This is a genomic window from Serratia sp. CY84636, assembly GCF_052166245.1.
Classification (GTDB): Bacteria; Pseudomonadota; Gammaproteobacteria; order Enterobacterales; family Enterobacteriaceae; genus Serratia; species Serratia nevei.
In genome coordinates this window covers 1-57,671 of sequence record NZ_JBJNOX010000002.1, presented here as the reverse complement: position 1 = coordinate 57,671, position 57,671 = coordinate 1, and the positions used below count along the sequence as shown (strand labels likewise).

The following is a 57,671-nucleotide window of genomic DNA, read 5'->3' as shown; positions in this document are numbered from 1 at the left end:
GCAGCCAGCCGTCGGAGCCACGGTATACCTCCACTTCCATCTCCAGGTAGTTGCGGTAGTCCAGCAACTCCTCGCCGATGGTCTGTGGCGTGCGCTGCCCCATGTCGATCTGCGGATTCAGGCGCTGATACAGCTTGGCCAACGCTTCGGAGAAGGTCAGACGGTTGCTGTTGAACAGATCCTGATGCTGTTCCTGCTGCTCGGAGAGCACATCCAGCAGGGTGGCATGCGCTTCGCGCACATTGACGTTCAGGCGCACGCTCTTCACCTGGCCGAAGGAAACGGCCTGCAGACCCTGGTTCAGCATGCGAATGCGGTTCTGTTCGCGCTGAATGGTTTTGCGAATGATGTTGGCCACGCTTTTCGAACTGATCGCCAGCTTCTGCTCGCGCGTGGTCAGCTCTTCGGTCAGACGGCCCAGCTCAATTTCCATCTGTTCGATGGCCTCGACCGGATCGTCGGTGCGGATGATGTCCTGACGGATGCGCTCGCGCAGGTGCTGGTACACCGCGATATAGAACTGAATCTTACGCTCCGGCCGCTTCGGATCTTCCGACAGGCGCAGCACATCGCGCAGGTGTTCGTTGTCCGCCACGGCCAGACGCAGCGCACCGAGCGCCTTATCCGACATCGAGCGCAGCTCGTCGCCATCCATATACGCCAGCTCGCGGCGGTGCAGGCGGCGTTCCACGCCGTTGTCTTTCACCAGGCGCATCACCGCGCACCAGCCCGCCTTGGCGGTCACCACCTGCTCACGCAGCTGATGATAATCGCGTTCCAGCTTGCGCAGTTTCTTCTGCAGGCCGTCCATTTCGGCTTCGCAGAAGGTCAGCTGCTTCTCCAGCTGGTTGCGGCGAGCGCGGTTGTTGCTCAGCGCCGCATGCAGTTCGTCGCGACGCGCACGGGCGCGCGCTTCGGCATTGGCGTCGGCCTGCACGCCGATGTCCACCAGCTCTTGGCTCAGCTCTTTCAGCATGTCGCGCTTGGCGTCGTACGAGCTTTTCAGCGAGGCCAGCACCTGGCTGTACTGGGTGAACTGGGTTTGATACTGACGCAGTTGCTCACGGGCGCGGGCGCGTTCGGCTTCCGCCTGCTCCAGACGCTGGCGCAGCTTATCGTTCAGATCGTTGTTGGCATTCTGCATGCCGGCAGAATCGGTGTAGCTGAAGTGCGCACGACGCTGCACCACTTCAGTGAGCGCGAACGCCTGCTGTTTAGCCTGACGCTGCACGCTTTGCGCCTGCGCGTAATCCTGCTGCAGCTGTTCATGCTGCTGCGGATCGCTCTGCAGCACCGACAGCAGCGGTTCCAGCTTGGTCAGCGACATGCCGTGCTGTTGGATATGACGCGCGGCGTCCTGCGCTTCTTCCAGCTCTTCGCGGATCTCGTCGACGCGGTCCTGCAGCGTTTCATCGTTCAGCAACGACACCAGCGGCATCAGGCGGTTGAGTGCGGAAATGCCCTCTTTGGCCTGTTCGTACTGCTGACGCTGCTGCTGGTTCTGCGCTTCGTGATTGTTCAGCGCACGTTCGATCTCGCCACGACGGGCGTTCAGGCCGCGGATCTCCGCTTCCGGGTCGGCGTCGAACGCCACCGCCAGATGGGTACCAATAAAGCGGCTGAAAGCCTGGTGCGAGCGCTGGGTTTTCTGCACGTCGAACGACAGCGTGGCGTAGCGCTCCGCCAGCGTTTCACGCTCGGCATGCAGCACTTCCAGACGATTTTCGCGCGCCGCGCGGCCGAACAACGGCACTTCCGGGTAACGGGAATAACGCCACTGGCGATCGGCGATCTTCACCACCACCGCTTTGTCCTGCTCTTCGACGGCGAACACGCTGTCATCGAACGACTGCGGATCCCCTTCGATCAGGTAGAGATCTTCCGGGCAATCTTCCAGCCCTTCCAGCATCTCGCGCACCAGCGACAGATCCGGCACCACGATGGCGTGGCGCGAAGGGCCATACAGCGCCGAGAAGTAAGGCGCATCGTCGATGGTGACGTCATCGTAAATTTCCGACAGCAGCACGCCGCCGAAACGTTCGGCCAGCGTGACCAGGCGTTGATCTTCCGCGCCGCCCGGCTGGCTGAGACGCTCGATCTGCGCTTCCACTTCACGCTTGCGGGCCGCCACTTCGTCGCGCTCGACGGTGGTTTCACGCTCGCGCTCCAGCAGCTGCTGCATGTATTCGGTCACCTGCTGGCTGTTTTCCAGCGGCTCTCCGCTCTGATCGCTGAGCTGGCCCAGGGCGTCCTGCGCCGCCAGCCACACCGGCGCGCGCGCCGTCAGCTCACGGATGCGCTGCTGGATTTGCTCCAGTTCCTGGCGCATCTCCATGCGGCGTTCGCCGGCTTCGCTGACGTTCTGCGACAGCGATTCCAGGCGCTCTTCCAGCTCCTGTTGCAGCATATCGAGATCGTCCGGCTGGTACTCTTGGCCATGGCGTTTGCAAAACTCTTGCAGCAGGCGCTCGGCATCCTGCTGCGAGCGCAGGCGCTGTTCCAGCTCGCTCAGGCGCAGACGCAGCGGCTGAACGCGCTCGGCGAGGTGTTGCTGCGAAGGCCAGTCGCGCAGCAATTCGCGCGCGCACTGCCAGGCTTCGCTGCGGCTGACCTGGCCGGCGATTTTACCCACCAGCTGATAGGCTTGCTCGAACTGGCCGTGTGCGGCGTCGGCCACGCTCAGCTTCTGTTCCAGCATCAGCAACGCTTCGGTCGCTTCCTGCTCGCGGGCCTGGAAGGTGTCCAGCCACTGTTCGGCGTTGTCGGCGGTCAGATCCGGCAATTGGCACAGCGCGCGCGCGCGCTCCAACGCCTGTAGCGCCTGCTGGTACTGAATGGCGCGGGTCTGTTGCACGTCGAGCGCCTGCTGGTAGTCGGCCAGCTGGCTCTTCAGCTCATCCACTTCCAGCTCGGCCGCTTCGGCCCGCGCTTCGTTTTCGGCCTGCTGCTCACTCGCCTCGGCCACCACTTCGTTCTGCTCTTCCAGACGGTAGGTCAGCTCTTCCAGATCGGCTTCATAGCGTTCGATCTTCTCCTGCTGACGCATCGCCGTCTGCACCAGATTCAGGTGGTCGCTGGCGGCCTGGTAATCGGTTTCCAGATCGGATTCGGCACCGCTCTGCTCGCCCAGCTCACGCGCCATTTCCACATGACGATACTGTTCGGCGGCCAGTTGCTTGCGGCTGCCCAACAGATCGCTGCGCAGCGCCAACGCGCCGTCCAGATGGATGCGGCGTTCGTTGGCGTGGCGCATATAGTCCGCCGCCACATAGGAGGTGGCCTCGGAGATCAAATGCTTGAACAGGTCGCGATCCGACTGGGTGACGCGGATCGCTTCCAGCGTCATGCGGTTTTCGCGCAGCGCCGCTTCCATGTCCTGGAACGCCTTGCGCACGCCGCTGTTTTCCGGCAGCAGGTAATCGCGCAGCGAGCGGGTGATGGCGCTGGAGATACCGCCGTACAGCGACGCTTCAATCAGACGGTAGAACTTGCTGCGATCGGCGGACGAACGCAGACGTTTCGGGATCACGCCCAGATCGAACATCAGCGAGTGGTAATCGGTGATGGAGTTGAACTGCTTGAACTGCACCCCCTCCATCTCTTCCACGCGATCCTTCAGCTCCTGCAGTGACAGCACGCGCGCCTGGCGATCACCTACGGTCTGGGTCAGCAGTTCGGTCGGCTGTACCGCGGTCGGCAGGCCCTGGATGGTGAAAGGTTTGATGTCGACCTTACGATCGCGCCCTGCCACCTGCTGCAGGCGCACACCGACCACCACGCGCTGGTGGCGCGAGTTGACGACGTCGAGGGTGGAGTAACACACGCCGGCGCGCAGCTTGCCGTGCAAGCCTTTGTCGCGCGAACCGCTGGTGGCGCCCGCTTCGGTGGTGTTACGGAAGTGCAGCAGCGTCAGGTCGGGGATCAGTGCGGTGACGAAGGCCGCCATGGTGGTGGACTTCCCCGCCCCATTACCGCCGGACAGCGTGGTCACCAGCTCATCCAGATCAAAGGTACGGGCGAAGAAACCGTTCCAGTTAACCAGCGTCAGCGAGCGAAATTTACCGCGTTCAATCATTCCTGTTCATCCTCTGCACCGTCAGGAGCGTTATCAACCTGCTGATCCTCAGCGTCATTCTCATCGTTCAGCGACAGGCTGGTTTCAACCGGCATCGCCTCGCCGTCGCGAATCATACGCAGCTGCGCTTCACGCGGATCGTCGCCGCTGCGCACGTCGGCACCAAAGCGGAACACCGCCTCGGTAATGCGGAACTTGCTGCTGTCATTGCCCATGAAGTAGACCATGCCGAGGCGGCGCAGGCGGTTCAGCGAGGTGCGCACCTTTTCGTGCAGCTTCTGCCGATCGAGATCCGAACCGGTGGAACGCTGGTTGACGAACTTCAGCAGCTTGTTCTCATCGGCCAGGCTCAGCAGCTCGTCGTACAGCTCTTGATGGCTGAAAATGCCCTCATGCGCCAGGCGCTCGGGGCTGAGATACAGGTAGCACAAGATTTTACCGACCATCATATCCAGCTCGGACAGCACCGAACGTGGGATCAGCGTGGTGGAGCGCGGGCGCAAATAGAAGAAACCTTCCGGCGCCCGAATCAGCTCGACGCTGTAACGGGTGTAAAATTCTTCCAGCTCATCCTGGAAATCCATTAAAAAGGCGTGGTTGTCCAGCTCATCGATACCGATGTGACGACCCGCACGCAGTTGGCTGTCCAGCGCCGGGAACAGCGAGTTGGACAGTGCCTTGGCCAGCTTGACTGGCATTACTTGTTCAATATTTGTCGATGACATGGGCCTGGACCTTGGCTCCGTAATCATTGATTGCCTGCCATTCCGCCGGCAACCCTGAGAAATCTGCTTCAGCCACACCGAGGCGCACTGCCTGGTCGACCACTAAGCGTGCCACGTCGAAATGACGCGCACGCGGATATTGCGCCAGATAATCGCGCATCACCGCTGCAAGGTTGAGCGGCATCTGCTGTTCCTGATACACCTTCAGCGCCTCTTCGATCATTGCCGCCAGCTGTTCGCGAATTTCGCTGAACTCTTCGAACTCCAGATCCGGCGGCAGTTCCCCGGTCACTTCCTCGCTGCGTAGCGCCAATTCTTCGTCGCGCATGTCCAGCAGACGATCGGCATTGGCATGGGTCAGCGCCCACGGGTGGTCGAAATAGGTTTGCACCGACTGGCGCAGGCGTTGGGCGAACACGCGGTTTTTATCCATATCGATAGCGGTACGGATAAATTTATGTACGTGGCGATCGTAGCCGATCCACAGGTCGATCGCCTGCTGGCCCCAGCTGATGATGCGATCCAGCTTGCTTTGCAGATCGAACACCAGCTTGTCGACGAAGCCCAGCTCCACGTTGCCGAGGGTCGCGTCCTGGATGCGCAGCAGGTTGGCCTGCAGCTTATCGCCCGCCGCATCCAGCGTATCCTGCAGCTCGCGCAGGGTGCCCGAGGTTTCCGACAGCAGCATCTCACAGCTGGAGATCGCCGCCCGCCAGTCTTTGCTCAGCAGCGCCGCGATGTCGTTTTTCACGCTCTGCTGCTGCTCGTCCATCACGCGTTGGGTCATGTCGATGCTGTCGAAGATTTCCGCCACCGAATATTTCAACGGCGCGAACACGTTGCGGTGCCAATGGAAATCGTCGCCGCCCTCGTCGGCGGCGTCGGCGGCGCGCTTGAGTTCCTGCGCCACGATCGACAGCTGCATCGACAGACGCAGCGTGGAGAATTCGCGTTGGCGAATATAGTAATCGGTAATGCCGATACCCAGCGGCGTGAGGCGGTAGATCGCGTTGCCGTCCGCCAGTTCGCTGGTAAAGCGGTTCAACAGGCGCTGGCGCACCATGTCGTTGATCGCATTGTTGGCGCGCATCGCCACCGTTTCATGCGTCTGTTCAAAACCCTTGCTGACATGGCGAAATGCATCAACCAGCTCACCTTCGCTCATCTCGCCGTCCAGCCGTTCGCCATTCAGGGTGGCGATGGCGAGCAGAAATGCGAGACGCTCCGTAGGGAGCGAAATAGAGAAATCATTTTTCCGTGCCCAGGCGACCAGTTCGGGTACTGTCTGGGAAAATTCACTCATAGTTCGTCCTTCAGGTTTGGTTTATGCGCCATGACGTGAATATAGCGCCCCAAACTCACGTACGGCTCCTGCCGGCAATAGTGCTGTTCAAGCGCCAGTAACTCTTCAAATTTTTGTGTTTGCAGCTGTCTGCTCTGCAGATAGTCGTGGAACACCCGCACGCCGGTTTTACCGCCGATGCGCATGCCCAGCTGTTCCAGCCAACCGTAGACCAATAGCGGATCGTGCGGATATTGCGGCGACAGCGAACGCTTGCGGCGCCGCCTGACCTCGGGATCCACCAGTTGGAAATTACCCAACACCACGTTGCGCATCAAGAGGCCGTTGGCGTTGAAGAACATCAGCGACAGCGCGCCGCCCGGCGTCAGGCAGTCATACAACGCCTGCAGCGCCGCTTCGGGCTCGGCGATCCATTCAAGCACTGCATGAAACAATATCAGATCAACCGGCTGTTCCAAATGTTGAGCGATATCCTGCGCAGAACTTTGTACGAATTGCATGTTCTGGCTCACACCTTTCTGCTCAGCCAGCTGCGCGGCGCGCTGGATCATCTCACCAGAAAGATCGCACAACAACACCTGATGTCCTAATTCTGCCAGCTGGCAGGCCATATGGCCTTCACCGCCCCCGGCGTCGAGGATGCGCAGCGGCCGCTGCGGCAACTGCGCCAGCAACCCGGTCAGATCCTGCCAAACCACCGCCTGGCGGATTTTTCCTTTCGTGGTGCCGTAAATATTACGCGCAAATTTTTCAGCAATATCGTCAAAATTGCGATCCTGCATGGACAACGGCTCCGCTGATCTCATTCTTGTCGGCGGCAAAGCGCACGCCCATTCAAACCTGCTATTTTGGCACAGACTGGCTTAGAATGTATCTTCTTGCGGCCTGTTTATGCCTGGATGCCGCTTTTTCACCCAAAAGGATCTGATTTTCGATGCTGTTCAACCTGAAAAAGTTCTTTGGCGCCATGCTGATGCCGCTGCCGCTGTTGATGCTGCTGATGGGGCTGGCGCTGCTGCTGTTGTGGTTCACCCGCTGGCAAAAAAGCGGTAAGACGATTTTTACGCTGAGCTGGCTGTTTTTACTGCTTTTCAGCCTGCAGCCGGTGGCCGACCGGCTGCTGCGGCCGATTGAAGCCCAATACCAGACTTATCGCGGCAACGATCCGGTCAGTTACATCGTGGTGTTGGGCGGGGGCTATACCTACAATCCCGATTGGGCGCCCAGCTCGAATTTGCTCGGCAACAGCCTGCCGCGCGTGACGGAAGGCGTGCGGCTTTACCTTGCGCATCCCGGCGCCAGAATGGTGTTTACCGGCGCATCCGCCGGCAGCATGCAAAGCAACGCCGCCACGGCGGCGCTGGTGGCCGAAAGCCTGGGCGTGCCGCGCAGCGATATGGTGATCCTGAGGGAACCGCGCGATACCGAGGAAGAAGCCGCTCAGGTCGCCAAGTTGGTCGGCGAGCAACCGTTCATTCTGGTGACCTCCGCCAACCATCTGCCGCGCGCCATGCGCTTCTTCGAGGCGAAAGGCCTGCACCCGATCCCGGCGCCGGCCAACCAGTTGGCGATCGACTCGCCGCTGAATATCTGGGATCGCGCCACACCGTCCTCGATGTTCCTCGGCCATACCGAACGTGCCTGGTATGAAACGCTGGGCAGCCTGTGGCAGTGGCTGAAAGGCGCGGATCGCGCCGGCGCCGAGTAAGGCCCGTTCAACCGGCCAGCCAGGGCAGCAGCTGTTGCGACGCATAGTCGAACGGCCGCCGCTCCAGCTTGCCGGTATGAACCAAGCGCCCTACCGCTTCCCACACCACATACAGCCAGCGCCGTGCCAGGAAAGCGTCGGCGACCGGCGCGCGCTGCAGATAGCGGAACAGCAGTTGGCTGGGCATACCCGCCTCGCACAGGCGAAAAAGATCGTATTCGCGCGGCGCCCACAGCACCACGCCGGGATTGAGCATCGCCAACAGCTGATCGCTTTTGGGATCCTTCAGCATGCTGCGCAGCGACAGGTTACCGTGCACCAGAACACAGGGATCGTCGAAGCCGACGAAGAAATGGGTCAGCGCTTCGCGCGTGCGGTACAGCAAACGCCGATCCGCCATGGTCAGCTGCGGGGTGGTGAGATTGACTACCGTCGCCCACAGCACTTCGACCCGCTGTTGATACCAGCAAAACCAGTCGTTCTCCTGCGTGCTGTCAACGCTGCCGACGCTGCCGTGGCTGTCGATGCGATGCCAGGCCAATATCCCGTCAACGATCTGTTCCATCAGCATGTTCCAGCGATCCGGCGAGCGCGTCGGCGCTTCAGCCGACACGCCGCGCAGGCGCTCGATCAGCAGGATTTCCTTATACGGCGTCTGTTGAGTACATACAACGCCGTACACCGTGGGCAGCCGAATATCCCCGTCGCGCGCCAGCATCGACAGCTTGTAAGCCTCCTGCTGGGCGATGCCTTGACAGATAAAGCTTTTCGCCATCAGCGGGATCGCGTTGCCCTGCCGATCGTACAGCGAATACATATGCGCATAAGGCTGCTCGCTCACCCGCTCCAGCCGGCTGATGGACTCACCCAGCACAATGCTCAGTTCGGCGCGTAACTGCTCCATAAGGCATTCACCTCAGGCTAATAAGGGGGGATGTAACATCATCGAACGGTGAGCGGAAAAATTCTTCAACGCAGATCAACAAAACGGGGAACAATCATGGGAGGTGTTGCATCGTCGGCGCGTTGCGCGGCGCGCCGACGAACTCAGGCTCAGGGTTGGATGCTGTCGCGCACGCGCTGGAGATCTTCCGGCGTATCGACCCCCACGCTCGGGATCGCTTTCGCGACCGCCACGTGGATTTTTTCACCGTACCACAGCACGCGCAGCTGTTCCAACAGCTCGATCTGTTCCAGCTGGCTCGGCGCCCAGCTGACGTAGCGACGCACGAAGCCGGCGCGGTACGCGTAGATGCCGATATGACGCAGCAGGCTGTCGCCGATGCTCTCTTTCGACGCGGCGAAACGCTCACGGTCCCACGGAATGGTGGCGCGTGAAAAATAGAGCGCGTAGCCCTGCGCGTCCATCACGACCTTCACCGCATTGGGGTTGAAAGCCTCTTCGGCGCTCTCGATCGGCACTGCCAACGTCGCCATGCCGGCCTGGCTGCCCGCCAGATTCTCTGCGACCTGACGCACGATCACCGGTGGGATCAGAGGTTCGTCGCCCTGCACGTTAACGATGATCTGGTCGTCGGCAAAGCCGTAGTGCGCGATCACTTCCGCCAGCCGCTCGGTGCCGGAATGGTGATCCGGGCTGGTCATGCACACTTCGCCACCGGCGGCTTCCACCGCTTTGGCGACTTCAGGGTGATCGGTCGCCACGATGACGCGGCTGGCGCCGGACTCGCGGGCGCGCTCCATGACGTGTACCACCATCGGCTTGCCGTGAATATCGGCCAGCGGTTTACCCGGCAAACGGGTCGAGGCGTAGCGGGCGGGAATAATAGCGATAAAACTCATGCGTGTTTCTCATCCAGCGACAGCGCACGCGCTTCATTTTCCAACAGCACCGGAATGCCGTCGCGCAGCGGGTAAGCCAACCCGTCCACTTTGCACACCAGTTCCTGGTTTTCTTTATTGAAATAGAGTTTGCCGTTGCATACCGGGCAGGCAACGATTTCGAGTAAACGGTGGTCCATGCATCCTCCGTAAGGGGATAGGTCATCTGGGAAAGGCTGTGAGGATAGCATAACGCCCGGCCTCAGGTTAATCACCGGTGGCGCCAACCCACCGATATTTCCTCATCGCGCGGGGGCAACCGCTTGAACTGGGGCGCATCCCGGCGTAGAATTTTGTGATACAAATCACAAAAAGGCCGTAATACGTGATCAAACGTCTGCATAAAATCATCGCTCTGTTCGCTAACTTCAGCCACTGAGCCCCTTTGTAACGAGCGGCGCTGAACTTCGTTTTACCCACCGACGGCGTCGTTCGTTATTCCACTTCCCAGCCGGCCCCCCATTCAGCGGCCAACGCCGCCGGAATGTCGCCCAGCGCGACGCGTTGTGCACCGTGCCATTTGGCCGTACGCGCGATGGCCTGCCGGATATCCTGCGCCCGCTGTTTGCCGAATCGCACCTGCGGCTCCGCATGGAAGCTGATGATCTCGAATACCCCCTGCCGACGGTGCGCCTTGGCGTCAATGCGCCCCACCAGCTCACCGCGGTGCAGCACCGGCAGGGTGAAGTACCCATAGCGGCGTTTTTCTTTCGGCGTATAACACTCCAGCCGATAGTCAAAGTTGAACAGCTCCAGCGCCCGCCGCCGATCCCAAACCACCGGATCAAAGGGGGACAGCAGGCTGGTGACCGTCGATTTGAGTTTGCCCTGTTCCGCCAGCGGCAGCAGTTCCGCCAGAGATTCATGCACATAGAACGGCCCTTCCAGCCCCTCTACCTGCACTGGCGTAATCTCCCCCTGCTCCTGCAGCTCTGCCAGCAAGGCTTTTGGTGCCACGCGTTTCAGCCGATAGTAATCTGCCAACCATTCGGCACGGAAGATGCCCAGATAGCGGCAGGTGCGCTGCAGCATTTGCCGGCGCGCCCGCTCCGCAGGCAGCGTATGACGCGCATCGTCCCAGCCCGGCAGCAACCTTTCGGTCAGATCGTAAACCCGGTGGAAGTTGCGACGTTCGGCCACCATCAGCTTGCCGGCGGTAAACAGAATCTCCAGATGACGTTTCTCCGGTTTCCAGTCCCACCATCCGCTGTTGCCCTTTTTCTCGGCGCTGAAATCGGCGGAGCGCACCGGGCCCTGTTGTTCGATGTGCCGCAGCAGGCTGTCCATCGCCGCCTGGTGTTGCTGCACCCAGTCGGCGGAATATTTCCAGCCCATATCATGAGGCGCCAACATGCGGTGCCGCAGCAGACCAAAATCCTCAATCGGCAGGAAACAGGCTTCATGCGCCCAATACTCGAACAGCTTGCGACCGGCAAGCGCCTGCTCCAGCCATTCCGACGGATAGGCCCCCAAGCGGCTGAACAGCACCAGATACGGGCTGCGGGCGACGACGCTAATGGTATCGATTTGTAACAGCCCCATGCGCTGGATCGCACTCACGACGTCATCGGGCTTGGCCTGGCGTTTAAGCGGAGAAAGCAGCCCCTGGGCGGCAAGGTGCAGCGCGCGAGCGGCGGTAAGGGAAATTATCGGGGTGGTCATCCTGATATCCGTGGCAAGTAGGCAGTGGCCTGATAATAGTGGATATCGAGGGATTTATCTTCGCCAGTGCTTGCGGGTGGCGACACCGGCACTGGCGAGGAAGGAGGGTGCGATCAGAACGCGATAACGTCTGCCGCGGACAGCCCATGCGAGCTGCGATAGATCGAGAACTCAACGTTCTGACCTTCGTTCAACGACTTATTTTTGGTGTTGGCGATAGCGTTGCGATTGACATAGATTTCGTCGCTGCCATCTACCGGTGAAATAAAACCATAGCCTTCGGCCTGATTAAACCATTTCACGCGGCCCATTTTTAATACAGTATTTTTAAACATAACTTATATCCTTTTACTTGAGCATCCTTGACAACGTCATTTTTTATATTGTCTGGACGCTACCAGCCCATCCTAAAGTTTTTCGTAACAAACCTCTCGTGAGCAAAAAAATAAAAAACCCGCACTAAGGCGGGCTTGTTGAACTTAATATCTTCCGCATGACTCGGCGCTAAAGCCTCACCATGGTTGTATTAAGATCTCTTATACGCGTTCCCTGTATTCTTACAGAGCAACTACGTTGGCGGCAGCCGGCCCGCGCGGGCTGTCCTGGATGGTGTACTCGACGCGCTGGCCTTCAGCCAGGGTCTTGAAACCGTCGGTCATGATTGCGGAGAAGTGTACGAATACATCTTTGCCGCCGTCGTGCTGCTCAATGAAACCAAAACCTTTGCTTTCGTTGAACCACTTAACCTGACCAGTCTTCTTAGACATTACATTTACCTTTAAATATATTTACAAAACCTGCCATAAGAGGCAATTGGGGCCATTTCAGAAACATTACTTATGGGAGGTACTTAGAAGGTTCGTCTTTGAAGCGGAATCGGATGATAACGTTTTTGGAGGAACTGCTTAACTCTAAACTCGAACATAAATAGGTCTGGATTACAGGCCGACTTGCATTTACTCATAAATCTGGTGAATGCACAAGAGGTTTATTGCATTAAATTCACTATTACGGCGAAATTATTTTTATCTCTCTGAATATGCATACATTAATTTACCGTTCACTGCGGCCAATCCTCTGACGGTCCTCCTCACTCAGGGTACCGTTTGTCCGTCTGTGCGCTGCAAATGAGAGCTAACGCATAAAACTCTAATATGCTTGGCGCCTCTATAACAAATCCCAAATCAGATGGCTAAACTTGAGGGGAAAACAAGGCAGACGGCTTTTTCGCCAGCACTTTTGCCGCTAAAAACACGATTTTTCAGATTATGCTGAATCAAGGAGCTATGCGCATGACCGCCCAGCAGTTCGTTTCACCTAATGAAATCCGCGCCAGATTCTCCCACGCGATGTCGGACATGTACCAAAAGGAGGTACCGCTGTACGGCGATCTGCTGGAGTTGGTGGCGGAAACCAATCGACAGGTTCTGCGCGAAGACGCCGCTCTGGCTCATCAGTTGCAAATCACCGGCGAGATAGAGCGCCTCGCCATGGAGCGCCACGGCGCGATCCGGGTCGGCACCGCGGATGAACTGGCCACCCTGCGCCGCCTGTTCCGGGTGATGGGCATGGCGCCGGTCGGTTACTATGACCTGTCGGTAGCGGGCGTTCCGGTGCACTCCACCGCTTTTCGCGCCGTACATGAAGACGCGCTGCAGATCAGTCCTTTCCGCGTGTTCACCTCCCTCCTGCGCCTGGAACTGATAGAAGATCCCGCGCTGCGTGAGCTGGCCGAGCGCTTGCTGGCGCGCCGCCGCATCTTTACCGATCGCGCGTTGGAACTGATCGCGCAGCAAGAAGCGCAAGGCGGATTGAATGCAGCGCAGGCGCAGGAATTTGTCGAACAAGCGTTGGAAACCTTCCGCTGGCACAATCAGGCGACGGTCAGCGCCGAAGAATACCGGCAGTTGCACGATCAGCATCGCCTGATCGCCGACGTCGTGGCGTTTAAAGGGCCGCATATCAACCATCTAACGCCGCGCACGCTGGATATCGATCGCGTTCAACAGGCGATGCCCGGCCGCGGCATTACGCCCAAAGCGGTCATCGAGGGCCCGCCGCGCCGCCGCCGTGCGATCCTGCTGCGCCAGACCAGCTTCAAGGCGTTGGAAGAAAGCGTCGATTTCGTTGAGCACGACGGCCACGCCATCGCCGGCCACCATACCGCGCGCTTCGGCGAGATCGAACAGCGCGGCGTGGCGCTGACGCCTAAAGGGCGCGCCCTCTACGACCGCCTGCTGCAGGCGACCAACGATGCACTGCAGGCACCGCCAAGCGAGAAGAACGCCGAGCGCTACTATCAACTGCTGGAGGAAAACTTCCGGGCGTTTCCGGATGATTACGCCACGCTGCGCGAGCAACAGCTGGCCTGGTTCCGCTATTTCCCGACCGAATGCGGCCTGGCGGCCAAAGAGTCGCTGGATAAGCACAGTACCCTGGAGCAACTGATCGAGAAAGAACACGTTCGCTTCCAGCCGCTGGTGTATGAAGATTTTCTGCCGGTCAGCGCAGCGGGGATTTTCCAGTCAAATCTGGGGGACAGCCGCCACGCGCAGTACAATGCCGCTTCCAGCCGGGCTGCGTTTGAACAAGCGTTGGGCAGTGAGGTGATCGACGAGCTGGCGCTGTATCAGCAAACCCAGCAGCGTTCGCTGGAGGCCTGCGCGCAAGCCCTGGGGCTTGTCACGCTGGCATCCTGAGGTTACTTGGTCAGCAGAGATTCGATATCCTGCAGCAGTTGCTCAGCCTGAGCGGACGGTAGCACCGCATCAACCGGTAAATACCACCAATTAGGCTGGGCAAAGGCGCGGCACTTCACCGCGTCCTTCTCCGTCATCAGCAGCGTTTGATCGGCTGCAACCAGCGCCGTCAGCTGCGGCTGCTGATATTCCTGATGATCGGCAAACGCCACTTCCTGCACCACCTCGACGTTCAGCTTTTCCAACGTCGCGAAGAAACGCGGCGGATGACCGATGCCCGCCATCGCCACCACGCGCGGCAGCTCGGCCGCCGGGCGACGTTCACCGCTCAGCAGGTTCACCGCGTCATGCGCCTGCAGGCGCATGGCAATCTCCCCCGCCTGCGCCACGCCGCCATTGGCGACGCGCGCATCGACGCTGCCAAGCCGCGCGGCACGCTCGCGCATCGGCCCGGCCGGTAACCACCAGCCATTGCCGAAACGGCGCACGCCGTCGATGACCACCAGCTCGAAGTCACGCTGTAAGGCATAGTGCTGCAAGCCGTCGTCGGTGATGATCGCATCCAGCGACTGTTGTTGCAGCAAGGCCTGTACCGCCTCGGCTCGCTTGGGCGCGATCGCCACGGGCGCGCCGGTGCGCTGATAAATCAGCACCGGCTCATCCCCCGCCTCGCGGGTCGAGGTATTCTGATTGAGCACCAGGGGATAGACCGCCGACTTGCCGCCGTAGCCGCGTGAAACCACGCCAACGCGATAGCCCCGCTGCTGCAGGTGTTCCACCAGCCAGATCACCATCGGCGTTTTGCCGTTGCCGCCGGCGGTGAGATTGCCCACCACCACCACCGGCACCGGCGCGCGCCAGCTTTTGCGCAGGCCACAGCGGTAGCTGAGGCGAATCAGCCAACTGAGCAGGCCATACAGCCAGGAGAGCGGCAGCAGCGCCAGATAAAGCAGCGAACCGCCGGACCAGATGCGCTCAATCATTATTGACCAAACTGCATGCGGTGCAGCTGCGCATAGGCGCCCTGCCGTTCAAGCAATTCGGCGTGCTCGCCGCGTTCGACGATACGGCCGTCCTCCACCACCAGGATCTCGTCCGCCTTCTCAATCGTCGACAGACGGTGCGCGATCACCAGCGAAGTACGGTCTTTCTGCAACTCGTCCAGCGCAGCCTGGATGGCACGTTCGGACTCGGTATCCAGCGCAGAAGTCGCCTCATCCAGGATCAGGATCGGGCAGTCGCGCAGTAACGCACGCGCGATGGCGATACGCTGACGTTGGCCGCCGGACAGCATTACGCCGTTCTCACCGATCACCGTATCCAGGCCGTTCTCCATCTTGTTGATGAAGTCCATCGCGTACGCCATTTCGGCCGCTTTCTCAATCTGCTCGCGGCTGTATTCGCTCTCGCGCGCATAGGCGATGTTGTTGGCGATGGTGTCGTTGAACAGGTGCACGTTTTGCGAGACCAGCGCCACCTGATTACGCAGTGAGGCCAGGGTATATTCACGCAGATCGTGGCCGTCCATCAGGATTTCGCCTTCTTGGATATCGTAGAAACGCGTCAACAGATTGGCGATGGTGGATTTGCCCGAACCGGAACGGCCCACCAATGCGACGGTCTTGCCTTCGGCGATTTTCAGGTTGATATCGCGCAGCGCCGGCGTTTCCTTGGACGGGTAGTAGAAGGTGACGTTGCGGAATTCGATATCGCCTTTCGCACGCTTCACTTCGCGGGTGCCGGTGTCTTTTTCCTGTTCCATATCCAAAATGGAGAACAGCGTCTGGCATGCCGCCATCCCGCGTTGGAACTGGGCATTGACGTTGGTCAGCGACTTCAGCGGGCGCATCAGCGCGATCATCGACGAGAACACCACGGTAATGGTACCGGCGGTCAGGGTTGACATCACGCTAGGGAAGCTGGCGGCAAACAGCACGAACGCCAGCGCCAGCGAAGCGATCAGCTGAATGATCGGATCGGAAATCGAAGACGCGGAGACCAGTTTCATGCCCTGTTGACGCATGCGGTTGCTGACCGAGTTAAAGCGCTCGGTTTCCACCTGCTGGCCACCGAAGATCAGCACTTCTTTATGGCCTTTCAGCATCTGCTCGGCGCTGGTGGTCACCTGTCCCATGGTGTTCTGCATGTTCTTGCTGATGTTGCGGAAACGCTTGGACACCAGGCGAATGGCGATGGAGACGATCGGCGCCAGCACGATCAGGATCACCGACAGCTGCCAGCTGTAGTAGAACATCATGATGAACAGGCCAATGATCGAGGCCCCTTCACGCACCACGGTCACCAGGGCGCTGGAAGAGGAGGAAGCCACCTGCTCGGAGTCATAGGTAATGCGCGACAACAGCGTCCCGGTAGACTGCTGATCGAAGAAGGCCACCGGCATTCTCATCATGTGGCCAAACAGGCGGCGGCGCATCTGCATCACCACCATGCCGGAAACCCAGGAAATGCAGTAGCTTGAAACAAAGCTGGTCACGCCACGCATCAGCATCAGCGCAATCACCGCCAGCGGCATCCACACCAGCACGCTGCTGTCGGTTTTTCCAAACCCATCGTCCAATAGCGGTTTAAGCAGAGACAGCATCAGCGTGTCCCCCGCTGCGTTCATAATCAACGCAATGGCGGCCACAATCAGCCCGGTCTTAAAAGGAGTGATCATCGGCCAGAGTCGACGGAACGTCTGCCAGGTCGAGAGATCTTTATCATTCATCATGCAAATACCAGCATCGGAAGAAATAGCGGCCTATTTTACTCATTATCACCCTCTACGCCAAACCGCTGATGGTACCAACGGGGCATTAATTGTTCGCGAAAGCCTTTAATTTGCCAATCGTTGTCGAAAAAAAGTACCGATAACTGGCCGGAGCGCGTCGTATCACGCCATGTAATGCCATTTGCCCGGTATCTGGCGACCACTTTACGCGCCGGCAATCGCCATTTGTTGTAACGAGATGCTGACGCCAGCGCCACCTCAGGATTGACCGCGCGCAGAAACGGCGGCGTCGAAGACGTTCTGCTGCCATGATGCCCCACCTGCAATACCGTGGCCGCCAAACGGTCGCGGCGCAATCGAATCAGCTGTGCCTCCGCCTTCTTTTCCGCGTCGCCGGTAAGCAGCAGGCTGTATTTCCCGTCGTCGATGCGAATCACACAGGAGTCGTCATTGACCGGCCTTTTGAGCGTTTTCGGCGGCCACAGCACCTCGAATTGCAACGACTGCCATCGCCAACGCTCTCCGGCGACGCAGGGCAAGTGCCCCTCCCCGCGTATCGGGCTGCGCACCGTCGCCTGTGGAAACGCACTCTGTACCGTCGACAGCCCGCCGATATGATCGAGATGAGCATGGCTGATGATGATCTGTTCCAGTTCAATACCCCGCCAGTTCAGCATCGGCAAAACATGCCGCTCGGCGGCGCTGCCTGCAGGCCAACGATCGCCGGTGTCATACAATATTCCTTTGCCGTTTTGCTCTATCACCATCGCCAGGCCGTGCCCGACATCGAGCATATCGACGCGCCAGCGGTATCCCGGCTCTTTTCCTCGCCACAGCACGCAGCATATCGCGATCGTCGCCAGGCCCGGCGCATAGCGCCACCACCAATGAAAGCGCCAACAGATAACGATAAGCCATCCCGCTATGCTGGCCAGCAGCGAGGCAGCCCCCAAATCCACCCAACCGCGCTGCAGGTAATGCAGCGGCACAAACACACCGCTCAACGTGAAATCGGCCAACCACCAAAGCCCGTAACTTAGCGAGGGGAAGACGCCGCCGATCACCGCCAGCAAAATCAACGGCACCGTCACCAATGAGACGATGGGCACCGCCCAGATATTGGCCGGCAACGAAGTCAGCGTCAGGCCTAAAAACAGCGCGACCTGCATCGGCACCAGCAGCAGCGTCATGCCCAGCTGAATATGCAGCCAGCGTACCGGCGCCCAATACCAGGCGGAACGAAATCGCTCGCCGAGCGGCGCCCATTCGAACCAAAAAATCAAACACCCTACCGCCAGCACCGACAGCCAAAAACTGTCTGACAATACCGCCAGCGGATCGCACAACAAAATCAGCCCGACGCACCACAGCCACACTTGCCAGGAAGAACAATGAACGCCGCGCAAGCGCAGCAACATCCACAGCGTCATCGCCAGCGCGGTGCGTACCGCCGGTGGCTGGGCGCCCACCAACCAGACATAGATCAGCGTCGCCACCCAGCCCGCGACCAGCGGAAAGCGATAACCAATCAGATGGGCGGGAAGAAAAAACTGCAGCGCACGCAGCACCGCCCAAAACAAAATGGCGACCATCGCCACATGTAGCCCCGAAATAGCCATCAGGTGCGCAATGCCGGTTTTCAGCATCAGCGTGCGCAAAGCCTGTTCCAGTGCGGTGCGTTCCCCAAACGCCAGCGCCAGCAACACCGCCTTGTAACGCAATTCACCGATGTTGGTTTCCGCATGGCTGATTATGCGCTGGCGCAGGCCGCAATCGCCATCCAGCAAACGAGCCTGCCTGACCTGCGCGGTCAAAGGTTGGCGCTGCGCGATCGCCCAACGCTGGCTGTCAAAGCCGCCTTCATTGAGCTTGCCGTGCACCGGCCGTAAACGCAGTTTCAACTGCCAACGCTGCCCGGCGCACAGCCGCTGCCGTTCTGGGGCCCACGTCGTAGTAAACGCCAGCGCAGGCACCAACCAATGGCCGTCGACTCGCTCGATGCGCATCAGCGTCTGCTTACTTGCGGCAGGCTCCAGTGCGACGCTGCTCACCTGCGCCACCGCCGTTACATCCGGCATGCGGCTTAGGCGCTCCATTTGCCCAAGCAGGCTTCCGGCGTTGAAAACCGCCCATATGAATCCCAAACCCAGGCAGGCCAAATAACGGCAGATCGGCCAACGGGTGCGCAGCAGTAAACAGGCGACAAACAGCATCGGCCACAGCAGCCATGGCTCTGGCAACCGCGGTAAAACCAGCAGCGGCAGGATGCCGCAGATAACGGCGAATATCGCCAGATCCAGCGAAATTTTGATCGCTCTTCTCCCATCGGCTCCACCATGAGCAAAAACGCGTCACGGCAAGCAAGCAGGATCGTTGAGGCGATATGTCGCCGCCAGCGGGCTTTAACGAAGATGCGGTGAGCATGGCAGGATAAGAGAGGCCTATGTAGCAGCCACACCGCAAATGCGGCGCAGTACGCAATTCACGAGCGTATCGTGGAGAATCGCAGGCGAAAAAAAACGGCGCCTTAAAGGCACCGTTTTATATTCTTTACAAGCAACAACGCTATGAGCAGTCAGCGACTAGCCATAGATATTGGCGCGGTCACGCAACTCTTTGCCGGGTTTGAAGTGAGGAACGTACTTGCCGTCCAGCTCAACTTTGTCACCGGTTTTCGGGTTGCGGCCTACACGCGGGGCACGGTAGTGAAGAGAAAAACTGCCGAATCCGCGGATCTCAATGCGTTCGCCCTCGGCCAGCGTTGCGGCCATGTGCTCAAGCATCTCTTTCACTGCATCCTCAACGGCCTTCGCCGGAATATGAGATTGCTGGCCAGCAAGTCTTTCAATAAGTTCAGACTTGGTCATAGTACCTCCAAGCTTTGCAGCTAAACTACCGTATCGGGGCGGTCAGAAACCGCCCCCCGTCATTACTCGCCTTTAGCCGCTTTGAAAGCTTCAGCCATTGCGTTAGAGAAGTTGCCTTCTTCCTGTTTGTTGTTAACAGTTGCGATGGCGTCTTTCTCGTCAGCTTCGTCCTTAGCACGTACGGACAGGCTTACAACGCGGTTCTTACGGTCAACGCCGGTGAATTTAGCTTCAACTTCGTCACCTACGTTCAGAACCAGAGTTGCATCTTCAATGCGGTCGCGAGAGGCTTCAGATGCACGCAGGTAACCTTCTACGCCGCCTGCCAATTCAACTGTAGCACCTTTGGCGTCAACTGCAGTGACTTTACCAGTAACAATAGCACCTTTCTTGTTCATAGACAGGTAGTTATTGAACGGGTCTTCAGCCAGCTGCTTCACGCCCAGGGAGATACGCTCGCGCTCTGCGTCAACTTGCAGAACAACCGCTGCGATTTCGTCGCCTTTCTTGTATTCACGTACTGCTTCTTCGCCTGCAACGTTCCAGGAGATGTCAGACAGGTGAACCAGGCCGTCGATGCCGCCGTCCAGGCCGATGAAGATACCGAAGTCAGTGATAGACTTGATTTTACCTTCAACGCGGTCGCCCTTGTTGTGGGTTTCTGCGAACTGCTGCCATGGGTTGGATTTGCACTGCTTCAGGCCCAGGGAGATACGACGACGTTCTTCATCGATGTCCAGAACCATCACTTCCACTACGTCGCCCACGTTAACAACTTTGGACGGATGGATGTTTTTGTTGGTCCAATCCATTTCAGAAACGTGTACCAGACCTTCAACGCCTTCTTCGATTTCTACGAAGCAGCCGTAATCAGTCAGGTTGGTTACACGACCAGTCAGCTTGGTGCCTTCTGGGTAACGTTTCGCGATAGCAACCCATGGATCTTCGCCCAGCTGTTTCAGGCCCAAGGATACACGAGTACGCTCGCGGTCGAACTTCAGCACTTTAACAGTGATTTCATCGCCAACATTGACGATTTCGCTTGGGTGCTTAACGCGTTTCCAAGCCATGTCAGTGATGTGCAGCAGGCCGTCTACGCCGCCCAGATCAACGAATGCACCGTAGTCAGTGAGGTTCTTAACGATACCTTTAACTTCCATGCCTTCCTGCAGGTTTTCCAGCAGTTGATCGCGCTCAGCGCTGTTCTCGGATTCGATAACCGCACGGCGAGAAACGACAACGTTGTTGCGCTTCTGATCCAGCTTGATGACTTTGAACTCAAGCTCTTTGCCTTCCAGGTGCAGAGTGTCACGTACCGGACGCACGTCAACCAGGGAACCTGGCAGGAACGCGCGGATGCCGTTCAGCTCGACGGTGAAGCCACCCTTCACTTTGCCGTTGATAACACCGGTTACAGTCTCAGCTTCTTCGTATGCTTTTTCCAGCGTGATCCAAGCTTCGTGACGCTTAGCTTTCTCACGGGACAGCAGGGTTTCACCGAAGCCGTCTTCAACAGCATCCAGAGCAACGTCAACTTCGTCACCAACCTGGATTTCCAGCTCGCCCTGGGCGTTTTTGAATTGCTCAGCCGGGATGGCAGACTCAGATTTCAGACCGGCGTCAACCAGTACGATATCTTTGTCGATAGCAACAACGACGCCACGAACGATGGAACCCGGGCGGGTTTCGATTTCTTTTAAGGATTCTTCAAAGAGTTGAGCGAAAGATTCAGTCATGTTGTTAATCTTCAGGGTTCTTTAGTTTAACGTCCATTTAGCGTCCCGCCGAATGGGGTTGTTTCACATACCCCGCCATTGGCTCCATGCCGACAGGGTTTAAGGTTACAGGGGTAAAATTTTACCCGATATATTGCGATACCGCTATGACAAATATGACAAAAAGCCAATAGCGCCGCCGCGCTTATTGCTGCGGCAACGCCAACACTTTCTGTGCATACGTCAACGCCTGCCGGATCACTTCTTCGATCGACATGCTGGTAGAATCCAGCACGAGGGCGTCAGAAGCGGGCACCAGAGGCGCGATAGGCCGATTACGGTCACGGTCGTCCCGTTCCTTTATCTCGGCTAAAAGACGTTCAAAGTTAACATTAAAGCCCTTCTCCTGCAACTGCAGCATGCGGCGGTGCGCGCGCTCCTCCGAGCTGGCGTCGAGGAAAATCTTGACCGGTGCGTCCGGGAACACCACCGTGCCCATGTCGCGGCCATCGGCAATCAGGCCGGGCGCCTCGCGGAATGCACGCTGGCGGCGCAGCAGCGCCTCGCGCACGCGCGGAAACGCCGCCGCTTGCGACGCGGTGTTGCCGACGGTTTCGGTGCGGATCTCATTGCTGACGTCCTCACCTTCCAAAATCACCTGCAGCTTGCCGTCCTGGGCAACGAAGCGAACATCGAGATGTGCGGCCAGCGGAACCAGCGCTTCCTCAGAAGTGATATCCACCTGATGATGCAACGCCGCCAGCGCCAGCACGCGATAGATCGCGCCGGAGTCCAGCAAACGCCAACCAAGGGACTCGGCCAACGCTTTACACAGCGTGCCTTTGCCTGCGCCACTTGGTCCATCAACGGTTATCACCGGGGCTGTAGCCGTCATTTCTCTCTCCTTCAGGTAGAAAACCTCACAGAGACACGGTGCGCTTCGGCTCAAGGCCCGCGCGCCGCACTCTCTGTCACCTGCCCAATCAGGGGCAAATACGGTGGCGTATTATACGCTGCCCTACGGCGATCTGTTACCCTGGAACTGTCCGGTTGTTGAAAATAAGCGCACAACCGCGAAAAAGTATAGAAGAAACGCCGGTCGCCAAAGGTTAAAAACGATAAAGGCCCACAAAGGGGCCTTAAAATAAACGATTTGACGGGTTACGCCGGCTGGCTGATGCGCGCCAGCTGTTCGAAATAGTCCGGGAAGGTTTTCGCGGTGCATTTCGGATCGAGAATGGTGACCGGAGTATCCGACAGCGCCACCAGCGAGAAACACATCGCCATACGGTGATCGTTGTAGGTGCCAATCTCGGCAAACTGCAGTTTGGCCGGCGGCACGACGTGAATGTAGTCTTCGCCTTCGTCCACTTCCGCCCCCACTTTACGCAGCTCGGTGGCCATCGCCGCCAGACGGTCGGTCTCCTTCACCCGCCAGTTGTAGATATTGCGAATGGTGGTCGGCCCCTCGGCGAACAGTGCTGCGGTGGCGATGGTCATCGCCGCGTCCGGAATGTGGTTCATGTCCATGTCGATGCCGCGCAGTTCACCGCGGCTGCATTCGATGAAATCGTCGCCCCAGGTAATGCGCGCGCCCATTTTCTCCAGCACGTCGGCAAACTTGGTGTCGCCCTGCACGCTTTTGCGGCCGATGCCGGTCACGCGCACGGTGCCGCCCTTGATAGCCGCCGCCGCCAGGAAGTAAGAGGCGGAAGAAGCGTCGCCCTCAACCAGGTAATCGCCCGGCGCGATATACGTCTGACGCCCCTGGATATGGAACACCCGGTAGTTGTCGTGGCTCACCGATACGCCGAAGGTGCGCATCAGATGCAGCGTGATGTCGATGTACGGCTTGGAAACCAGCTCGCCCTTGATGTGGATCTGCGTATCCTGCGGCGCCAGCGGCGCGGTCATCAGCAACGCGGTCAGGAACTGGCTGGAGACGCTGCCGTCAACGGTGACGTCGCCACCCTGGAAGCCGCCGCGCAGGCGAATCGGCGGGTAATCGGTCTGCTCGAGGTAATCAATCTGCGCCCCGCCCTGGCGCAAAGCGTCCACCAAATGGCCGATCGGGCGCTCTTTCATGCGCGGTTCGCCGGTCAACACCACGTCGCCTTCGCCGAGGCACAGCGCCGCCGCCAATGGGCGCATCGCCGTCCCGGCGTTGCCGAGGAACAGTTCCAGCGGCTGGCCGGCCACCAGCGGCCCGGCCACGCCGGTCACTTCGCACACGGTGCGATCGGCGGAAAGCTGATAGTTCACGCCCAACGCCTGCAGCGCGTTCAGCATATGACGCACGTCGTCGCTGTCCAGCAGGTTGGTCAGCCGGGTCGTTCCTTTCGCCAGCGCCGCCAGCAGCAGAGCGCGGTTAGAAACGCTCTTGGAGCCGGGTAAGTTGACGGTGCCATTGACCAGGGCGACCGGGTGTAACGTCAGGGAATCCACCATGTGAACAAAACTCTCCAATTCTGATAAACGAAACGGCTCCGGAATAATGCCGGAGCCGCTTTAATGCAAAAGGACAACAGCCTGAGCAGCCCGCGGCGGGCGGGCTGACGGAATCAACCGTGACGACGTTCGAAGTCGGCCATGAAGTCGGTCAGCGCCTGCACGCCGGCCAGCGGCATGGCATTGTAAATAGAAGCGCGCATCCCGCCAACTACCCGGTGGCCTTTCAGCGCCTGCAGGCCGATGGCTTCGGCTTCGCTGAGGAACACCTTGTCCAGCGCCGCATCGGCCAGCTGGAACGGCACGTTCATCCAGGAACGGTTGGCGATCGCCACCTGGCTGCGGTAAAAGTCGGATTTATCGATGGTCGCGTACAGCAGTTCGGCCTTGGCCTGATTGCGTTTTTGCATCTCCACCAGGCCACCCTGCTCTTTCAGCCATTTGAACACCAGCCCGGACAGGTACCAGGCGAAGGTTGGCGGGGTGTTGAACATCGAGTCGTTTTCGGCCAGCACGGTGTAGTCGAGGATCGACGGCACTTCTTTGCGCGCCTTACCCAGCAGATCGTCACGTACGATCACCAGCGTCAGGCCGGCCGGGCCGATATTTTTCTGCGCGCCGGCGTAAATCACGCCGAAACGGCTGACGTCGAGCGGGCGGGACAGGATGGTCGAGGAGTAATCGCCGATCACCACCTTGTCGCCGAAGTCCGGCGTTTCATCGATGGCCACGCCGTCGATGGTCTCATTCGGGCAATAGTGGACATAGGCCGCGTCGTCGCTGAGCTGCCACTCTTTCATCGGCTTGATGCCGCTCAGGCCGTCGATACGGGTTTTCACGTCGATGACGTTCGGGGCGCAATACTTTTCCGCTTCCTTGATGGCGCTGTGCGCCCAATAGCCGCCGTCGATATAGTCGGCGGTGGCCTTGTCGCCCAGCAGGTTCAGCGGCAGCGCGGCGAACTGCGCGCGGGCGCCGCCGTGGCAAAACAGCACTTTATAGTTGGAGGGGACTTTCAGCAGATCGCGCAGATCCTGTTCCGCCTGCTCGGCAACGGCGATGAATTCTTTGCTGCGGTGACTGATCTCCATCACTGACGTGCCCAGACCGTGCCAGTTGCACAGTTCCTGTTCCGCACGACGCAACACTTCCACCGGCAGCATCGCCGGGCCAGAGCTAAAATTATAAACCTGAGTCATTTCCCCTCACCACATTCACTGTTCGCCGCAGAAAAGCGACCTGTCGAAAAGACGCCCGAAGTTAACGCTCGCGTTAACCAACCCATCGGTTTTATCACTCACGCCCCATGGCTGCAACGCTTATTCACCCGTCGGCGGCAAACGGCCGCGCCGGGTGATGACAGGCTCTGCGGCCGTCGCGATTGTTTGGACGATAAAACCCTGCGACATGGGGAAATTCAGCGGGTTAACGCGGTGTTTTATGCTGTATTCAGCCAAGATGGCTGCGGGAGCCCCGGTCGGCCCCCGCAGAAGAGAAAACGATCAGTACTGATTAAACATCTGCTGGATTTGCTTCGCATCTTTGGTTTGCGTCAGCGCCAGCTGCAGCAGAATGCGCGCTTTTTGCGGATTCAGCGTGCCGGCGGCAACAAAGCCGTACTTGGCGTCGTCCACTTCCGCATCTTCGGTGGTGGCGCCGGTTGGCACGCGCGATGAACGCACCACCGCCACACCGTTGTGCGCCGCCGTCGCCAGGGTGTCGAACACCGTTTTATACAGGTTGCCGTTGCCGACCCCGGCGCTGACGATGCCCTGATAGCCTTCGGCGATCAGCGCCTTGGCCGGCGCATCGGAGGCGTTGGCATAGTTGTAGACGATGCCGACCTTCGGCAGTTCGTTCAGCTTGCTGACGTCGAACGACGTATCCCGGGTATGCTTACGCTGCGGCGAGCGCTGGTAATCGATCTTGCCGTTGTGGATATATCCCAGCGGGCCGTAGTTTGGCGACTGGAAGGTCTGCACGGCGGTGGTGTTGGTCTTGGTGACGTCGCGCGCATCCAGCACGGTGTCGTTCATCGCCACCAGCACCCCGCGGTTGGCCGATTGCGGATCCGCCGCCGTCACCACCGCATTATACAGGTTGAACGGACCATCGGCGCTCATCGCCGTCGCCGGCCGCATCGCCCCCACCAGCACCACCGGCTTGTCGCACTTCACCGTCAGATCGAGGAAGTAGGCCGTCTCTTCCAGCGTATCGGTGCCGTGGGTGATGACGAAGCCGTCGGTCTTGCCGCAGTCGGCGTCAATTTTCTTCGCCAACGTCAGCCAGACCCGATCGTTCATGTCCTGCGAACCGATGTTCACCACCTGCTCCCCCTGCACGTTGGCGATGTTTTTCAGCGCCGGCACCGCATCGACCAACGCCTCGACGCCCAGCTTGCCCGCCGTATAGTTGGATTTCGTCGCCGAATCGCCGCCGCCGGCAATGGTGCCGCCGGTCGCCAGCAGGGTGATGTTGGGCAGCGCCAGCGCCGAGGCGCTGAAGCCGGTCAACAGGAGGGTTAACGCGCTGAGTTTCACTGATTTCATTAGATTTCTCCGTGACAGATAACTCGCTGAATTATGGCCTTTATCCTTAAAAAAACTGTGACTTTGCCGCCGCTTTAGGAATACGTGGAGCTCCAGCGTAAAACCCCGTATCATTGCGCGTTTTTAGTACGCGCAAAAAGTGAAGACAATGACGCAAACTTTTATCCCCGGTAAAGACGCCGCCCTGGAAGACTCCATCGCCCGTTTCCAGCAGAAACTGAGCGATCTCGGTTTCAACATCGAAGAAGCCTCCTGGCTGAACCCGGTGCCGCACGTGTGGTCAGTGCACATTCGCGATCGCGATTGCCCGCTGTGCTTCACCAACGGCAAAGGCGCCAGCAAAAAAGCCGCGCTGGCCTCCGCGCTGGGTGAATATTTCGAGCGCCTGTCCACCAACTACTTCTTCGCCGATTTCTATCTGGGCAAGCAGATTGCCGAAGGCGATTTCGTGCACTACCCGAATGAGAAATGGTTCCCGATCCCTGAAGACGACGCGCTGCCGGCCGGCATCCTCGACGAACGCCTGCACGCCTTCTACGATCCGCAGCAAGAGCTGAGCGCCAGCGATCTTGTCGATCTGCAATCCGGCAACGCCGATCGCGGCGTGTGTGCGCTGCCGTTTACCCGTCAGTCCGATCAGCAAACCGTGTACATCCCGATGAACATCATCGGCAACCTGTATGTTTCCAACGGCATGTCCGCCGGCAACACCGCCAACGAAGCGCGCGTGCAGGGCCTGTCGGAAGTGTTCGAGCGCTATGTGAAAAACCGCATCATCGCCGAATCCATCAGCCTGCCGGCGATCCCGGACGAAGTGCTGAACCGCTACCCGGGCGTGGTGGAAGCCATCGCCAAGCTGGAAGAGGAAGGTTTCCCGATCCTCTCCTATGACGCCTCGCTGGGCGGCAACTACCCGGTCATTTGCGTGGTGCTGTTCAACCCGACCAACGGCACCTGCTTCGCTTCGTTCGGCGCGCACCCGGACTTCGGCGTGGCGCTGGAGCGCACGGTAACCGAACTGCTGCAGGGCCGCAGCCTGAAAGATCTCGACGTGTTCACCGCACCGACCTTCGATGACGAAGAAGTGGCGGAACACACCAACCTGGAAACGCACTTCATCGACTCCAGCGGTCTGATCTCCTGGGATCTGTTCAAACAGGACGCCGATTACCCGTTCGTTGACTGGAACTTCAGCGGCAGCACGCAGGAAGAGTTCGCCACCCTGATGAGCATCTTCGACAAAGAAGACGCGGAAGTGTACATCGCCGACTACGAGCACCTGGGCGTCTACGCTTGCCGCATCATCGTGCCGGGCATGTCCGACATTTATCCGGCGGAAGACCTGCTGCTGGCCAACAACAGCATGGGCGCGCACCTGCGCGATACGCTGCTGGCGCTGCCGGGCAGCGAGTGGGAGCCGGAAGAGTACCTGGCGCTGATCGAGCAGTTGGACGACGAAGGGCTGGACGACTTCACCCGCGTACGCGAACTGCTGGGCATTGCCAGCGGCAAAGACAATGCCTGGCATACCCTGCGCGTGGGCGAGCTGAAGTCAATGCTGGCGCTGGCGGGCGGCGATCTGGATCAGGCGCTGATCTGGACCGAATGGACGCAGGACTTCAACGCCTCGGTGCTGAGCCCGGCGCGCAGCAACTACTACCGCTGTCTGCAAACGCTGCTGCTGCTGGCGCAGGAGCCTGAACGCGAAGCGGCGCAGTACTACACCGCGTTCGTGAAGATGTACGGCCAGGAAGCGGTCGACGCCGCCTCCGCCGCCATCAGCGGTGAAGCGCGCTTCAACGGGCTGTTCGCCGTCGATGCCGATCTGAAGGCGTTGCCGGCCCATCAGGCGCTGCTGGCGGCCTACGAGAAGCTGCAGGCGGCCAAACGCCGCCACTGGGCCAAGGCCTAAGCATCGTCAGGGGATACTGCCACTTTGGGAGTACCCCTGCTGCCAAACGCCGCACTTCGCTGCGGCGTTTTCATTTTTGCGGTGTATTTCAACGCATTCGCTTTTATTTTCTCGCCGGAAAATTGGCGGTTAAACGACCATAAAAATAAATAAACCGTCAATTGTTGCCGGACGGTGAAATAATAATTAACCGATAATTAAACTTTCAGCGCTGCGCGGCGACAAAACGCCTAAAAATTTAACTTTACCCTACGCCGTCCACCCGGTGAATTCAAAAAATTTTGCAAACATTAAAAAAATGTTTTTACTTAAAAATCAATAAATTAATCATAAAAACCACACAAAAAACACGCCATTTTGCCGCTCTACTTCCCCGCCTTATGATCCAAATCAAATTTTCCCCTATACTGCTTTGCTAGTATCTCATTGCGTTGTTTTAACCCTTAAGAGCGAGAGTTAGTTTGAAAACTGACAGCCCCTTCGATCTGATTTTACCTGCGGCCACGGCGAAAATCGCTGAAGATGCCGGCGTGTATAAAGCCACCAAACATCCGCTGAAAACGTTTTATTTGGCGATCACCGCCGGTGTCTTCATTTCCATCGCCTTCGTCTTCTACATCACGGCGACCACCGGCACCGCCGGCGTGCCTTTCGGGCTGGCGAAACTGGTCGGCGGCATCTGCTTCTCTCTCGGGTTAATGCTGGTGGTGGTGTCGGGCGCCGACCTGTTCACCTCTACCGTACTTATCGTCATCGCCAAGGCCAGCGGCCGTATCAGCTGGGGCCAGCTGGGCGCCAACTGGCTGAACGTTTATCTCGGCAATCTGGTCGGCGCGCTGTTCTTCGTGGCGCTGATCTGGTTCTCCGGCGAGTATATGGTCGCCAACGGCCAGTGGGGCCTGAATGTCCTGCAAACCGCAGACCACAAGCTGCATCACACCTTTATCGAAGCCGTGTGCCTCGGCATTCTGGCTAACCTGATGGTCTGCCTGGCGGTCTGGATGAGCTACTCCGGCCGCACTCTGACCGACAAGATGCTCGCCATGGTGCTGCCGGTCGGGATGTTTGTCGCCAGCGGCTTCGAACACAGCATCGCCAACATGTTTATGATCCCTATGGGCATCGTGGTCAAACACTTCGCCACGCCGGAGTTCTGGCAAGCCGTAGGGGCGGTACCTGAGCAATTCGCTCATCTGACAGTAAGCAATTTCATCATCGACAACCTGATTCCGGTCACCATCGGCAACATCATCGGCGGCGGTCTGCTGGTTGGGTTGACTTACTGGGTAATTTATCTGCGCGGGGGCCGCGAACAGCACTAAGCTGTGAGTTACCGCGCGCAGAGTTAGAAATCCACAATCAAAGGTAGGTGTACAATGACCGAACTTAACGAGAAATTAGCCAACGCTTGGGAAGGTTTCAGCAAGGGTGACTGGCAGAATGAAGTCAACGTTCGTGACTTCATCCAGAAAAACTACACGCCTTATGAGGGTGACGAATCCTTCCTGGCTGGCGCAACTCAAGCCACCACCACCTTGTGGGACAAGGTTATGGAAGGGATCAAACTGGAAAACCGCACTCACGCGCCGGTTGATTTCGACACCAACGTTGCTTCAACCATCATTTCTCACGACGCGGGTTACATCGCCAAAGAGCTGGAAACCATCGTAGGTCTGCAGACCGACGCCCCTCTGAAACGCGCGCTGATCCCGTTCGGCGGCATCAAAATGGTCGAAGGTTCGTGCAAAGTGTACGGCCGCGAACTGGATCCGCAGCTGAAAAAAGTGTTCACCGAATACCGTAAAACCCACAACCAGGGCGTATTCGACGTTTACACCAAAGACATCCTGAACTGCCGTAAATCCGGCGTGCTGACCGGTCTGCCAGATGCCTACGGCCGTGGCCGCATCATCGGCGACTACCGCCGCGTGGCGCTGTACGGTATCGACTTCCTGATGGCCGACAAACTGAACCAGTTCAAATCGCTGCAGGAAAAACTGGAAAACGGCGAAGATCTGGAAATGACCATCCAGCTGCGCGAAGAGATCGCTGAACAGCACCGCGCTCTGGCTCAGATCAAAGAGATGGCCGCCAAATACGGTTACGACATCTCCGGCCCGGCCACCAGCGCACAAGAAGCGGTGCAGTGGACCTACTTCGGCTACCTGGCCGCGGTAAAATCCCAGAACGGCGCCGCCATGTCCTTCGGCCGCGTGTCCACCTTCCTCGACGTGTTCATCGAGCGCGACATTAAGGCGGGCAAACTGACCGAAGAACAAGCGCAGGAACTGATCGACCACCTGGTGATGAAACTGCGTATGGTGCGTTTCCTGCGTACCCCTGAGTACGATGAGCTGTTCTCCGGCGACCCAATCTGGGCAACGGAATCCCTGGCCGGTATGGGCGTCGACGGCCGTACCCTGGTCACCAAAAACAGCTTCCGCTTCCTGAACACCCTGTACACCATGGGGCCGTCTCCGGAGCCGAACATGACCATCCTGTGGTCTGAGAAGCTGCCGCTGAACTTCAAGAAATTCGCGGCGAAAGTGTCCATCGACACCTCTTCCGTTCAGTACGAAAACGACGACCTGATGCGCCCTGACTTCAACAACGATGACTATGCCATCGCTTGCTGCGTCAGCCCGATGATCGTCGGTAAACAAATGCAGTTCTTCGGCGCCCGCGCCAACCTGGCGAAAACCATGCTGTACGCCATCAACGGCGGCGTTGACGAAAAACTGAAAATGCAGGTCGGCCCGAAAGAAGCGCCGATGATGGACGAAGTGCTGGACTATGACAAAGTCATGGCGCGCATGGACCACTTTATGGATTGGCTGGCCAAGCAGTACGTGACCGCGCTGAACATCATTCACTACATGCACGACAAGTACAGCTACGAAGCTGCGCTGATGGCGCTGCATGACCGTGACGTTTATCGCACCATGGCTTGCGGCATCGCCGGTCTGTCCGTGGCGGCCGACTCCCTGTCTGCCATCAAGTACGCGAAAGTCACCACCATTCGCGACGAAGACGGCCTGGCCATCGACTTCAAAGTGGAAGGCGAGTATCCGCAGTTCGGTAACAACGACGCTCGCGTCGATGACATCGCCTGCGACCTGGTGGAACGTTTCATGAAGAAAATTCAGAAACTGCGCACCTACCGCAATGCGGTACCGACTCAGTCCGTACTGACCATCACCTCCAACGTGGTGTACGGTAAGAAAACCGGTAACACCCCGGATGGCCGCCGCGCAGGCGCACCGTTCGGCCCAGGTGCCAACCCGATGCACGGCCGCGACCAGAAAGGCGCAGTAGCCTCCCTGACCTCGGTAGCCAAACTGCCGTTTGCCTACGCGAAAGACGGGATCTCCTACACCTTCTCCATCGTGCCGAACGCGCTGGGTAAAGACGACGACGTGCGTAAAGCCAACCTGGCGGGCCTGATGGATGGTTACTTCCACCATGAAGCCTCCATCGAAGGCGGCCAGCACCTGAACGTCAACGTGATGAACCGCGAAATGCTGCTGGATGCGATGGAAAACCCTGAGAAATACCCTCAGCTGACCATCCGCGTTTCCGGTTACGCCGTGCGCTTCAACTCGCTGACCAAAGAGCAACAGCAGGACGTCATTACTCGTACCTTCACTCAAACGATGTAATACGCCAACCGGGCGGGAAACCGCCCGGTGCCAACGTCGGGGCCGGTTCTGCCGGCCCTTTTCTCCCACCGCTCTCCCCTGACTCTGTACGAGTCTGTTTTGCCGGACATCTATACTGAATGGATAGCCGGCAAAACAGTTATCCGGCAACTGACCGGCCGACAGGCATCATTACCCCCGGTGGCGGGCTCACCCCGCCACTGCATCGCAGATACCTGGCCGGCGGCCACGCGCCTATTTTTAGACTGCGTTTGACAGTCAATATTGGAGAAAACCCCGCAATGTCAGTAACTGGTCGCATCCACTCCTTCGAATCCTGCGGCACCGTCGACGGGCCCGGGATCCGCTTTATCGTCTTTTTCCAGGGCTGCCTGATGCGCTGCCTCTATTGCCATAACCGCGACACCTGGGATACCCACGGCGGCAAAGAAGTGACCGTCGAAGAGCTGATGAAAGACGCGGTGGCCTACCGCCACTTCATGAACGCCTCCGGCGGCGGCGTGACCGCGTCCGGCGGCGAGGCGATCCTGCAGGCTGAATTCGTGCGCGACTGGTTCCGCGCCTGCCACGCCGAAGGCATCAATACCTGCCTGGACACCAATGGCTTCGTGCGCCGCTACGATCCCGTGATCGACGAGCTGCTGGACACCACCGATCTGGTGATGCTGGACCTGAAACAGATGAATGACGAGATCCACCAAAACCTGGTCGGCGTCTCCAACCACCGCACGCTGGAATTCGCCCGCTACCTGGCGAAACGCAACCAGCGCACCTGGATCCGCTACGTGGTGGTGCCGGGTTGGTCAGACGACGATAAGTCGGCGCACCTGCTGGGCGAGTTCACCAAAGACATGACCAACATCGAGAAAATCGAGCTGCTGCCCTACCACGAGCTGGGCAAGCACAAATGGGTGGCGATGGGGGAAGAATACAAGCTGGACGGCGTTCATCCGCCGAAGGCCGAGACCATGGATCGCGTCAAAGGCATCCTGGAAAGCTACGGCCACAAAGTCATTTACTGATTGGCGCAGCGCCAAAGAAAAACCGGCTCATGGCCGGTTTTTTTATGCTCAGGCGGCGGCGAACGGCGTGTGATGGTGATCCGGCTTCTGCTTCTTCAGCAGCATCAGCAGGTAAACCAGCGCCACGGCAGCGATCATTACGAACAGCACGCGATCGGAGTAGTTTTGCATCAGCAGCGCCGTCATCGACGGGCCCAGCAGGCTGCCGATGGTGTAACTCATCAGCAGCGCCTGGTTCATCGCCACCAACTCGTGCGGCAGCGCCTTCTCGCAGGCCCAGGACATCGCCACCGGGTACAGGGTAAAGCCGGCGCAGCCGAGGATGAACAGCGAAGGCGCCATGGCGTAGTTGCCGAGCATCGCTACGCTGGCGAGGATCACCACGAACACCTGAATGCGCAGCACCAGCAGACGCCCGTAACGATCGGCCAGCCGCCCGACCGGCCACTGGCCGACGATGCCTGAGCTGACCAGCAGCGCCATCCAGTAACCAACGTTGGCGTCGCTCATGCCCTGATGAGAGAGGTACAGCGGCATCAGGCCGTACAGCGAACCGAGCACGATGCCGGAAATGATGCAGCCATTGATGCCGAGGCGCGCGCTGCGGCGTCTCAGCATTGTCCACACTGCCGCCTGCTGCGGCTCGTCTTCATGGCGGTTGACCCGCGCAAACAGCATCGGCAACATCGCGCTGATCACGATGGCGGTCACCCACGGCACCACGTGCAGCAATTCCGTCGAGGTCATGCTCAACAGCAATTGGCCGGTCACCGTACCGAGGTAATAGACAATCATATAGGCCGCCAGCAGCTGGCCACGGTTGCTGAGATTGCCGCTGCGCAACAGCGCGCTTTCCACGATCACCCAAATCCAGGCGCAGCCGACGCCGGCGAAGAAGCGCCAGCCCAGCCAGCTCCAAAAATCGATCGACAGCACCATGCCGGCGGTCGCGGCGGCGAACACCAGACAAGAAAGATGATAGCTGCGGGTAAAGCCGACGCGCTGGATCAGTTTGCCCGCCACCAGCGTGCCCAACAGGTTGCCGCTGAAATAAGAGGAGCTGACCATTCCCACCTGCCAGGTCGACAGCTGAGCATGGGTTAACCAAAGAGGCACGAGCGTATTCAAAACGGCAATGGATACCGTGAGCAGCAAGAGGCCGCAGAGCAATAAGAGCACTGGGCGAGAGTATGCGGACATAGTGAGATTGTGACCGAACGCGCAATGAGAGTGCGCGCATCATGCCACTGGCGATAAAAAAGTCAATCGCCTCTTATCATTCCACCGCACGATTTGTTTCCGGCTAACTGGCTGAAAAAGCGCTATGCTCAGCGCAGAGCGAATTTGACGACAAAGAGGCAAGATGAGTCAGGCAAATGATGCGGCGGTAGAGGCCCTGCTGGCGGACATCGGCAGTACGCAAGGTGACCTGCTGGCCATTGTGCAGCAGGTGCGGCGGATCGCTGCGGCGAGCGGCAACGGCGTCACCGAATCGGTCAAATACGGCGGCATCATGTTCTCGCATAGCCAATTTTTCTGCGGCGTTTTCGCCTATCGCCACCACGTCACGGTGGAGTTCGGCCACGGCTACCGATTGGAAGATCGTTATCTCCAGCTCGAAGGCAACGGCCAGTATCGGCGGCACATCAAGCTCCACTCGCCCGACGAGGTGAAAAGCAAGCATCTGGCGGACTACATTCAACAGGCTTATACGCTGGCGACGGGCTGAACTCTCGGCATAAAAAAAGCGCCCGCAGGCGCTTTTTTCGTGGTTTGTCGTTTAGCCGATGTATTCCAGGCCGCCCATATATGGACGCAGCACTTCAGGTACCTGAATGCGGCCGTCGGCCTGCTGGTAGTTTTCCAGCACCGCCACCAGCGTACGGCCAACCGCCAGGCCGGAGCCGTTCAGGGTGTGAACCAGACGCGGCTTCTTGTCGGCTTTGCTGCGGCAGCGCGCCTGCATGCGGCGTGCCTGGAAGTCCCACATGTTGGAGCAGGACGAGATTTCGCGGTAGGTATCCTGCGCCGGCAGCCACACTTCCAGATCGTAAGTCTTGCACGCTCCGAAGCCCATATCGCCGGTGCACAGCAGCACCTTGCGGTAAGGCAGGTTCAGCAGCTGCAGCACTTTTTCCGCGTGGCCGGTCAGCTCTTCCAGGGCATCCATCGAATCTTCCGGACGAACGATCTGCACCATCTCGACCTTGTCGAACTGGTGCATGCGGATCAAACCGCGGGTGTCACGGCCGTAAGAACCGGCTTCCGCACGGAAGCATGGCGTGTGTGCGGTCATTTTCAGCGGCAGAGATTCCTCTTCCACGATCTCGTCGCGCACCAGGTTGGTCAGCGGCACTTCCGCCGTTGGGATCAGCGCATAGTTGCTGCTGTCGGCTTCTTCTTCCAGCGGACGGGTATGGAACAGATCTTCGCCGAACTTCGGCAGCTGGCCAGTACCGTACAGCGTGGCGTGGTTGACCAGGTAAGGCACGTAGGCCTCCAGGTAGCCGTGCTGCTCGGTGTGCAGATCCAGCATGAACTGGGACAGCGCGCGGTGCATGCGGGCGATTTGCCCTTTCATCACCACGAAGCGCGAACCGGTCAGCTTAACCGCAGCGGCAAAATCCAGCCCGCCGGCCATTTCGCCCAGATCGACGTGATCGCGCACCGTGAAGTCGTACTGGCGCGGTTCGCCCCAGCGGGTCACTTCCAGGTTTTCGCTGTCGTCTTTACCATCCGGCACGGCGTCGTCCGGCAGGTTAGGCAGCGTCAGGGCGTAATCGCGGATCTCGCTCTGCAGCGCATCCAGCGCCGCCTTGGCGGCATCCAGCTTGTCACCCAGCTCGTTCACTTCGCGACGCAGCGGCTCAATGTCTTCCCCACGCGCTTTGGCCGCGCCGATGGATTTCGATCGGGAGTTGCGTTCCGCTTGCAGCGTTTCAGTTTCTACCTGCAGAACTTTGCGACGTTCTTCCTGCGAACGCAGCAGATCCAGATCGAGTTTAAAGCCTCGGCGAGCCAGTTTGACGGCGACTGCGTCTAGCTCATTACGCAGCAGATTGGGATCGAGCATGCTAATCCTGTGCTTGTTGTTATTGAAAGAAGTGTTGTTGTTCTATGCGGCTGATTTATAGCCGCATAAAAGAAGAGTGATACCCGCTAACCTTACCGCAACGGCCTCGCTAGCGGTAGCGTTTTGTCGGGCTATTTTGATCCTGCTCAGCCAGCCATGCCAACTTTTCGCCGATTTTCCCTTCCAGCCCGCGCGAGGTCGGTTGATAGTAGCGCGTATGGGCCATTTCAGGCGGGAAATAGTTCTCGCCGGCGGCGTAGGCGTTGGGTTCGTCGTGGGCGTAACGGTACTCCGCCCCCAGCCCCATCTCCTTCATCAGCTTGGTCGGCGCGTTGCGCAGGTGCTCCGGCACGTCATAATCGGCCTGCTCTTTGGCGTCGCGCATGGCGGCCTTGAACGCGGTGTAGACCGCGTTGCTCTTCGGCGCGCAGGCGAGATAAACGATCGCCTGCGCGATGGCGCGCTCGCCCTCCGCCGGCCCCACGCGGGTGAAGCAATCCCAGGCGGCGATCGCCACCTGCATGCCGCGCGGATCGGCGTTGCCCACGTCTTCAGAGGCAATCGCCAACAGACGGCGGGCCACATAGAGCGGATCGCCGCCGGCGGTAATGATGCGCGCATACCAGTACAGCGCAGCGTCCGGCGCCGAGCCGCGCACCGATTTATGCAGCGCGGAAATCAGGTCGTAATAACGGTCGCCCTTGTTATCGAAGCGCGCGCTGCGTTCGCCCGACACCTCTTTCAGCAGCTCCGGTGTCAGCACCCGCACGCCTTTGGCGTCTAACTCCGCCATGTCCGCCATCATTTCCAGGCTGTTCAGCGCCCGGCGCGCGTCGCCGCCCACCAGCTCCGACAGCAGGCGGCGCGTTTCCGCCGGCAGTTCGACGTTCTGATTGCCAAAGCCGCGCGCCTTGTCGCCCATCGCCTGATCCAGCACCTGGCCGATATCTTCGGCGGTCAGCGCCTTCAGCAGGTAAACGCGGGCGCGGGACAACAGCGCCGAGTTCAGCTCGAACGACGGATTTTCGGTGGTGGCACCGATAAAGGTGATGGTGCCGTCTTCAATGTGCGGCAGGAAAGCGTCCTGCTGGCTCTTATTGAAGCGGTGCACTTCGTCGACGAACAGGATGGTGCGGCGGCCGGCGTCGCGATTTTGCCGCGCCCGCTCGATCGCTTCGCGGATCTCCTTGATACCGGAGGTCACGGCGGAGATCCGTTCGACATCCGCCTGACCGTAACGGCCGATCAACTCTGCCAGCGTCGTCTTCCCGGTGCCCGGCGGCCCCCATAAAATCATCGAGTGCAGCTGCCCGGCCTCGATGGCGCGCGGCAGCGGCTTGCCGGCGGCCAGCAGGTGCTGCTGGCCGATATACTGCGCCAGCGTGGTCGGCCGCATACGCGCGGCCAACGGCTGGAACTCGTTCTGGGAAAAATCGAGCGACAGATTATTACTCACTTGCACCTCACTGGCGCTGGTCGTCCAGCGTCACCCCCTTCGGCGGGGTAAATTTGAATTTGGCCGGATCGGCGGCGACGTTCTGCTGGCTTTTCAGCGTGTAGGAACTGCGCTGGCCATCCTGCTCCACCGCAGCGAAGCTGCGAATGGTACCGCTGTTGGTCACGCTGATGGCGAACTGCTTCAGGTTGCCGCTGGCGGACTTCGGCGTCAGCTCAAAATCATCGCCCTTTTGCTTCACGTTGTACTGTTTCCAGTCGCTGGCATTATTGCGGGTGATCAGCATAAACGGCGTATTGCCGGTGGCGTTCTTCAGCCAGGTCGCCGTCACCTGCTCGACGAACGGGTTATAGAACCACAGGGTCTGGCCATCGGAGACCAGCACGCTCTCATCGGGCGACGTCATGTGCCAGTTGAACAGGTTTGGCCGCTTCACCCACAGCTCGCCTTCCCCCTGTTGCACCGCGGCGCCGTCGGCGCTGGTCACGGTTTGTGAGAAGCTGGCGTGGAAACTGTTCACCTTCGCCAGGCGACTTTGCAGATCCTGTGCGGCATCGGCCAGCACGGAGGTAGAAGCGAATCCCGAAAGCAGACAGCAGGCAACTAACAGTTTTTTCATTATTCCAGATACCTTATGAAATGCGTTAACCGCAGGGCGACGCCGTGCGGGTCAAATCAACCCTTTACCCGCTTACTTTACCCGAAGCCGGCGATCGGCCGGTAGGCCAATGTTCCGAGAAGAAACGGGTTTACGCTTCTTTGCACAAGGGCCGCTTAAGCGGCCCTTTCTTATTGAATTGCAATGGCTAAACGACCCTCAATCGTGCCGAGGCGGCGCCAGCACCTCGCGGTTGCCGTTGTGCCCCTGCTCGCTGACGATGCCCTGCGCTTCCATCTGTTCGATGATGCGCGCCGCGCGGTTATAACCGATGCGGAACTGGCGCTGCACGCCGGAGATGGAGGCGCGGCGTTTATCCACCACGAAATCCACCGCCTGGTCAAACAACGGATCCAGCTCTTCGTCACCGTCCATTCCGCCGCCGGCACCGCCCTCGCCATCTTCGCCGCCGCTGAGAATGCCCTCTTTATATTGGGGCCGCTCGCGCGCTTTCCAATCCTTGACCACCGCGTGCACTTCCTGATCGCGCACGAATGCGCCATGTACGCGCACCGGAATTGAGGAGTTCGGCGCCAGATAGAGCATGTCACCCATACCCAGCAAGGACTCAGCGCCCCCCTGATCGAGGATGGTGCGGGAGTCGATTTTGCTCGACACGGTAAAGGCGATACGCGTCGGGATGTTGGCCTTGATAAGACCCGTGATCACATCCACCGACGGACGCTGGGTCGCCAGCACCAGGTGGATACCCGCCGCACGCGCTTTCTGCGCCAGGCGAGCGATCAACTCTTCGACCTTCTTGCCGACCGTCATGATCAGATCGGCGAATTCGTCGACCATCACTACGATGTACGGCTCTTTCTCCAATACCGGCGGCGTGATGTCCATGCTGTCGGTCGGCTTCCAGAACGGATCCGGGATCGGGCGCCCCATCGCTTCGGCCTGATCGACGCGCTCGTTGTAGCCAGCCAGGTTACGCACGCCCAAGGCAGACATCAGCTTGTAGCGGCGTTCCATTTCACCCACGCACCAACGCAGCGCATTGGCGGCGTCTTTCATGTCGGTGACCACATCGGTCAACAGGTGCGGAATGCCTTCGTAAACCGACAGCTCCAGCATTTTCGGGTCGATCATGATAAAGCGCACTTCTTTCGGCGTGGCTTTATACAGGATGCTCAGGATCATGGCGTTGACCCCGACCGACTTACCGGAACCGGTGGTACCGGCGACCAGCAAGTGCGGCATTTTGCCCAGATCGGCCACCACCGGCTCGCCGGAGATGTCCTTACCCAATACGATGGACAGCGGCGACGGGTTGTCACGGAAGGCCGGGCAATCCAGCACTTCGCGCAGGTACACCGTCTGCCGCTTGGCATTCGGCAGCTCCAGACCGACGTAAGGCTTGCCGGGGATCACTTCCACCACGCGCACCGCCGAAGTCGACAGCGAGCGCGCCAGATCGCGCGACAGGTTGGAAATGCGCGCCGCTTTAACGCCCGGCGCCAGATCCAGCTCGAAGCGGGTGATGACCGGCCCCGGCAGGATGTCCACCACGTCGGCTTTCACGCGGTAATCGGCCAGGCTGGCCTCCACCAGGCGCGCCTTCTGTTCCAGCGCGAAGGAGTCGACCGGCTCCACCTCTTTCGGCGCTTCGGTCAGCAGATCCAGCGTCGGCAGCGGCGTGGTCGGCTTCTGCAGCGGCTGATCGTTACGCATCAGGAACGGGTGAATCAAGCTGTCCATCGCCGGATGTTGCTCGGCCTGAGTTTGCTGAGGCGGCTGCTGCACCGGTTGCTGCGGCTGCTGATATTGCGGCTGCGACGGCTGCTGATACTGCTGTTGCTGTTGCTGCGGCTGTTGGTACTGTTGAGGCTGCGAGTGCGGTTGCTGAGGTTGGGCAACCGGCGCCGCAGGCTCAAACTGGCCGAACGGCACGTCGTCCTCTTGCTCGCTTTGCTGTTCAATGCGCTCTTCAAGCTGCGGGGACAGCGTGAACATCGGCTCGCTCGGGCCATCGTCCACTAAATCCGCCATCGGCGAGAAGCTGAAAGCATTGCGGGTATCGACCGGGCTGGCAGCCGGCGCCTGCGGGGCCGGTTCTTGCTGGCCGTAGCGCGCCTGCTGCTGCTCGGCGAACGCCTGGCGCAGCGCGGCCTCTTGCAGCGCCTCTTCGTCGTTCTGTTGATAACCTTCGCCGTAACGTTGGCTCTGCTGTTCGGCAAACGCCTTGCTCAGCTCAGCTTCCTGCAGGGCGCTCTCGTCATCTTGCTCCGGCGCGTAGCTTTCGCCGTAGCGTTGGCTTTGCTGCTCGGCAAACGCCTGACGCAGCGCAGCTTCCTGCAGCGCCTCTTCTTCCTGCGGGCTCACCGCCGTCGGCTGCTGAGGCTCCACCTCGGCCTGGCGCTGTTCCTGCTCGGCCGCACGCTGCGAAGGCAGCTTGATGCCGTAAGAAGCCAGCTCGCGGCGCGTCGGAATACGTACCGGATTCGGCCGAGGCAGCTCAGGGCCGATGCCCTGTTTAACCTGCGGATTGCCGTCGCTGGTGGCCGTGAAAGCCGGCATGAAGGTCGCCGCTGCGGCGCCCGCAGCGGCAGCTGCTGCCGTATCCAGCTGTGGCTTGGTGCCGGTGGCGCTGAAACCACCCGCTCCGCTGACGTCGGCACTGTCGCGCTGCGCGGCAGTAAAATCAAAGGGAGAACGCGCCGGCGGCTGCGGCGCAGCCGGCTCTTGCCGATTGCCCAGGCGCGGCTCATCGTCGTCCCGATAAGGCTCGACGGGACGCGTCGCCTTAGGCGCAGGCGTTTCTTCCGGGCTTTCGCAGGAATACAGCGGCGGCGTGGCGTCTTGCGCCGGGGCGCTCACCGGGTGCTGATTGACCGAGGTCGGCGCGGCCGGCGCCACCGTTACCGACGGCGCCTGTGTGGCGATCGGTGCGGCAACGGGCTCGTGGATCTCTGCCGTCACCGCCGGTGCAGGCGAAGCCGCCGGCGCGATTGGCGCGGCGTCGGCTTCAACCTCACCATCGTCGGCTCGCAGGCCGCTGAGCAACGGATCGGCGGCGTCTTCCGCCGCCTCTTTGGCGCTTTCGGTGACCGAAGGCGCGGAGAACAGCACGTCGTCATCGGCGGCCGCGGCTCCGGCGGCGGTCGCGGCAACCGCGGCTGCGGCGCCCTTCCCTGCCTGCTCAGGCTCGTCGTCAACGTAACGTTCGTCATCCTCGAAATAGCGCTCTTCGCGGCGTGAGCGGTTGGTCATCACCGTCGCGACGCCCAGCACAGCACCGCCGATCTTCTCGGCGATCACCAGCCAGGACCAGCCGGTAAACAGCGTCAGCCCCGCCGCCCACACGCACAGCAGCGCCAGCGTGGCGCCGATGCCGTTGAACCACGGCAACATGGCGTTGCTCAGCAGGCTGCCGATCACGCCGCCGGAAGCGAAGTAATAGAGATCGTCAACGTTCAGCGCCGCCAACCCACAGGAGGTAAGCACTAACGCCAGGGTGCCGATCAGGCGCAGGGAGAGCGCGAAATAGTCGATGTAGTCTCTGTTGCCGCGCTGGCGATAGGCCGCCCAGCACAGGACCAGCATGATCGGCGGTATCGCGTAGGCGAGCACCCCGAAGGTGAAGAACAGCGTGTCGGCCAACCAGGCCCCAACACCGCCGCCCAAATTGTGAATCGGCTCATGCCACGCGGTCTGTGACCAGCTTGGGTCAGACGGGTTGAAGCTGACCAGCGCAGCCATGAGGTAAACGGCAAAAATCGCTACCACGATAAGCACAGCTTCCAGCAAACGCCGGCCACTGCTGAGTCTTTTCAGGGTAACTTCTTTATCTTCTGTATATTCCTGGCTCAAGAAAGGCTCTCCAGGTTCCTGTTAGCTGACATAGCAACAGCGCCGAGAAGCTTCCCCGGCGCCGAAACTGTATGAATAAACAGGAGTGTAACCAATTTAATCAGGTTTTGCACCTGCACCTTACCGTGTTTTGATAACCAGACGGTTACTCTGTTTCACTTCTTCCATCACTACGTAGGTACGGGTGTCGTTGACCCCCGGCAAACGCAGCAAGGTTTCACCCAACAGTTTGCGGTAAGCCGACATGTCCGGTACGCGGGTTTTCAACAGGTAGTCGAAATCGCCGGAAACCAGATGACACTCCTGAATTTCTTCAAGCTTCTGCACTGCCGAGTTGAATTGCTCAAACACATCCGGCGCGCCGCGGTTCAGCGTGATCTCCACGAAAACCAGCAGGGACGCATCCAGATAATGCGGGTTGAGCAATGCGGTATAGCCATGAATGAAACCCTGGCGCTCGAGACGGCGCACGCGTTCTAAACATGGTGTCGGGGATAACCCCACGCGCTTCGAAAGCTCGACGTTCGAAATACGCCCATCCTTCTGCAGCTCATTCAGGATGTTGCGGTCGATACGGTCAAGATCTTTACCCGGGCGTTTCTTGTTGTCTGCCATTATTATTGTCTCTCTTATTTTCTTCCGTGCACTTGCCACACCCTAGCCAACGTCAATGTGTAAGGGTTCGTTCCAAGCGAAGACCCGATGCCTGTCATATGCTTCTTCACTACCATCATTCCACGCCGCGCAGCCTGTCTGTCCAACCCCGCGCGACGCCGGTAACGACGTTTAGGTCGAGAAAAAATCTGCAAACGCTTGCGCGCCCTGCTCCGCACATCCACCGCGCATTGCCGCCTCGCGGCGCAAATACGTACGATTTGCTGGTGTTACGGGGATAATTTCTTCTTCCTATGATGTTTTCGCAAATGCGCAGCGGATTGTCAAAGTAAAAGAAGCAAAATCAGAACAACGTACCGTCACGAAAAGTCTGCATCCCATTTTTGGTTATGAATCGCTGGCAGATAAACCCCGGCAGGGAGCGGCTGAAGTCGCAGAATGCGCCGTTTTTGCGCGGTTGGCTATTCGGCAGCCGAATGCGGCTTTGATAAGGTAAATTTCTGCGTTCAGCGTACGATTTGCCGACAGCGGGTGTATTAATAGGCGACAACTATCATACAAATCGTTAACAACGTCGCCCGGCGCTTTTTTTACTGCGCCATTTTCCCTACAATCGGTTCCATTGTCCGCCATTGTGGAATAAAGAGGTTATTCATGGGCACGGCTAAACATAGCAAATTACTGATTCTGGGCTCCGGCCCGGCCGGTTACACCGCCGCCGTTTACGCGGCGCGCGCCAACCTGAGCCCGGTGCTGATCACCGGTATGGAACAAGGCGGCCAGCTGACCACCACCACCGAAGTGGAAAACTGGCCGGGCGACGCCGAAGGCCTGACCGGCCCGGCGCTGATGGAGCGCATGCGCGAGCATGCGGAGAAGTTCCAGACTGAAATCGTCTTCGATCACATCAACAGCGTCGATCTGCAGCAGCGTCCGTTCCGCCTGTTCGGCGACAGCGGTGAATACAGCTGCGACGCGCTGATCATCGCAACCGGCGCCTCCGCCCGCTACCTTGGCCTGCCTTCCGAAGACGCGTTCAAGGGTAAAGGCGTTTCCGCCTGTGCGACCTGCGACGGTTTCTTCTACCGCAACCAGAAAGTCGCCGTGGTCGGCGGCGGCAACACCGCCGTTGAAGAAGCGCTGTACCTGTCCAATATCGCCGCCGAGGTTCACCTGATCCACCGCCGCGACAGCTTCCGTTCGGAGAAGATCCTGATCGACCGGCTGATGGAAAAAGTGAAAAGCGGCAATATCGTGCTGCACACCGACCATACGCTGGACGAAGTGCTGGGCGATGAAATGGGCGTGACCGGCGTGCGTATCCGCAGCACCAAAGCGGAAAACGAAACCCGCGAACTGGAACTGGCCGGCGTGTTCATCGCCATCGGCCACAGCCCGAACACCGGCATCTTCGGCGGCCAGCTGGAGCTGGAAAACGGCTACATCAAGGTGCAGTCCGGCATTCACGGCAATGCGACCCAAACCACCATCCCCGGCGTCTTCGCCGCAGGCGACGTGATGGATCACATTTACCGCCAGGCGATCACCTCCGCCGGCACCGGCTGTATGGCGGCGCTGGACGCAGAGCGTTACCTGGACGGCATCGCCGGCGCAGAAGTCTGCTAAGACTTTCTCGCCACCAGCAAAAAGCGGCTCTCGAGCCGCTTTTTTTGTTCCTTTCTTCAGCGATCCCCTATCGCGTCTGTTATAGCCACATTTGGCCGCTTTATTATTTTCAGTCTGCCGGGTGACGAGGTAACATGGGACCTCGCTTGTTTGCCGCCGATTGCGCCAAACACTATTATTTAACAGTACGTTAACCCAGCCCGTAACAAACGGGCGCCGGCGACGCAGACGCATATCTGATGAAAAAAACCAGACAGCAACAGTTAACCCGTTGGCTTAAAACCCAGAGTTCGTTAGCGCAGCGTTGGCTGCGCCTTTCCATGCTGTTGGGGCTGTTCAGCGGCCTGCTGATCGTGGCGCAGGCCTGGCTGCTGGCCAGCCTGCTGCACGCCCTGATCATCGAACATACCCCGCGCGAACAGCTGATCCCTTCGTTTATCTGGCTGGCCGCCGCGTTCGCGCTGCGGGCGCTGTTAAGCTGGCTGCGGGAACGGATCGGTTTCCTGTGTGGGCAGGTGATCCGCCAGCGCATGCGCCAACAGGTGCTGGATAAGCTGCAGCAGCTCGGCCCGGCCTGGATCCAGGGCAAACCGGCGGGCAGCTGGGCCAGCATCATCGTCGAACAGATCGAGGATATGCAGGACTATTACTCGCGCTATCTGCCGCAGATGTATCTGGCGGTTTTCATCCCGCTGCTGATTTTGATCGCCGTCTTCCCGATCAATTGGGCCGCGGGCATCATTCTGCTGGCAACCGCGCCGCTGATCCCGCTGTTTATGGCGCTGGTCGGCATGGGAGCCGCCGACGCCAACCGCCGTAACTTCGTGGCGCTGGCGCGCTTGAGCGGCAACTTCCTCGACCGCCTGCGCGGCCTGGACACCCTGCGGCTGTTCGACCGCGCGCAGGCCGAAACCGCGCAGATCGCCAAATCCTCCGAAGACTTCCGCAGCCGCACCATGGAAGTGCTGCGCCTGGCCTTCCTCTCTTCCGGCGTGCTGGAGTTCTTCGCCTCGATCTCCATCGCCGTGGTGGCGGTGTACTTCGGCTTTTCCTACCTCGGTGAACTCAACTTCGGCAGCTACGGCCTCGGCGTGACGCTGTTTTCCGGTTTTCTGGTGTTGATTCTGGCACCGGAGTTTTTCCAACCGCTGCGCGATCTCGGCACCTTCTACCATGCCAAAGCGCAGGCGATCGGCGCGGCGGAAGCGCTGGAAACCTTCCTCAGCGCCGAAGGCGAGCAGATGGGCAACGGCACGCGGCAACTGCCCGCCGATCAACCGCTGACGCTGCAGGCGAACGCGTTGGAAATCCTGTCGCCGAACGGCGTACTGCTGGCCGGGCCGCTGAGCTTCACCCTGCAACCGCAGCAGCGCGTGGCGCTGGTCGGGCTGAGCGGCGCCGGTAAAAGCTCGCTGCTGAATCTGCTGCTCGGCTTCCTGCCCTATCGCGGGTCGTTGACCGTCAACGGCATTGAGCTGCGTGAACTGTCCGCCGAAACCTGGCGCCAGCAGCTGAGCTGGGTCGGCCAGAACCCGCATCTGCCGGCGCAAACCCTGCGCGCCAATATTCTGCTGGGCTGCCCGCAGGCCGACGAAGCGCAGCTGCAGCAGGCGGTGGAACTCGCCTACGTCAGCGAACTGCTCCCTTATCTGCCGCAGGGGCTCGACACCGAAGTGGGCGACAACGCCGCTCGCCTGTCGGTCGGCCAGGCGCAGCGCGTGGCGGTCGCCCGGGCGCTGATCGGTCCGCGCCGCCTGCTGCTGCTGGATGAACCGGCCGCCAGCCTCGATGCCCACAGCGAACAGCGGGTGATGCAGGCGTTGAATGCCGCTTCGCATCAGCAAACCACCCTGCTGGTGACGCACCAGCTGGAAGATACCGAAGACTACGATCAGATTTGGGTGATGGATAACGGGCGCATCGTGCAACAGGGCGATTACGCCACCCTCAGCGCCCAACCGGGCCTGTTTGCCACTCTGATCGCCCATCGCCGCGGGGAGCTTTAATCATGCGCGTTTTGCTGCCGTTTTTGGCGTTGTATCGCCGCCATAGCCTGCTGATTAGCCTGGGCATCCTTTTGGCGATCGTCACTCTGCTGGCCAGCATCGGCCTGCTGGCACTCTCCGGCTGGTTCCTGGCCGCCTCGTCGCTGGCCGGATTGGCGGGCCTGTTGACCTTCAACTACATGCTGCCGGCCGCCGGCGTGCGCGGCGCGGCAATCTTCCGCACCGCCGGGCGCTATGCCGAGCGAGTCGTCAGCCACGACGCCACCTTCCGCGTGCTGTCGCATCTGCGGGTGTTCACCTTCAGTAAGATCCTGCCGCTGACGCCGGGCGGCATCGCCCGCTTCCGCCAGGCCGAGCTGCTCAACCGCCTGGTGGCGGACGTGGACACGCTGGATCATCTTTATCTGCGGGTGATCTCGCCGTTGATCAGCGCGGCGGTGGTGATCCTGGTGGTCACCTACGGCCTGAGCTGGCTCGATCCTGCGCTCGCCCTGACGCTGGGCGGCATTCTGTTACTGTTGCTGCTGCTGGTGCCGCCGGTGTTCTATCGCGCCGGTAAACCGATCGGCGGCCAGCTTACCGCCCTGCGCGGCCAATACCGAACCGACCTGACCGCCTGGCTGCAGGGGCAGGCCGAGCTGGTGGTGTTCGGTGCCGTCAACGACTTCCGCCAGACGCTAAACGCCACCGAACAGCGGTGGCAACGCCGCCAGTGGCAGCAAGCCTCGCTGAGCGGCAAGGCGCAGGCGCTGATGATCCTCGCCAGCGGGCTGACGGTGACGCTGCTGCTGTGGCTGACCGCCGCCGGCATCGGCGGCGATACCCAGCCCGGCGCGCTGATCGCGCTGTTTGTCTTCGCCGCGCTGGCGTCGTTCGAAGCGCTGATGCCGGTCGCCGGTGCCTTCCAGTATCTCGGCCAGGTGATCGCCTCCGCCACGCGGGTCAAACAGAACATCGATCGTCAGCCGGAGGTCACCTTCCCGGCCACCGGCCCGGCCGCCGCCGATCGGGCTCAGCTTAGCCTGCGGCAGCTGAGTTTCACCTACCCCGACCAGCCGCAGCCGGTGCTGCGCGACGTCACGCTCGAGGTCGCGGCCGGCGAACACATCGCCTTGCTCGGCCGCACCGGCTGCGGCAAGTCCACCCTGCTGCAGCTGCTGACCCGCGCCTGGCGCACCGACGGCGGCAACATTCTGCTCAACGGCGAACCGCTGGAGGATTATGATGAAACCACGCTGCGTCGGATGACCACGGTCGTCAGCCAGCGTGTGCATATCTTCAGCGATACGCTGCGGGAAAACCTGCGGCTGGCCGCGCCGGACGCCGACGACGCTCGCCTGAGCGAGGTGCTGCAGCAGGTGGGGCTCGGCAAATTGCTGGACAGCGACGGCGGGCTGAACGCCTGGCTGGGCGAAGGCGGCCGGCAGCTGTCCGGCGGCGAACAGCGCCGTCTTGGCATCGCCCGCGCGCTGCTGCACCCTGCCCCGCTGCTGCTGCTCGACGAACCGACCGAAGGGCTGGACGCCGAAACCGAGCAGCAGATCCTGGCGCTGCTGCGCCGGCATTGTCAGGGCAAAACGCTGATCCTGGTGACGCACCGTCTGTACGGCCTGGAGCATCTCGACCGCATTTGCGTGATGGACGACGGCCGGATTGTCGAACAGGGCGATCACGCCACCCTGATGCGCCGGCAGGGCCGCTATGCCCGCTTTCGCAACCGTATCAGCAACCTGGCGCCGTAATCGGCCCGTAGAGGACGCAGAGAGCCTGTATGCGCATCGTTAAACTTTCCCCCCAGTCGCTGGCGTTTCCCTCGCCTGAGGGCGCCCTGCGCGACCCTAACGGCCTGCTGGCTATCGGCGGCGACCTGACGGCGCCGCGGCTGCTGGCGGCCTACGAGCGCGGCATTTTCCCCTGGTACTCGCCGGGGGAAGCGATTCTGTGGTGGTCGCCCGATCCGCGTGCGGTGCTGTTCCCGACAGAGTTTCATCTCAACCGCAGCCTGAAACGCTTTTTGCGCCACGATCCGTTTCGCATCACGCTCAACCACAACTTCGCCGCGGTGATCGCCGCCTGCGCCCATCGGCCGGATGAAGGCACCTGGATCGGCCCGGAGGTACAGCGCGCCTATCAGCATCTGCACCGCCTTGGCTATGCGCACTCGGTGGAGGTGTGGCAGGATGATCAACTGGTCGGCGGCATGTACGGCGTGGCGCAGGGCGCGTTGTTCTGCGGCGAATCGATGTTCAGCCGCGTTACCAACGCCTCAAAATGCGCATTGATGGCCTTTTGCCGCCATTTTGCCGCTTATGGCGGGGAATTGATTGACTGCCAGGTGCTGAACGCTCACACTGCCCGCCTTGGCGCGCGTGAAATTCCGCGCCGTCAATTTTTGCAGCAGCTCAGCACCCTTCAACGGCGGCCTTTGGCGCCGGCGTGCTGGGAGCCGCAAGTCATATCCCCACAGCCGGCTGAACCGCCCTCTCCAGTAAACTAATTGGTGGAAACGGTGCAATGTTCACCGACACATCTTTACATAATGGGGGTTTTTCGGCATTATCTTGCCGGTTAAAAACTAAGGTAGTTAGACCTAGAGGATTCGATGGCCAAAGAAGACAATATTGAAATGCAGGGCACCGTTCTTGATACGCTGCCGAACACCATGTTCCGCGTTGAATTGGAAAACGGGCACGTGGTAACCGCACACATCTCCGGTAAAATGCGTAAAAACTATATCCGCATCCTGACGGGCGACAAAGTCACTGTAGAGCTGACCCCGTACGACCTGAGCAAAGGCCGCATTGTCTTCCGTAGCCGTTAATCGGCTCACCGCGCGCCACACGCTGGCGGCATCGAGGATGTAATCCCTCGGGAGCCCTTTCCGTTTACCCCCGCAGCGACGTTACACAACGGGTTGCAGGTGCGCAGGTAAACTGAGAGGGCTCACTCGTTTCTGTTGTACGGTGAATCTCACCCATAAAAAAAGCGATGCCGAAGCATCGCTTTTTCTTTGCCTGAAGGCAGCCTTAGTGTACCGCGCCCTCGTCCGCCTTGCGTTTGGCGGCGCTGAGGAAGTGGTAGGTCAGCTGTTTCTTGTCCTTGTCCAGCTCGACCTTCACGGAACCGCCGTCCACCAGCGAGCCGAACAGCAGTTCGTTGGCCAACGGTTTTTTCAGGTTCTCCTGCATGACGCGCGCCATCGGGCGAGCCCCCATCGCACGGTCGTAGCCCTTCACCGACAGCCAGTCGCGCGCTTCGTCGCTCACTTCCAGCGAGACGCCCTTCGCATCCAGCTGCGCCTGCAGTTCGACGATGAACTTGTCGACCACCTGCTGAATCACCTCGGTAGACAGATGGTTGAACCAGATGATGTTGTCCAGACGGTTGCGGAACTCCGGCGTAAACACCTTCTTGATCTCTTCCATCGCGTCGGTGCTGTTGTCCTGCTGCACCAGGCCGATCGATTTGCGTTCGGTTTCCCGTACCCCGGCGTTGGTGGTCATCACCAGGATCACGTTGCGGAAGTCCGCCTTGCGGCCGTTGTTGTCGGTCAGCGTCCCGTTGTCCATCACCTGTAGCAGCAGGTTGAACACGTCCGGATGCGCCTTCTCGATCTCATCGAGCAGCACCACCGCATGCGGATGCTTGATCACCGCATCGGTCAGCAGCCCGCCCTGATCGTAACCGACATAGCCCGGAGGCGCGCCGATCAGACGGCTGACGGTATGCCGCTCCATGTACTCGGACATGTCGAAACGCAGCAGCTCGATATCCATCGCCTTGGCCAACTGTACGGTGACCTCGGTTTTCCCGACCCCGGTCGGCCCGGCGAACAGGAAGGAACCGACCGGCTTGCGCTCGTGGCCCAGACCGGCGCGGCTCATCTTGATCGCTTCGGTCAACGCTTCGATCGCCTGATCCTGGCCGAACACCAGCATCTTCAGGCGATCGCCCAGGTTTCTCAGCACGTCGCGATCGCTGGCCGACACGGTTTTCTCCGGGATGCGAGCGATACGCGCCACCACGGATTCGATATCGGCCACGTTGACGGTTTTCTTGCGCTTGCTGGCCGGCATCAACCGGCTGCGGGCGCCCGCCTCGTCGATCACGTCGATCGCCTTGTCCGGCAGATGACGATCGTTGATGTATTTCACCGACAGCTCCACCGCGGCGCGGATCGCCTTGGCGGTATAACGCACGTCGTGGTGCGCTTCATACTTGGCCTTCAGGCCGTTGATGATCTGAACGGTCTCTTCCGCCGTCGGCTCGGTGATGTCGATCTTCTGGAAACGGCGCGCCAGGGCGCGATCCTTTTCGAAGATGTTGCTGAACTCCTGGTAGGTGGTCGAGCCGATCACCCGGATCTTGCCGCTCGACAGCAGCGGTTTGATCAGGTTGGCGGCATCCACCTGCCCACCGGAAGCCGCGCCGGCGCCGATGATGGTGTGAATTTCATCGATGAACAAAATGCTGTTCTGATCCTGTTCCAGCTGCTTGAGCAGCGCCTTGAAGCGCTTCTCGAAGTCGCCGCGGTATTTGGTGCCGGCCAGTAGTGAGCCGATATCCAGCGAATACAGCGTGCAGTCCGCCATCACTTCCGGCACGTCGCCCTGCACGATACGCCAGGCCAGCCCCTCGGCGATGGCGGTCTTGCCGACGCCGGATTCGCCGACCAGCAGCGGGTTGTTTTTACGACGGCGGCACAGCACCTGAATCGCGCGCTCCAGCTCACGATCGCGGCCGATCAACGGATCGATGCCGCCCACACGGGCCAACTGATTGAGGTTGGTGGTGAAGTTTTCCATACGGTCTTCCCCTCCGGACTGCTCTTCGTTCACCGGGTTTTCCGCATTCGGCGCTTGGCCCGGCTCGTCTTTACGCGTGCCATGTGAAATAAAGTTCACCACGTCGAGACGGCTGACGTCGTGTTTGCGCAGCAGATAGGCCGCCTGCGACTCCTGCTCGCTGAAGATGGCCACCAACACGTTGGCGCCGGACACTTCGCTGCGGCCGGAAGATTGCACATGGAAGACCGCGCGCTGCAGCACGCGCTGGAAGCTGAGCGTCGGCTGAGTGTCGCGCTCTTCTTCGCCGGCGGGCAGCGTCGGTGTGGTTTGTTCGATGAAGGCTTCCAGCTCCTGGCGCAACGCGGCCAGATCCACCGTACATGCCTCAAGCGCTTCTCGCGCGGCAGGGTTGCTCAGCAACGCCAGCAACAGGTGCTCCACGGTCATAAACTCGTGTCTGTGCTCACGCGCCCTGGCGAAAGCCATGTTGAGACTGAGTTCCAGTTCTTGATTGAGCATAAGCACCTCCCCAATAGATTGCCTTATTCAGGCTTTTTCCAGCGTACAAAGCAACGGATGCTCGTTCTCCCTTGCGTACCGGTTCACATGGACGACTTTGGTTTCCGCCACCTCGGCGGTAAAAACACCACAGATCGCCTTGCCTTGATAGTGGACCGTGAGCATCAGTTGCGTTGCGCGTTCAATATCATAAGAAAAGAACTTTTGCAGAACGTCAATCACAAATTCCATCGGTGTGTAATCGTCGTTGTTAAGTATAACTTTATACATAGACGGCGGTTTTACCGCATCGATTTGTTTTTCTTCGGCCAAGTGTTCAAAGTTTAGCCAGTCGTTGTTATTGCCCATCGCTGCTCATCTTCTCTGCTCTGCCCTCTTATATGGGGGCAGGTTTCGGTTATTCAAAGTGGGGGATAGTTACTATTTTATCATCTTCGGCTTCGTCCCGCCGCACTGTAACGTGCGCAAAAAAACGGGCCAATTGTGACTGAATCGTGGCAATAGCGTTACCTGCTTCAAACTTTGGTGAACTGCTCCCCGCCGACAAAAGCCGATCCCTTGACGGCCCGATCATTTGCTCTAGAGTGTAAATTCGTGGCTGGTGGTCTTTTAACCACCCTTTGTCCACGCTGCTACCCGCCCACGGCGGGTGCGAAATCAGTTATTCATCTCACTTAAAATAGCGTTGCGAGGGATGTAAAAGCATGGAGACGGGTACTGTTAAATGGTTTAACAACGCCAAAGGTTTTGGCTTCATCTGCCCAGCCGGCGGTGGCGAAGATATTTTCGCGCATTATTCCACAATCAAGATGGATGGTTACAGAACGTTGAAGGCGGGCCAGCAGGTCAGCTTCGACGTGCATCAAGGGCCAAAAGGGAACCATGCCAGCCTTATTGTGCCGGTGGAAAGCGAGGCGCTGTCCTAAACGCTTCCGGCAGCGTCGCGCTGCATTGACCGTGACTGCGATAAAAATGCCAGCCGCCGTGTGACTGGCATTTTTTATGCCTTTTACTTACTCGCGCGCCAGCGCATCGATCGGATTCAGCCGCGCGGCATTGCGCGCCGGCAGATAGCCGAACACCACCCCGATGCCGGTGGAACAAAGGAACGCGCTCAGCAACGCCGCCGGCGGGAAGCTGATCTGCCAGCCCGGCAATACCAGCTGCACCGCCAAACCGATGGCGAACGACAGCGTAATCCCCAGCGCGCCCCCCACCAGGCAGACCAATACCGCCTCGATCAGGAACTGCTGCAACACGTCGCCGGAACGAGCACCCACCGCCATGCGAATGCCGATCTCGCGCGTGCGTTCGGTCACCGACACCAGCATGATGTTCATCACGCCGATACCGCCGACCACCAGCGAAATCACCGCCACCAGCGTCAGGAACAGCTGCAGCGTGCGGGTGGTTTTCTCGGCGGTTTGCACCAGGCTGTCCATGTTATAGGTGAAGAAGTCCTTCTTGCCGTGGCGCAGCGTCAACAGGCGCGACAGCTGCTGTTCCGCTTCCTTGCTGTCGTAACCGTCGCGGATGCGAACGGTGATAGAGTCGAAATAATTGTTGCCCATCAGCCGGTTGGCCATGGTGCTGTAAGGCACCCACACGTTCAGCGTCTTGCTGCTGCCGAACATCGACTGCTTCTCCTTGGCCACGCCGACCACCGTCGCCGGCATGTTGCCTACCAGGATCACCTCGCCCACCACGTTCTTCTGGTGCGGGAACAGCCGCCGCTGGGTATTGGCGTCGATCACCACCGTCTGCGCCTGCGACTGCACCTGCAGCGGATCGATGCCGACGCCCTGGGTAAAGCTCATGCCGTACACGCGGAAGAACTGCTCGCTGACGCCGTTGACGTTGGCCGCCGCGTCGACGTTGCCCAAGCGCAGCCGCATGCTGCTGCTGATGCTCGGCGACAGCGCGCTGATGTAAGGCTGTTCGCGCAGCGCATCGAGATCGCCGTATTTCAACGATTGCCGGTAGGTCGGATCGTCATCGCCGAAGTCCTTGCCGGGGTAGATGTCGACGGTGTTGGTGCCGATGGATTTGATGTCCGCCAGCACCATCTGCTTGGCGGCGTCGCCGATCACCAGGATCGACACCACCGAGGCGATGCCGATAATGATGCCAAGCATGGTCAGCGCGGTGCGCATCTTGTTGGCCGCCATCGCACGCCAGGCCATCACCAGCGCCTCGCGGAAACGGCCGCCCACCTGCCGCCAGGAAGCCGCCGCCGCGGCCAGCGCCAGCGGCTTGGCCTGCGCATTCTCCTGCGGTGCCGGACGCGAGTCGGCGATAATCTCGCCGTCGCGGATCTCGATGATCCTCTCCGCCTGGCGCGCTACCGCCGGATCGTGGGTCACCAGGATCACGGTGTGGCCCTGGGCGCACAGCTGTTTGAGGATCGCCATCACTTCTTCGCCGGAGTGGCTGTCGAGCGCGCCGGTCGGTTCATCCGCCAGGATCACCTGCCCGCCATTCATCAGGGCGCGGGCGATGCTGACGCGCTGCTGCTGGCCGCCGGAAAGCTGGCTCGGCCGGTAGTTGACGCGCTCCCCCAGCCCCAGACGCCGCAACAGCGCCACCGCCCGTTCGCGCCGCGCCGCTTTGCCCAGCCCCGCGTACACCGCCGGCACTTCGACGTTGTGCGCCGCGCTCAGGTGCGGCAGCAGATGATAGCGCTGAAAGATAAAGCCGAAATGCTCGCGCCGCAGCTGTGCCAGCGCATCGTCGCTCAGGGTGGCCACATCCTGCCCGGCCACCCGATACACGCCGGCGCTCGGCTTGTCCAGACAGCCGAGAATGTTCATCAGCGTCGATTTGCCGGAGCCGGAGGCCCCCATGATCGCCACCATTTCACCGGCTTCAATGCTCAGGCTGATCCCCTTCAGCACCTCCACCGTCTGCTCGCCGGAACGGTAGCTGCGGCGGATGCCGCTCAGCTGCAACAGCGCCGCCATCAGCCGGCCTCCACGCCGCCGCGGCTGACGATCACCTCATCGCCCGCCTCGAGGCCGCTGAGGATCTGCACGTCGATATTGTTGCGCAGGCCGATAGCCACCTCGCGCTTCTCTTCCTTGCCCTGTTTCAGCACCGAGACGTGGTAGCGATTGTCGGCGATCTGATCGCCCAGCGCCGCCAGCGGGATCACCAGCGCCTGCTCGACGCCGGCCAGCTGAATATGCACCTGCGCCGTCATTTGCAAGCGCAGCAACCTTTCCGGGTTGGGCACTTCGAAACGCGCATAATAGAAGATGGCGTTGTTGACCTTTTCCGGCGTCGGCTGAATGTCTTTCAGCACGCCGTCGAAGCGCCGGGTCGGATCGCCCAGCACCGTGAACCAGGCCTTCTGACCCGGCTTGAGGTTAATGACGTCGGCCTCCGATACCTGCGCCTTCACCAGCATGGTGCCGAGATCCGCCAGCGTCAGAATGTTCGGCGCCTGCTGCGCCGCGATCACCGTCTGGCCCTGCAGCGTGGTGATCTGCACCACGTCGCCATCCATCGGCGCCTCGATGCGGGTATAGGCCAGGTTGATCTTGGCGGTATCCAGGCTGGCCTGGTTCCGCGCGATCTGCGCATTGATGGTGCCCACCTGCGCCTTCTTCACCGCCAGCTGCGTCGCCGCCTGATCCAGATCCTGGCGCGACACCGCCTGCAGCTTGGCCAGCGCCTGGTTGCGCTGCAGCGTGACCGCCGCCAGCTGCTGTTCGGCCTGCGCCTGCAGCAGTTGCGCATGCAGTTCACGCAGCGTCGCCTCGCCTTCGCGGATGCTGTTCTGCGCCTGTTGCGGATCGATAACCCCCAGCAACTGGCCTTTCTTCACCTTGTCGCCGATCTCGACATACAGTTTTTCCAGCTGCCCGCTGACCTGCGCGCCGACGTCGACCTTGCGCACCGCGTCCAGTTGGCCGGTCGCCAACACGTTCTGCTGCAGATCGCGCTGGGTGACCTTTACCGTTTTGAAATCGGTTGGCGCCGGATGGCGAAAGTGCCAAACGGCCGCCGCGGCAAGCGCCGCAATGACCGCCAGAACGAGTATCCAGCGGCGTTTATGTCCTTTAAACCCTGTCAAAATTGACCTGCCTGTGCTTGTGAATATCAACCGCCCATTGCGGCGGCGGAGCTAAATTAGCACGCACCGTAGGGAATAACTAAACCTTAGCTCAACACAATGTGGAGACACGCCTGGTTACAGTTCAGCATTGAACTCCCGTTTAGTGAAGCCTTGATGAAATAGCGCCATTCAATACAGCCAAGGATTTCATCATGTCACAGCTCAGCTACCCACTCGCCTCCGCCCGGCCGCTTAACGGCTGGCAACTGATGACGGCGCTGATCAATGGCGAAAAGGCACCGAGCAACGCCTGGAAAAAAACCTCGTTTCGCCTGAAGTTTCTCGGCCGTTCGCTGCTCAACTGGCGCACTACCAGCGGCCTGCTCAGCACCCTGGCCAGCAACCCGCTGCTGGAAGAGATCCTGAGCGCGCAGCCGAACCTGCCGTGCAAACTGCATCGCCCGTATCTGGCGGCCAACATGAGCAAGATCGAATGCCTGTTCGCCCTGCGCGATCATTACGATCTCATCGCGCAGCGCATGCCGCTGAAGATGCGCCTCGGCCACCTCGGCCCGCAGTCTTTCGTGCTGGCCAGCGCGATGGGCAAAAACGAAGCGCCGATCGCGCTGGAACTGGCGGCGATCGACAAGCTGAATAAGGAAGGGGAAGCCACGCTGCTGCTGCGCAACGCCAACGGCGTGATGCTGGCGGAGATCACCTTTGCGCTGATGCATTATCAGCAGCAACCCACGCTGTTCATCGGCGGCCTGCAGGGCGCCAACCATGAGGTGCCGCACGCCGAGATCCAGCACACCACCAAAGAGTGTCACGGCCTGTTCCCCAAACGCCTGGTGCTGGAAGGCATCTGCACGCTGGCGCGGCACCTCGGTATCCGCCAGATCGTGGCGGTCGGCAACGCCACCCATATCTATCAAAACTGGCGTTACCAGAGTAAGAAGAAGGACAAACTGCACGCCGATTACGATCAGTTCTGGCTGTCGATGGGCGCCAAACCGCTCGACAGCGGCTATTTCCTGCTGCCCGAACGCATCGCTCGCAAGCCGATCGAAGAGATTGCCAGCAAGAAGCGCGCCGAGTATCGCCGCCGCTATCAGCTGCTGGACGAGCTGGAACAAGGATTGGCGGCGCATTTCTGCGCCCGATAACGCCCGGCTGGCCGTCAGTCCGCCCGGCCGCGCGCCAGCCAGATCACCCGTGAGAACATTTTCTTCAGCAGCGGCGGCACCGAGTCCGTGCCCCATTCGCCGGCCTGCATCGCGACCTCGATCGCCAGATCCGGCTTCGACGAGTGGTGGACCGCTTTCAGGATCACCTTGCGCACCGGCATCTGCGCGTTGAGCGGCACCGACGCCATCCGGTGATAAACCGGGCCGAACCCTTCGCGGAACATGAAGTGCTCCATGTCCGGCGCCGGCAGCGCGGTCAGCCGATCGCGCTCGTTGTCTTCATGATTGTCCAGCAGGCTGCGCACGGTATTGGCGTACTTTTTGCCCGCCTCGTCGCCGTCCACCAGCGCATGCCACTCGATGCCCATGCGGCGGGCAAAGCGCAGCAGCGGCTTCAGGCCGCACTGGGCGAATTCGATGACCCTCACCCCTTCCGCCTCGAAATGGTAGCCGCACTGGCGCGCCAGCTCGTTCAGCAGCCACACTTCGGTCTCGCCTTCCACCAGCAGCCAGCAGCGGGCGAACAGCGACGACGGCCGGTTGAAACGGATGTGAAACGCGATGCGCCGCCCGTCTTCGGCGCTCAGCCCGCGCGGCCCGAGACGGTAGGTCGCGACCCGCCCCGACTCGCGCACCAGCCGGCAGACGTGCTCCACCGGCACCAGCGACACCAGTTCGCTGGAGTTGGTGGTGGTGATGCGCTGCAGCGGCAGCTGATTGAGCAGCCCCCAGGCCACCGACAGCATGATCGGGTGCAGGCGAGTTTCCGGGTCTTCCACCAGCAGCAGCGGCCGGGCATGCGGATCCAGCTTGACGTCGCCCTTGGCCTGCAGCAGGGTGGAAAACATCCCGAGCAGGATCAGGCGCATGCTGCGGCTGTTCGGTTCGGCCACCATGCGGTTGATGCCATCCAGCGCACGCCAGGCATCCTGCTCCGGTTCGCCGCCGCGGCGG

44 protein-coding genes (1 of these 44 running past the window's edge) are annotated in these 57,671 nt (G+C 59.9%); 14 read left to right on the top strand and 30 right to left on the bottom strand.

The features are described from left to right. The 4 genes in view from mukB to cmoM are tightly spaced (each overlapping or abutting the next) and all read right to left on the bottom strand, a layout consistent with a single transcriptional unit that may run on beyond the window. Positions 1-4,075, bottom strand: partial view of a chromosome partition protein MukB gene (gene mukB, locus ACJ8QI_RS04650; RefSeq protein ID WP_442532141.1) — the 5' portion only. The gene continues 374 nt to the left of window position 1, outside the view; 4,075 of the gene's 4,449 nt are visible here — the first part of the coding sequence; its start codon is at positions 4,073-4,075; its stop codon lies off the left edge, out of view. Then, a complete protein-coding gene (gene mukE / locus ACJ8QI_RS04645; protein ID WP_368906729.1) occupies positions 4,072-4,800 on the bottom strand; it encodes a chromosome partition protein MukE in 729 nt (242 codons plus the stop codon). The genes mukB and mukE overlap by 4 nt, the downstream gene beginning before the upstream one ends. Next, a complete protein-coding gene (mukF, locus tag ACJ8QI_RS04640) occupies positions 4,781-6,103 on the bottom strand; it encodes a chromosome partition protein MukF (RefSeq protein ID WP_004928228.1) in 1,323 nt (440 codons plus the stop codon). The genes mukE and mukF overlap by 20 nt, the downstream gene beginning before the upstream one ends. Further along, positions 6,100-6,885 (bottom strand): tRNA uridine 5-oxyacetic acid(34) methyltransferase CmoM, encoded by a 786-nt coding sequence (gene cmoM, locus ACJ8QI_RS04635; RefSeq protein WP_015377334.1) that lies wholly within the window; start codon positions 6,883-6,885, stop codon positions 6,100-6,102. Before cmoM ends, mukF begins: the two co-directional genes overlap by 4 nt. 152 nt (positions 6,886-7,037) lie before the next feature. Between cmoM and elyC the strand changes: the two genes are divergently transcribed. Continuing rightward, complete coding sequence (gene elyC / locus ACJ8QI_RS04630) at positions 7,038-7,811, top strand: envelope biogenesis factor ElyC (protein WP_038880809.1); 774 nt, start codon at positions 7,038-7,040, stop codon at positions 7,809-7,811. A 7-nt stretch (positions 7,812-7,818) separates the two neighbouring features. On the opposite strand, the gene ACJ8QI_RS04625 is transcribed toward elyC, so the two are convergent. The 6 genes from ACJ8QI_RS04625 to cspE all read right to left on the bottom strand — a co-directional run bounded on the left by ACJ8QI_RS04625 (position 7,819) and on the right by cspE (position 12,082). Beyond that, positions 7,819-8,715, bottom strand: coding sequence for a YcbJ family phosphotransferase (locus ACJ8QI_RS04625; RefSeq protein WP_060421759.1), 897 nt, complete (start codon positions 8,713-8,715; stop codon positions 7,819-7,821). Between the two features lie 149 nt (positions 8,716-8,864). After that, positions 8,865-9,614: a 3-deoxy-manno-octulosonate cytidylyltransferase gene (kdsB, locus tag ACJ8QI_RS04620; protein ID WP_004928235.1), complete on the bottom strand. Its 750-nt coding sequence runs from the start codon at positions 9,612-9,614 to the stop codon at positions 8,865-8,867. Continuing rightward, on the bottom strand, positions 9,611-9,793 hold the full coding sequence (locus ACJ8QI_RS04615) for a Trm112 family protein (RefSeq protein ID WP_006320791.1): 183 nt from the start codon (positions 9,791-9,793) through the stop codon (positions 9,611-9,613). Before ACJ8QI_RS04615 ends, kdsB begins: the two co-directional genes overlap by 4 nt. A gap of 295 nt (positions 9,794-10,088) precedes the next feature. After that, a complete protein-coding gene (locus ACJ8QI_RS04610; RefSeq protein ID WP_141958715.1) occupies positions 10,089-11,315 on the bottom strand; it encodes a winged helix-turn-helix domain-containing protein in 1,227 nt (408 codons plus the stop codon). A 113-nt stretch (positions 11,316-11,428) separates the two neighbouring features. Further along, complete coding sequence (locus ACJ8QI_RS04605; protein ID WP_004928241.1) at positions 11,429-11,650, bottom strand: cold-shock protein; 222 nt, start codon at positions 11,648-11,650, stop codon at positions 11,429-11,431. Positions 11,651-11,872: 222 nt separating this feature from the next. Further along, the gene (gene cspE / locus ACJ8QI_RS04600) at positions 11,873-12,082 is read right to left on the bottom strand and encodes a transcription antiterminator/RNA stability regulator CspE (RefSeq protein ID WP_004928244.1); all 210 of its coding nucleotides are present in this window, start codon (positions 12,080-12,082) and stop codon (positions 11,873-11,875) included. A gap of 525 nt (positions 12,083-12,607) precedes the next feature. Here cspE and hglS point away from each other — a divergent pair. Continuing rightward, positions 12,608-14,014 (top strand): 2-oxoadipate dioxygenase/decarboxylase HglS, encoded by a 1,407-nt coding sequence (gene hglS / locus ACJ8QI_RS04595; RefSeq protein ID WP_442532140.1) that lies wholly within the window; start codon positions 12,608-12,610, stop codon positions 14,012-14,014. 2 nt (positions 14,015-14,016) lie between these two features. Here hglS and lpxK read toward each other — a convergent pair whose 3' ends face one another. From lpxK to ansB, 9 genes are all read right to left on the bottom strand, one after another. Beyond that, positions 14,017-14,997: a tetraacyldisaccharide 4'-kinase gene (lpxK, locus tag ACJ8QI_RS04590; protein ID WP_442532139.1), complete on the bottom strand. Its 981-nt coding sequence runs from the start codon at positions 14,995-14,997 to the stop codon at positions 14,017-14,019. Next, entirely contained in the window at positions 14,997-16,745 is a 1,749-nt protein-coding gene (msbA, locus tag ACJ8QI_RS04585; protein WP_047727931.1) for a lipid A ABC transporter ATP-binding protein/permease MsbA, read from the bottom strand. Before msbA ends, lpxK begins: the two co-directional genes overlap by 1 nt. A gap of 35 nt (positions 16,746-16,780) precedes the next feature. Next, a complete protein-coding gene (locus ACJ8QI_RS04580; protein ID WP_442532681.1) occupies positions 16,781-19,051 on the bottom strand; it encodes a ComEC family protein in 2,271 nt (756 codons plus the stop codon). A gap of 276 nt (positions 19,052-19,327) precedes the next feature. Further along, entirely contained in the window at positions 19,328-19,612 is a 285-nt protein-coding gene (ihfB, locus tag ACJ8QI_RS04575; RefSeq protein WP_004928264.1) for an integration host factor subunit beta, read from the bottom strand. Positions 19,613-19,674: 62 nt separating this feature from the next. Then, positions 19,675-21,348: a 30S ribosomal protein S1 gene (gene rpsA, locus ACJ8QI_RS04570; RefSeq protein ID WP_004928267.1), complete on the bottom strand. Its 1,674-nt coding sequence runs from the start codon at positions 21,346-21,348 to the stop codon at positions 19,675-19,677. 184 nt (positions 21,349-21,532) lie between these two features. Further along, positions 21,533-22,222 (bottom strand): (d)CMP kinase, encoded by a 690-nt coding sequence (gene cmk, locus ACJ8QI_RS04565; protein ID WP_004928270.1) that lies wholly within the window; start codon positions 22,220-22,222, stop codon positions 21,533-21,535. 266 nt (positions 22,223-22,488) lie between these two features. Beyond that, positions 22,489-23,775 carry a 3-phosphoshikimate 1-carboxyvinyltransferase gene (aroA, locus tag ACJ8QI_RS04560; protein WP_060421740.1) on the bottom strand — a complete coding sequence of 429 codons (1,287 nt, stop codon included), beginning with the start codon at positions 23,773-23,775 and terminating at the stop codon, positions 22,489-22,491. Positions 23,776-23,888: 113 nt separating this feature from the next. Next, a complete protein-coding gene (gene serC, locus ACJ8QI_RS04555) occupies positions 23,889-24,974 on the bottom strand; it encodes a 3-phosphoserine/phosphohydroxythreonine transaminase (protein ID WP_033637853.1) in 1,086 nt (361 codons plus the stop codon). A 303-nt stretch (positions 24,975-25,277) separates the two neighbouring features. Further along, the gene (ansB, locus tag ACJ8QI_RS04550) at positions 25,278-26,324 is read right to left on the bottom strand and encodes an L-asparaginase 2 (RefSeq protein WP_442532138.1); all 1,047 of its coding nucleotides are present in this window, start codon (positions 26,322-26,324) and stop codon (positions 25,278-25,280) included. Between the two features lie 148 nt (positions 26,325-26,472). Between ansB and ycaO the strand changes: the two genes are divergently transcribed. From ycaO to pflA, 4 genes are all read left to right on the top strand, one after another. Further along, positions 26,473-28,236, top strand: coding sequence for a 30S ribosomal protein S12 methylthiotransferase accessory factor YcaO (gene ycaO / locus ACJ8QI_RS04545; protein WP_087762271.1), 1,764 nt, complete (start codon positions 26,473-26,475; stop codon positions 28,234-28,236). 461 nt (positions 28,237-28,697) lie between these two features. Next, positions 28,698-29,558, top strand: a complete 861-nt coding sequence (gene focA / locus ACJ8QI_RS04540; protein WP_019454548.1) for a formate transporter FocA — start codon at positions 28,698-28,700, stop codon at positions 29,556-29,558. Positions 29,559-29,612: 54 nt separating this feature from the next. Next, a complete protein-coding gene (gene pflB, locus ACJ8QI_RS04535) occupies positions 29,613-31,895 on the top strand; it encodes a formate C-acetyltransferase (RefSeq protein ID WP_016928324.1) in 2,283 nt (760 codons plus the stop codon). Between the two features lie 281 nt (positions 31,896-32,176). Then, positions 32,177-32,917, top strand: a complete 741-nt coding sequence (gene pflA, locus ACJ8QI_RS04530; RefSeq protein ID WP_015377324.1) for a pyruvate formate lyase 1-activating protein — start codon at positions 32,177-32,179, stop codon at positions 32,915-32,917. 48 nt (positions 32,918-32,965) lie between these two features. On the opposite strand, the gene ACJ8QI_RS04525 is transcribed toward pflA, so the two are convergent. Then, positions 32,966-34,117, bottom strand: coding sequence for an MFS transporter (locus tag ACJ8QI_RS04525; RefSeq protein WP_033637849.1), 1,152 nt, complete (start codon positions 34,115-34,117; stop codon positions 32,966-32,968). Between the two features lie 163 nt (positions 34,118-34,280). Here ACJ8QI_RS04525 and ACJ8QI_RS04520 point away from each other — a divergent pair, with 163 nt between their 5' ends. After that, positions 34,281-34,646 (top strand): DUF1801 domain-containing protein, encoded by a 366-nt coding sequence (locus ACJ8QI_RS04520; protein WP_060421731.1) that lies wholly within the window; start codon positions 34,281-34,283, stop codon positions 34,644-34,646. Positions 34,647-34,697: 51 nt separating this feature from the next. Here the strand turns inward: ACJ8QI_RS04520 and serS are convergent, their stop codons facing one another. The 5 genes from serS to lrp form a co-directional block, all read right to left on the bottom strand. Next, positions 34,698-35,990, bottom strand: coding sequence for a serine--tRNA ligase (serS, locus tag ACJ8QI_RS04515; RefSeq protein WP_060440286.1), 1,293 nt, complete (start codon positions 35,988-35,990; stop codon positions 34,698-34,700). Between the two features lie 109 nt (positions 35,991-36,099). Continuing rightward, entirely contained in the window at positions 36,100-37,386 is a 1,287-nt protein-coding gene (locus ACJ8QI_RS04510) for a replication-associated recombination protein A (protein WP_060421860.1), read from the bottom strand. Between the two features lie 67 nt (positions 37,387-37,453). Then, a complete protein-coding gene (gene lolA, locus ACJ8QI_RS04505) occupies positions 37,454-38,065 on the bottom strand; it encodes an outer membrane lipoprotein chaperone LolA (protein ID WP_019454555.1) in 612 nt (203 codons plus the stop codon). A gap of 198 nt (positions 38,066-38,263) precedes the next feature. Next, positions 38,264-41,920, bottom strand: coding sequence for a DNA translocase FtsK 4TM domain-containing protein (locus ACJ8QI_RS04500; protein WP_442532137.1), 3,657 nt, complete (start codon positions 41,918-41,920; stop codon positions 38,264-38,266). A 120-nt stretch (positions 41,921-42,040) separates the two neighbouring features. Further along, positions 42,041-42,535, bottom strand: a complete 495-nt coding sequence (lrp, locus tag ACJ8QI_RS04495; RefSeq protein ID WP_004928318.1) for a leucine-responsive transcriptional regulator Lrp — start codon at positions 42,533-42,535, stop codon at positions 42,041-42,043. A 654-nt stretch (positions 42,536-43,189) separates the two neighbouring features. Here lrp and trxB point away from each other — a divergent pair. From trxB to infA, 5 genes are all read left to right on the top strand, one after another. Beyond that, the gene (trxB, locus tag ACJ8QI_RS04490) at positions 43,190-44,161 is read left to right on the top strand and encodes a thioredoxin-disulfide reductase (RefSeq protein ID WP_047727946.1); all 972 of its coding nucleotides are present in this window, start codon (positions 43,190-43,192) and stop codon (positions 44,159-44,161) included. Positions 44,162-44,400: 239 nt separating this feature from the next. Continuing rightward, positions 44,401-46,167, top strand: coding sequence for a heme ABC transporter permease/ATP-binding protein CydD (gene cydD, locus ACJ8QI_RS04485; RefSeq protein WP_060440290.1), 1,767 nt, complete (start codon positions 44,401-44,403; stop codon positions 46,165-46,167). A 2-nt stretch (positions 46,168-46,169) separates the two neighbouring features. Then, positions 46,170-47,909, top strand: a complete 1,740-nt coding sequence (gene cydC, locus ACJ8QI_RS04480; RefSeq protein WP_442532136.1) for a heme ABC transporter ATP-binding protein/permease CydC — start codon at positions 46,170-46,172, stop codon at positions 47,907-47,909. 29 nt (positions 47,910-47,938) lie between these two features. Then, on the top strand, positions 47,939-48,664 hold the full coding sequence (gene aat / locus ACJ8QI_RS04475) for a leucyl/phenylalanyl-tRNA--protein transferase (RefSeq protein WP_442532135.1): 726 nt from the start codon (positions 47,939-47,941) through the stop codon (positions 48,662-48,664). 105 nt (positions 48,665-48,769) lie between these two features. After that, complete coding sequence (infA, locus tag ACJ8QI_RS04470) at positions 48,770-48,988, top strand: translation initiation factor IF-1 (RefSeq protein ID WP_002211347.1); 219 nt, start codon at positions 48,770-48,772, stop codon at positions 48,986-48,988. A gap of 205 nt (positions 48,989-49,193) precedes the next feature. On the opposite strand, the gene clpA is transcribed toward infA, so the two are convergent. Together clpA and clpS are read right to left on the bottom strand one after the other, a co-directional pair. Continuing rightward, positions 49,194-51,473: an ATP-dependent Clp protease ATP-binding subunit ClpA gene (clpA, locus tag ACJ8QI_RS04465; RefSeq protein ID WP_004928343.1), complete on the bottom strand. Its 2,280-nt coding sequence runs from the start codon at positions 51,471-51,473 to the stop codon at positions 49,194-49,196. Between the two features lie 27 nt (positions 51,474-51,500). Beyond that, on the bottom strand, positions 51,501-51,821 hold the full coding sequence (gene clpS / locus ACJ8QI_RS04460; protein WP_004928347.1) for an ATP-dependent Clp protease adapter ClpS: 321 nt from the start codon (positions 51,819-51,821) through the stop codon (positions 51,501-51,503). A 356-nt stretch (positions 51,822-52,177) separates the two neighbouring features. Here clpS and cspD point away from each other — a divergent pair, with 356 nt between their 5' ends. Next, positions 52,178-52,399, top strand: coding sequence for a cold shock-like protein CspD (cspD, locus tag ACJ8QI_RS04455; protein WP_004928349.1), 222 nt, complete (start codon positions 52,178-52,180; stop codon positions 52,397-52,399). A gap of 87 nt (positions 52,400-52,486) precedes the next feature. On the opposite strand, the gene macB is transcribed toward cspD, so the two are convergent. Together macB and macA are read right to left on the bottom strand one after the other, a co-directional pair. After that, positions 52,487-54,433 carry a macrolide ABC transporter ATP-binding protein/permease MacB gene (macB, locus tag ACJ8QI_RS04450; protein WP_047727959.1) on the bottom strand — a complete coding sequence of 649 codons (1,947 nt, stop codon included), beginning with the start codon at positions 54,431-54,433 and terminating at the stop codon, positions 52,487-52,489. Then, on the bottom strand, positions 54,433-55,548 hold the full coding sequence (macA, locus tag ACJ8QI_RS04445) for a macrolide transporter subunit MacA (protein ID WP_060421705.1): 1,116 nt from the start codon (positions 55,546-55,548) through the stop codon (positions 54,433-54,435). Before macA ends, macB begins: the two co-directional genes overlap by 1 nt. Before the next feature lie 194 nt (positions 55,549-55,742). On the opposite strand from macA, the gene ACJ8QI_RS04440 reads away from it, so the two are divergent. Continuing rightward, positions 55,743-56,696, top strand: a complete 954-nt coding sequence (locus ACJ8QI_RS04440; RefSeq protein WP_060421702.1) for a VirK/YbjX family protein — start codon at positions 55,743-55,745, stop codon at positions 56,694-56,696. Positions 56,697-56,710: 14 nt separating this feature from the next. On the opposite strand, the gene ACJ8QI_RS04435 is transcribed toward ACJ8QI_RS04440, so the two are convergent. Further along, positions 56,711-57,671, bottom strand: a 961-nt coding sequence (locus ACJ8QI_RS04435; RefSeq protein WP_442532134.1) for a DUF2813 domain-containing protein, incomplete at its 5' end; no start/stop codon positions are given.

What these genes read in the sequence shown, in the direction of transcription:
- ACJ8QI_RS04625 (WP_060421759.1), bottom strand. Translation starts at nt 8,715, where the DNA reads ATGGAGCAGTTACGCGCCGAACTGAGCATTGTGCTGGGTGAGTCCATC.
- ACJ8QI_RS04615 (WP_006320791.1), bottom strand. Translation starts at nt 9,793, where the DNA reads ATGGACCACCGTTTACTCGAAATCGTTGCCTGCCCGGTATGCAACGGC.
- macB (WP_047727959.1), bottom strand. Translation starts at nt 54,433, where the DNA reads ATGGCGGCGCTGTTGCAGCTGAGCGGCATCCGCCGCAGCTACCGTTCC.
- pflB (WP_016928324.1), top strand. Translation starts at nt 29,613, where the DNA reads ATGACCGAACTTAACGAGAAATTAGCCAACGCTTGGGAAGGTTTCAGC.
- clpA (WP_004928343.1), bottom strand. Translation starts at nt 51,473, where the DNA reads ATGCTCAATCAAGAACTGGAACTCAGTCTCAACATGGCTTTCGCCAGG.
- cmk (WP_004928270.1), bottom strand. Translation starts at nt 22,222, where the DNA reads ATGACGGCTACAGCCCCGGTGATAACCGTTGATGGACCAAGTGGCGCA.
- cydC (WP_442532136.1), top strand. Translation starts at nt 46,170, where the DNA reads ATGCGCGTTTTGCTGCCGTTTTTGGCGTTGTATCGCCGCCATAGCCTG.
- lrp (WP_004928318.1), bottom strand. Translation starts at nt 42,535, where the DNA reads ATGGCAGACAACAAGAAACGCCCGGGTAAAGATCTTGACCGTATCGAC.
- serS (WP_060440286.1), bottom strand. Translation starts at nt 35,990, where the DNA reads ATGCTCGATCCCAATCTGCTGCGTAATGAGCTAGACGCAGTCGCCGTC.
- ihfB (WP_004928264.1), bottom strand. Translation starts at nt 19,612, where the DNA reads ATGACCAAGTCTGAACTTATTGAAAGACTTGCTGGCCAGCAATCTCAT.
- infA (WP_002211347.1), top strand. Translation starts at nt 48,770, where the DNA reads ATGGCCAAAGAAGACAATATTGAAATGCAGGGCACCGTTCTTGATACG.
- pflA (WP_015377324.1), top strand. Translation starts at nt 32,177, where the DNA reads ATGTCAGTAACTGGTCGCATCCACTCCTTCGAATCCTGCGGCACCGTC.
- hglS (WP_442532140.1), top strand. Translation starts at nt 12,608, where the DNA reads ATGACCGCCCAGCAGTTCGTTTCACCTAATGAAATCCGCGCCAGATTC.
- lpxK (WP_442532139.1), bottom strand. Translation starts at nt 14,997, where the DNA reads ATGATTGAGCGCATCTGGTCCGGCGGTTCGCTGCTTTATCTGGCGCTG.
- ACJ8QI_RS04525 (WP_033637849.1), bottom strand. Translation starts at nt 34,117, where the DNA reads ATGTCCGCATACTCTCGCCCAGTGCTCTTATTGCTCTGCGGCCTCTTG.
- serC (WP_033637853.1), bottom strand. Translation starts at nt 24,974, where the DNA reads ATGACTCAGGTTTATAATTTTAGCTCTGGCCCGGCGATGCTGCCGGTG.
- ACJ8QI_RS04520 (WP_060421731.1), top strand. Translation starts at nt 34,281, where the DNA reads ATGAGTCAGGCAAATGATGCGGCGGTAGAGGCCCTGCTGGCGGACATC.
- mukE (WP_368906729.1), bottom strand. Translation starts at nt 4,800, where the DNA reads ATGTCATCGACAAATATTGAACAAGTAATGCCAGTCAAGCTGGCCAAG.
- kdsB (WP_004928235.1), bottom strand. Translation starts at nt 9,614, where the DNA reads ATGAGTTTTATCGCTATTATTCCCGCCCGCTACGCCTCGACCCGTTTG.
- cspD (WP_004928349.1), top strand. Translation starts at nt 52,178, where the DNA reads ATGGAGACGGGTACTGTTAAATGGTTTAACAACGCCAAAGGTTTTGGC.
- clpS (WP_004928347.1), bottom strand. Translation starts at nt 51,821, where the DNA reads ATGGGCAATAACAACGACTGGCTAAACTTTGAACACTTGGCCGAAGAA.
- cspE (WP_004928244.1), bottom strand. Translation starts at nt 12,082, where the DNA reads ATGTCTAAGAAGACTGGTCAGGTTAAGTGGTTCAACGAAAGCAAAGGT.
- rpsA (WP_004928267.1), bottom strand. Translation starts at nt 21,348, where the DNA reads ATGACTGAATCTTTCGCTCAACTCTTTGAAGAATCCTTAAAAGAAATC.
- trxB (WP_047727946.1), top strand. Translation starts at nt 43,190, where the DNA reads ATGGGCACGGCTAAACATAGCAAATTACTGATTCTGGGCTCCGGCCCG.
- lolA (WP_019454555.1), bottom strand. Translation starts at nt 38,065, where the DNA reads ATGAAAAAACTGTTAGTTGCCTGCTGTCTGCTTTCGGGATTCGCTTCT.
- elyC (WP_038880809.1), top strand. Translation starts at nt 7,038, where the DNA reads ATGCTGTTCAACCTGAAAAAGTTCTTTGGCGCCATGCTGATGCCGCTG.
- cydD (WP_060440290.1), top strand. Translation starts at nt 44,401, where the DNA reads ATGAAAAAAACCAGACAGCAACAGTTAACCCGTTGGCTTAAAACCCAG.
- ACJ8QI_RS04510 (WP_060421860.1), bottom strand. Translation starts at nt 37,386, where the DNA reads ATGCGGCCGACCACGCTGGCGCAGTATATCGGCCAGCAGCACCTGCTG.
- aroA (WP_060421740.1), bottom strand. Translation starts at nt 23,775, where the DNA reads ATGGTGGATTCCCTGACGTTACACCCGGTCGCCCTGGTCAATGGCACC.
- ACJ8QI_RS04440 (WP_060421702.1), top strand. Translation starts at nt 55,743, where the DNA reads ATGTCACAGCTCAGCTACCCACTCGCCTCCGCCCGGCCGCTTAACGGC.
- ansB (WP_442532138.1), bottom strand. Translation starts at nt 26,324, where the DNA reads ATGAAATCAGTGAAACTCAGCGCGTTAACCCTCCTGTTGACCGGCTTC.
- ACJ8QI_RS04605 (WP_004928241.1), bottom strand. Translation starts at nt 11,650, where the DNA reads ATGTTTAAAAATACTGTATTAAAAATGGGCCGCGTGAAATGGTTTAAT.
- ycaO (WP_087762271.1), top strand. Translation starts at nt 26,473, where the DNA reads ATGACGCAAACTTTTATCCCCGGTAAAGACGCCGCCCTGGAAGACTCC.
- msbA (WP_047727931.1), bottom strand. Translation starts at nt 16,745, where the DNA reads ATGATGAATGATAAAGATCTCTCGACCTGGCAGACGTTCCGTCGACTC.
- mukF (WP_004928228.1), bottom strand. Translation starts at nt 6,103, where the DNA reads ATGAGTGAATTTTCCCAGACAGTACCCGAACTGGTCGCCTGGGCACGG.
- aat (WP_442532135.1), top strand. Translation starts at nt 47,939, where the DNA reads ATGCGCATCGTTAAACTTTCCCCCCAGTCGCTGGCGTTTCCCTCGCCT.
- cmoM (WP_015377334.1), bottom strand. Translation starts at nt 6,885, where the DNA reads ATGCAGGATCGCAATTTTGACGATATTGCTGAAAAATTTGCGCGTAAT.
- ACJ8QI_RS04610 (WP_141958715.1), bottom strand. Translation starts at nt 11,315, where the DNA reads ATGACCACCCCGATAATTTCCCTTACCGCCGCTCGCGCGCTGCACCTT.